This window comes from Nostoc sp. DSM 114160 (assembly GCF_053470305.1).
This window is the reverse complement of sequence record NZ_JBPFGO010000002.1, coordinates 1,440,900-1,498,570: the sequence shown is the minus strand read 5'-3', so window position 1 is coordinate 1,498,570 and position 57,671 is coordinate 1,440,900. Positions and strand designations below refer to the sequence as shown.

Sequence of the window (57,671 nt, the reverse complement as noted above, 5' to 3'; positions counted from 1 at the left end):
TCGTTAAGGAAGGTGACTGTGTTCTTGTTGAAGATAGTACCTTGAGTGGAGTTGGCATTGAAGACATCAAAGCTGTCAGTAATGGTAGTTTGCCCATCAAACAGGATATTGCCCGAGTTGACAGTTGCTCCTGTAGATAAGCTTAGGTTATCCAGGTTTTCTAAAGCAAAGTTTTGTAGGATGATTTTGGGACTAGAGTCCGCGTCAAAGGTGATTTCTAGATTGCTGCCATTCTGAGTCAGCACTAAATTTTGAGCAGTTAAGCCGTCGCCAGCGAAATTTAGGGTGTCTACTTCGGCAATTACTGCTGCTGTTGGATTAATTCCTTGACCTACCCCACCAAAATCAGTGATTGTATCACTACTTGCACCCGAGCTATAAGTGTCGTAAACAAATGTATCCTTGCCACCGCTACCCGTTAAAGTGTCGTTACCAGGACTAGGTCTGATGGTATCGTTGCCATTGCTCCCCACAATGTAATCATTGTAGGATGTGCCTGAGATATCTAATCGTTCAATATTCTTATAGTTAATCTGATATGTGCCTGTTGTAATCGAGCCAGTATTAGTAGCATGATTGAAAGTCGAAGTGATTGCCTCAGTCGCATTGGAATTGACGGTTAACAAATCGTCACCTGTCCCTCCGTCTATCGTTTGAGTTGCTAAGGAAGAAAGAGCAGTATCTGTAACAAACAAACTGAAGGAGTCATTGCCATCCCCTCCATTTAGGATGTTGCTACCCTGAACTCCAGGGGTGTAAAAGTAATCATTGCCATCTCCACCTGAAACCGTATTGTTGCCAGTAGAGTAGCTAATATCAAGGTAGTCATCCCCTGCATCCCCTGTGAGAATGTTATTTCCAGAAGAATAGGAAGCATCAAGGGTATCATTGCCCAGACTACCAATGAGAGTATTGTTGCCTGTACCACCCCGCAGCAAATCGTCACCACTTAACCCATCAATTTTGTCATTGCCCCCCTGACCATTCACCACATCATCTGAGTTGTCTAAACCTGTAATGTTGTTATTCAGGTCATTGAGGAAAGTTACCGTATTCTTGGTGGCGATGCTTGTATCAGTATTGGCATCCAGGACATCAAAACTATCAGTGATACTAGTTTCCTCAAACCCATTAAACAAGATATTGCCTATGGCTGGTCTTGTACCAGAAGCTTTCAGGTTATCCAAGTCTTCTAGTTTGAAGTTTTGTAAAATGATTTTTGTGGTATCATATACGTTTTCAAAAGTGATTTCTAGATTGTTACCATTTTGGGTGAGTAGCAAATTTCGCGCATTCAATTCATCCAAAAATTCGATCGTATCGACTTCCGCAATTACTGCTGCTGTTGGATTTGTTCCTTCACCTACACCACCGAAATCAGTGATTATATCAGTGCCGCCACCTGACCTATAAAAAACAAATGTATCTTTACCGCCCCCACCCGTTAAAGTGTCGTTGGCACCATCACCTGTAAAGATGATATCATTCCCAGCTTTACCGTTAATTATGTTGGGGTCGTTAGTGCCATCTAGGGTGTCATTTCCATTGGTTCCAATGATAGTATGTGTCATTACTTTCTTTTTCCTTAATAGATGTTTGGCAGTAACTTTAAGTTTTCAAATTTTAGTGCTTGAAGGCACAAAAATTCGCCGAAATTTGAGGCTTTCGACATACTTTTCTCACTCTTGAAGGTTAGAAATTTTTGATGAATATCCTCCTTTCAATCGACCTGCCAATATTACTTATCCAAGCACTTAGGGCTATCTAAGTCTTCAGTTTTGATTCTTTACACTGCCAAAAAAAAACTTGTCAGTTAATCAGAGACAGTGGTAACGATTACGTAATTTGTCAAAGGAAATCAGCCAAAACTTCATCGTCATATTCAAAGCGTTGCTACTAAAACAAAGCCAACCAGTCGTCATACCACCATTGAAAAGACAAGAGATAGATTGACAAAGCGAACTGTTGAAGTTTTTCATGATTTGATGGAATCGACCCAAAATGGATTGGAATTAAATCTTTAATCCGGGTTGAAAGAGTTGGAACCAGAGGCGGTAAACAATACCACGATCTTGCTTGCTACATCAGTAGCCGTATGGGCACAGCAACTGAATTTTCTCAGGGCATTCGCGGGCATTAGAGTATAGAAAATCAACTTCATTGGGTTAAGGATGTCGTGTTGAATGAAGATCCTTCGACTATACATCTAGGTAATGCCCCAGCCAATCTCTCTGTTGTGCGAGCGATGCCTTAGGCAAAGCTTCGCTAACGCTCTCAACATCCTCCGCCGAAATGGTCATACTTCCATCACAACTACTCAAAGATTTCTCTCTCATGATATTGACAAACTTCTTGCTCTTGTGGAATGAAACAGCCCTGGGGGCTAGGGGGGATCGACAAGTGTCTAAAATCACAGATAACCACTTTTCAAACAACCTCTCAAGACCGTTTAAAATTCATCAGCGTGTAGATTCACAAAAAACTAGTTTCAAGCTAATTTCAATCATCCTTTATCAGTCACATAGGCAAACATCTGCCATAGACATTGCTAAAGAAGAGTTGAAAAATTGAGCTTGAATGCCGAAAATACACAACTCATAATTTAGTTATTTTGTCAATGCGTAAGTCTTACTACTAGCCCTTTCAATGTGAACGTTTGTACTATCAAAGAAATGATGTTTCAACCTATTTTTGGTATTTTGGCGGCTGCGATCGCTTAATTTAGAGTTCCAAAATTTAGAGTTTAATCCATAAATTCTTTGTTCAATTCCAGCCGAAGCCTGAAATGCCGTAAAAACCTTGATAGTATATATGCTCACCTGAAAAGGGCTAGTCTTACTAATTAGAAAATAGGGAACACTTGATGGGCTATAGGGAAAGGAATTTTTGTCCTTTACCCTTGGGTATTTGGCTTCAAAATAGGAAATATCTAAATAACATTATAACTAACTCAATATAGAATATTTACTTAGCTCGATCTTTATATATGCCTCATCGTAAAGGTAGGCATTCACTAAAAATGCGGGTTTTGCTGCATAGATAATATTTAAATATAGTAAATACAAGAAATAAATAATTCACTAAACTAAATAGCCTTTACCATAAAAAGCGTAAATATTCAGTACTCTAGGTTTCACAAATAGGAAATAAGCAGTGTTACCAAACAAGCCCCCCGCTAGTAATCAAACTCAACGCTGGACATTTGCTCAACTTTTTGGACTGGTAAAGCGCAATCCCCTAATGATTTCGCAGTGGGTCATCCGCTGGATATTCGTGGGGACTGCTGGTGGTCTATTTGCGGCGTTGTACTGGAATGTTCTAGAGTTTTTAACTCACAGACTCCAGCGATTTGAGGGTTTTAGCCTGCTGATAGTGATGCCACTTAGCGGTTTATTTATCGGTCTGGTGATTCATTTTTTGGGAAATCCCGGTGAAATCGCCGTGATTGTTGATAATATTCATTTTCGTGGCGGACGCCTAGATGTTCGCAAAAATCCTTCAATGATTCTGGCTTCTTTAGTCAGTATCTCGGCAGGCGGTAGTGCTGGGCCAGAAGCACCACTGGTACAGGTAACAGGTTCTTTTGGTACTTGGATTGCCGATCGCTTAAAACTCCAAGGTGAAGACCTCAGAACCATGAGTTTAGCAGCAATGGCCGCTGGCTTCACTGCCTTATTTGGCGCACCCCTTGGCGGTGCAATGTTCGCTTTGGAGATTTTGCACCACGAGCATATTGTGGAATATTACGAAGCTTTAATGCCAGCGATTGTTTCGAGTTGCGCTAGCTATCTGGTGTTTGCAGCAATTACACATTTGGGTATTGCCCCCACTTGGCATTTTCCTCAGTATCACTTAGAAAGGATTGATGATTTTGCGATCGCGATCGCCTTTGGAACGATTGGGGCAGTGGCGGGATGGATTTTTATCGGTATTTTTCGCGGCTGCGATGCCTTTTGGCAAGCCGTTTCACGTTTGGGCATTTCACCAACTCCTGTTCCTATTTATGTACGCACAACACTAGCAGGAGTGGGACTTGGCATTTTAGCAGTTTTATTACCCCTCACCCGTTATTTTGGACATGAAGAGTTAGATTCAGTCTTGAGAGCTAACTTTGGTGCTGTTTTTCTCTTAACTCTAGCTTTTGGGAAAATGGCTGCCATTAGCATTACAGTAACAGGTGGGTGGCGCGGTGGATTCATCATTCCGCTATTTTTCACTGGTGCTTGCATTGGTAAAGCAGTAGCAGTTTTAATTCCAGGACTCGATCCTGCCCTGGCCATGATTTGTACAATGGCGGCTGTCAACGCAGCTGTAACCCGCACACCAATAAGTACGACTTTGCTACTGTCAAAACTGACTAACTTGAGTCCCCTTACACCAATCCTTTTTGCCAGCTTGATGGGATTTTTTCTTGCCCCGAAAGTTCCTCTAATTGCTTCTCAACTCAAATCCCAGAGAGAAGTTACGGATTGAACAAGCGGCTGAGTTAGCTGCCCAGGCATAAAAAAGCAATATATGCTAAAATTGTATCAAATTATAGCAATTATTCAAGAGCAATTTAGAATAATTTTGCGCTTTGTTGAGTAAAAGAGCTAAAATCTACGATTTTTGGAGATTTTTAGGTTATGACAACCTCACAGGAGAGGATTATCCCGACAGACTTGCGAAACGAAATGTCGCAGTCTTATCTGGAATACGCCATGAGCGTGATAGTGGGGTCGGGCGCTGCCAGATGCCAGGGATGGTCTAAAACCTGTGCATCGTCGCATTCTCTACGCAATGCACGAGCTAGGTCTGCTCCACGATCGCCCCTTTAAGAAATGCGCCCGTGTCGTCGGTGAAGTATTGGGTAAATATCACCCCCACGGTGACACGGCAGTATATGACGCCTTGGTGCGGATGGCGCAAGATTTTTCCATGCGATCGCCATTAGTTGACGGACATGGTAACTTTGGTTCGGTAGATAACGATCCGCCAGCCGCTATGCGGTACACCGAATGTCGGTTGCAAGCTTTAACTAGTGCTGGTCTACTCCACGACATCGAGTATGAAACCGTAGATTTCGCCGATAACTTCGACGGTTCCCAGCAAGAACCGACAGTTTTACCAGCACGGATTCCCCAGTTATTGCTCAACGGTTCCTCTGGAATTGCCGTGGGCATGGCCACCAACATTCCGCCCCACAACTTGGGGGAATTAATTGATGCTTTGGTGGCAATAATCCACAATCCCGAAATCACCGACATCGAATTAATGCAGTATGTCCACGGCCCAGACTTTCCGACTGGGGCGCAAATTTTGGGAACATCTGCCATTCGAGAAGCTTACACTACCGGGCGTGGTTCCATTACCATGCGTGGTGTCGCTAACATTGAAACCGTTGAACAACGGGGACGCCCAGATAGAGAAGCAATTATCATCACCGAATTGCCTTATCAAACCAACAAAGCGGCGCTGATTGAAAAAATCGCCGAAATGGTGAATGAAAAGCGGCTAGAGGGCATTGCAGATATCCGAGATGAAAGCGATCGCGACGGGATGCGAGTTGTGATCGAACTCAAGCGTGATGCTTATCCCCGCGTCGTGCTGAACAACCTCTACAAGCAAACGCCACTGCAAGCCAACTTCGGCGCGAACATGCTGGCGTTGGTAAATAGCGAACCCCAAGTACTCACCCTCAAGCAGTTCTTAACCGTCTTCTTGGATTTCCGCATCGAATCCATTGCCAGACGCACCCGCTACGAACTGCGGAAAGCAGAGGAACGCGACCATCTCCTGCAAGGGTTATTAATAGCCTTGTCTCATTTAGATGCAATTATTGTCTTAATTCGTCATGCTCCCGATGCACCCACAGCCAAAGGCGAATTAATCACAACTTACGGACTCTCAGAAGTACAAGCAGATGCGATTTTACAAATGCAATTGCGCCGCTTGACTGCTTTAGAAGCAGACAAAATTCGTCTGGAACACGAAGAATTACAAGCGAAAATTGCCGATTTACAAGATATTTTGGCACGCCGGGAGAGAGTGCTAGAAATCATTGAAACCGAAGTCACACAACTGAAAACTAGCTTTGCTACACCCCGCCGCACGGTGATATTACCAGGGGAAGGCGAATTAGACGATCGCGACCTCATTGCCAATGAAAAAGCGATAATTCTGGTGACAGAGCAAGGCTACATCAAACGGATGCCAATTAACACCTTTGAAGCCCAAAGCCGTGCTACCAGAGGCAAAGCCGCAGCCAAGGTGAAAGATGATGATACCATTGAGCATTTTTTGACTTGCTGCGATCACGATAGTATTTTATTCTTTAGTGAGCGTGGTGTTGTTTACTGCTTAAAAGCGTATCAAATTCCCGTGAGTTCGCGTACCAGTCGCGGCACACCAATTGTGCAAATGCTACCGATTCCCAAAGAGGAAAAAATCACCTCGATTGTACCGGTTGACGAATTTAGCAACGAAGAATATTTGGTTATGCTCACCAAAGGCGGCAATATCAAGAAAACCGAATTGGCAGCGTTTAGTCACATTCGCGCCAATGGTTTGATTGCCATTTCCTTAGAAGAAGGCGACCAACTGCGCTGGGTGAGACGTGCTAGAGTCGAGGATAGTGTAATCATTGGTTCTCGTCACGGGATGGCGATTCACTTCCGATGCAACCACGAACAACTGCGTCCTTTAAGTAGGGCAACTCGTGGCGTGAAAGCCATGAAACTCAAAAATAAAGATGAACTTGTGGGTATGGATATTCTCCCCGCAGCAATTCTGGAAAGTTTGGATGTTGCAGAAGCAGAAATTGAAGATATCGAAACAATCGAAACAGAAGATATCGAAATTACCGAAATTACTGAAGAGTCCGCAGAAGTGCCTAGCAGTGGCATAGTTGGCCCTTGGGTATTGGTAATTACAATGGGTGGATATGGTAAGCGCGTCCCAGTTGCCCAATTCCGGCTGCAAAATCGTGCTGGTCAGGGTTTAATGGCAACCAAGTTCAAAAACCGTAAAACCAAAGACAAGCTAGCAACCCTACGCATTGTCAACAATGATGATGATGAAATCATGATGGTGACAAATCGCGGTATTATCATCCGTCAAGCGGTGAATGCGATTTCTATCCAATCGCGATCGGCAACTGGAGTTAGAGTGCAGCGTTTAGATGAAGACGATGCTATTACCGGAGTGGCAGTAGTTCCACCTGATGCTGCCGATGCAGAAGAAGCAGAGTAAGAAGCAGGGGGAGCTGGCGTTGCAGGGGAGGCAGGGGGAGAGGTTAACTTCCTTACTCCCTTACTGGATTGCCTTAGGTAGCGGCATTTTAATGGGGCTAACTGTGGCCCCAGTAGGTGCATGGTTATTGGCTTGGATTGCCATAGTTCCTTTATGGGTGTTAGTTGTCACTTCGACCAAACGCAAAAACCAATTCCCTCCTGCTTTCTTCTGGGGTATTGGTTTTCACGGTGTCGCCCTATGGTGGATTACCGGAATTCATCCGATGACATGGTTGGGCGTTCCTTGGTTGCCGAGTTTAGCAATCACGATTTTTTGTTGGGGATTTATCACTGTATTGGGAGGGGTATTCGTTACTATTTGGGCGGCTGTAATGGTTCGCCTAAGCGGGCAAAAACCGTGGCTACGTATAATGATTGGTACAGCTGTCTGGTGCGGCTTAGAGAGTCTTTGGAGCGCTGGCCCTCTGTGGTGGAGTTCCCTTGCTTACACCCAAAGTCCGCATAATCTCGTAATTGTACATCTGGGTCAACTTTCTGGGCCTAATACTGTGACAGCAGCAATAGTTGCTGTGAATGGGTTAATTGCTGAAGGATGGATGAACCGCAGAAGCGTAGAGGGCGCAGAGAGAATTTCCTCCGTGTCCTTTGCGCCTCTGCAATTCGTTAATAAATATTGGGTTAGCGCCACAGGACTATTAATTACCTTACACCTCATCGGTTTTATCTTATATAGCCGTCCCATCGCCCAATTACCAGAAGCAGCCTTGAAAGTGGGCATTGTTCAGGGTAATATCCCAAACCGACTTTTACGAAGTTCCGAAGGGTTTCGTCGCGCCCAAGAAAACTATACCAATGGATATCTAACTTTAGCAGACCAAGGTGTAGATGCAGTCCTGACTCCAGAAGGAGCCTTACCTATTTTCCAGCGTAATTTGCTGGCAACTGCCTTAGTTGCAGCCGTGAAAGAAAAAGGCGTAGTTGCTTGGATTGGGGCTTTTGGCGAACGGGGAGACAGTTATACAATTAGTTTGTTTACTTTCAACAGTAAAGGTGAAATTGTCAGCCGCTACGACAAAGCTAAATTAGTACCTTTGGGAGAATATATTCCCTTAGAAGGCATTTTAGGCAAAATAGTTCAGCGCTTGTCGCCTTTGGATGCACACCAAGTTCCCGGTTCAGCAAATCAAATATTTGACACTCCTTTTGGTCGGGCGATCGCTAGTATATGTTATGAATCTGCTTTTCCCGAACAATTTCGCCGTCAAGCGGCGGCGGGTGGACAATTTATTGTCAGTTCTTCTAACGATGCCCATTACACTGCATCCATGCCATTCCAGCATCATGCACAGGATATCATGCGGGCAATTGAAAGCGATCGCTGGTCAGCACGAGCAACTAATACCGGATATTCAGCCTTTGTAGATCCTCATGGCAGAACCTTGTGGATGTCTGGATATAATACCTACGAAACTCATGCTGAAACAATTTATCGACGACAGACAAAGACTTTATATGTGCGTTGGGGTGATTGGTTAACACCCTTGTTATTGATATCTTCTGGAGGAGCTTGGCTGGTAATTGGTAGTATAAAGAAATTTAGTAATGTTGCAAATCTCTAGCGTATTGAGTCTTTGGAATTATTAGCGAATTCCTCTGATGAGGTGGCTTTTCGAGGAAAACTTTTCGATTTACTAAAATTATGGATTTCAGAAGCGGTGAGGTCGCGCCATTGACCCAATTGTAAGTCATCTAATTGTAGGTGAGCTATGCTGACCCTGACCAATCGCAAAGTCGGAAACCCGACAGCCGCAGTCATACGCCGTACTTGGCGGTTTTTTCCCTCTGTCAAAGTCATTTCTAGCCAAGCTGTCGGGACATTTTTACGAAATCTAATTGGTGGGGTGCGTTCAGGTAGCTGTGGTTCTTCTGATAAGAGTCTAACTTCTGCTGGTTGAGTGCGGTAATCTTGAATTTCCACACCTGTTTGCAACCTTTTGATAGCTTCTGCATCTGGAATTCGCTCTACCTGTACCCAGTAAGTACGTTTATGACCAAAACGCGGATGGGCGAGGCGATGTTGTAATTGTCCATCGTTTGTTAACAGTAGCAATCCTTCACTATCCCAATCTAAGCGTCCCACAGGATACACATCAGACACATCAATATAATCTTTTAGGGTGCTATGTGTGGGGATATCTTTTGTAAACTGGCTGAGAACGCCGTATGGTTTGTAAAAAATAATATATCGGTAATGATTGGGCATGGGGCATTTAACTTTTGAATCCTCTTTTAACAATAAAAGCAGAATTGATAAATTTTACTTTAAACTTATAAGTTATCAAGTTAAAAATCAATCGCGGTTAAAACCACAACCTAAACAACGCATACAAACAGAGAAAGCTGCTAAAACTGAAACAATCTCAATTAGTAATTGAAATGACAAGGGAGCTAGAGCCAAACCCCAAATCAAAAGAATTGTTCCGCTGATCATAGCAGTAATGCGATTAATTTCATCTCTAGTATTGAAAACCAAGAATAATGTTCCTAAACCAATTAATAATAAGATTAAGCTACTCATAAACATATTCCTGACTTATACTTTTTCTTTGTAAAGCTGGATATACAGCAGAATCCAGGAGTAAAACGCGCTTCATATCAGGCTTTGAGACGAATCTTTGTGTACTTTACCTTCCTTGAAACCTGTTGTATTTCACCCCTGTAGTCCTATCGTTACTTGGGCGGACTAGAGGGCAGTCTTGTTATGTGCATCTTAATACAGAATGGGATAAACTCCAAGCTTGAAAATTGTAAAAACCTCACACAACTACAGCACAAGTTAACTGATGTCCTCAAATAAATTACACCTTCGATGTCGGTATATTAGACTTATTGCATAACTCGGTAAAAGGGGAAAGGGGAAGGGGGAAAAGGTTTTGCAAAAGTCCCTTTCCCCTTTTACCAAAACCTTTTCCCCAAGAGTGCAAAAAGCACAAATGCCAAGAGGTCTATTCTACCATTCAGGTGGCTGGATGATTTTTTCAGATGTTGCTGTCATTTCGTTTCTGTCAAAATTGACTATTAGCCGCTCGGCAAAATTATAAGAATAAATGTGATGGAAATATAAGCGAAATGCGGCGTTGGATATTTGTAGTAATTTGGAGCAGTTCCATTTAACCGAAGTGCGTAGGCGTAGCCCGCACTTCTCTACGAGACGCTCCGCGAACGGCATGGTTCGACTTCGCTCACCAGTCGCTCAGTGACCCATCGTAGACATCGCTGATTTAACTTATCCTGCCAGAGTAAACGATTAAAAAATGTTTAAAATGCCGCAAATACGCTCGTTGTAGACATCGCTTTTCTAAACGTCAACGTATTATCTACTCGAACACCGTGCAGCATACATAAAGTCTGAGGTTTTGCATGAAAGTAGCAGTTTTCAGTACAAAAGCCTACGATCGCCAGTTTTTGTCAGCTGCAAATTCTCCTATCCAACACGAGTTAGTGTTTTTTGAACCCCGTTTAAATCGAGATACGGCTATCCTGGCTGACGGATTTCCGGCGGTTTGCGTATTTGTCCACGATCGAGTTGATGCCCTAACTTTAGAACTTCTCGCCTCAGGGGGAACTCGTCTGGTTGTCCTTCGCTGTGCGGGGTTTAACAATGTAGACTTACAAGCCGCAGCAGATTTAGGAATTACCGTTGTGCGTGTTCCCGCCTATTCACCTTATGGGGTGGCAGAACACGCGGTAGGATTGATTTTAAGCCTAAATCGCAAAATTCATCGTGCCTATAACCGTGTCCGAGAAGGCAATTTTTCCTTAAATGGACTGTTGGGATTTAATTTGCATGAGCGCACAGTCGGGATTGTTGGCACTGGCAAAATCGGTCTGATTTTAGGACAGATTATGAAAGGGTTTGGCTGTCACATACTCGCCTATGACGTTTATCGCAATCCAGAATTGGAAGTGTTGGGTGGAAAGTATGTAGAACTACCTGAGCTATTTGCCAAGTCTGATATTATCTCCCTGCATTGCCCTCTAACTCTCGAAACGCATCACTTGATTAACACTGAAGCTATAGAAAAAATTAAGCCAGGTGTGATGCTAATTAATACTAGCCGAGGAGCGCTGATTGATACCCAAGCTGTAATTGAGGGATTAAAGTCTGGTAAAATTGGCTACCTTGGTGTGGATGTCTACGAACAAGAATCGGAATTGTTTTTTGAGGATTTGTCTGGCGAAATTATTCAAGATGATATTTTCCAGCGTTTGACAACGTTCCCCAATGTACTGATTACCGGACATCAAGCCTTTTTTACAGCAGAAGCTCTCTACAATATTGCCGAAACAACTTTTGCTAATATTACCGATATTGAACAGGGTCGTCCTTGTGCAAATGAAATTCGCGCCTAAACCCGAAAATCCAAAATTATATTACCTCATAAATTGTTAACACCTTTGCTCCCAGACATAACCAAGGTGCTACACTACATCCATGCTAGGGGTGCCTACATAACGAGGCTGAGATCACACCCTTAACACCTGAGTCTGGGTAATACCAGCGGAGGGAAGCTGTTTATTGAGGAATCACAATATGCGGACTGAATGGGTTGCTAAACGACGTGGGCAGGTTAATGTATCTCAAATGCACTACGCCCGCCAAGGTGTTATCACCGAAGAAATGCACTACGTCGCCAAACGGGAAAATCTCCCGGCCGATCTGATTCGTGAGGAAGTAGCGCGGGGAAGAATGATTATCCCCGCTAATATTAATCACACTAATCTAGAGCCGATGGCTATTGGCATCGCCTCTAAATGTAAGGTAAATGCTAATATCGGCGCTTCCCCCAACTCTTCTAATCTTCAGGATGAAGTTGATAAACTGAATCTGGCGGTGAAGTACGGTGCTGATACTCTGATGGATTTGTCCACAGGTGGCGGTAATTTGGATGAAATTCGTACCGCAATTATCAAGGCTTCACCTATTCCCATTGGTACAGTGCCAGTATATCAAGCTTTAGAAAGCGTCCACGGCACAATTGAGAATCTGACTGCTGATGATTTTCTCCATATCATCGAGAAGCACGCCCAGCAAGGAGTAGATTATCAAACTATCCACGCGGGGATTTTGCTTGAGCATTTGCCTTTGGTGAGAAACCGGCTCACTGGTATTGTCTCTCGCGGCGGCGGTATTTTGGCGCGGTGGATGCTACATCACCACAAACAAAATCCGCTTTATACCCACTTCAAAGACATTGTTGAGATTTTCAAAAAGTACGATGTCTCTTTCAGTTTAGGAGATTCTCTGCGTCCTGGCTGCGCCCATGATGCCTCAGATGAAGCACAATTAGCTGAGTTGAAAACTCTGGGACAGCTAACTCGCAAAGCCTGGGAAGATGATGTTCAGGTAATGGTGGAAGGGCCTGGGCACGTACCAATGGATCAAATTGAGTTCAACGTCCGTAAGCAGATGGAAGAGTGTTCTGAAGCACCTTTCTATGTTTTGGGGCCATTGGTGACAGATATTGCTCCCGGTTATGACCATATCACTTCAGCCATTGGAGCCGCGATGGCTGGATGGTACGGTACTGCAATGCTGTGTTATGTAACACCTAAAGAACATTTGGGTCTACCAAATGCCGAAGATGTGCGAAATGGGTTGATTGCTTATAAAATAGCGGCTCATGCGGCTGATATTGCTAGACATCGCCCTGGTGCAAGAGATAGAGACGATGAACTTTCTAAGGCGCGTTACAACTTCGATTGGAATCGTCAGTTTGAATTATCACTCGATCCCGAAAGAGCTAAGGAATATCACGATGAAACTTTACCAGCAGATATCTATAAAACTGCTGAGTTTTGTTCGATGTGTGGGCCTAAGTTCTGCCCAATGCAAACTAAGGTTGATGCTGATGCGCTGACAGAATTAGAGAAGTTCTTGGCGAAAGAGCCTGTGACTCAAAGTTAACAGATTGTCTTATGTCGTTACAATAGTTTTTCATCCGCAAAACTAGACGTGCTTTGGGGCAATTCATGAATTGCCCCTACCTCAAAACCAGAGTTTCGGCTCTTGTGTGCGAACTTCCGAGTAAAAAGGCTCAACTGCCGAGTTCAAAGGTAGTAATGAATACAAAAATCACCTTGATAGGGCTAAGGATTAGATGGGTATTTTCCAAAGTAATTTAAATTATGCGATCGCAAATACATGAAGCAAAAAATGCTCTGCCGATTCTGATTCTCGGAGGTGGTTTTGCAGGATTGTTTACAGCACTCCATCTCAGAGATTTACAGAGTTCCGTCCGATATAATTAGTAATTAGCTATATATTCAATCCAAATATTGTGAGATTTCTTTTTCCCAGTGATTACTTCAATCCGAAGAAAGCCGATTCAGCATACTTGGAGCAAGTTGCTTGTATGCAAAATGCCGGGTTTGCAACTTCCGTTATATCTTTGGAGTCGCTGGGATCTGGTTCATCAAAGATTATTCCAGTCCCTACTCCTGATTCAAAAGTGGGTCTATCGGGGTTGGATGCTCTCACCCTCCGATTATGAGTTATTAGTTACTGTTGTAGAGAGTACAGGAGCAAGTGTCTTAACTTCTAAAGCTGAGTATTTAGCTACACACTATCTGATAAACTGGTATCCCCTGATTACTGATTTAACTCCAGAGACTAAATTTTATTCCGTCGATGATGATTTAGAGAGTGAGTTGAATCAACTTGGCTGGAATGGATTTTTTATCAAAGATTATGTTAAATCTCTCAAAACCTCAGTTGGATCGATGATTGATAAAGCTTCGGAAATCGAAACAGTGGTTGCCGAAATGCAGAGGTTTCGAGGCAGTATTGAGGGAGGTATCTGTGTTCGGCGGATTGAAGATTTTGTGCCTGAAACCGAAAGGCGTTACTTTGTCGTATATGGTAAACCTTTTGCCGCTTTACCAGATGAAGAAGTTCCAGAGATTGTTTCTGAGTGTGCCAAGCGCATTAAAAGCCAGTTTTTTTCAGTGGATGTAATAGAGCGTAGAGATGGTACTAAACGAATTGTAGAAATTGGTGACGGGCAAGTATCAGATATTGTTGGATGGACGGCTGAACGTTTTACTCAACTGTGGGTAGTGTGATGATTAAACCTTTGCGATCGCTATTCGTTTATAGCAATTTTCATGTATTTTAGCTGTAAGGTTAGTTGCGATGCCTACGGCGGTAAACTACGCACTTTTACTTCGTACAAGAGTAATCGTAGCCTCTCTTAGAGAAGGTATCGCTCCCCAATCAAAGCTAAATCAGTAATTCTGGTTGGTAATCTATGCGATCGCGTTTAATTACGCCTACTTACTTGTTTCTGATAACGTGAAGGCGGAAGCTGCTACAGACTGCGCGTAACACGGAAACGTGAAAGCGGAAGCTGCTACAGACTGCGCGTAACACGGAAACGTGAAAGCGGAAGTTCTTACAGGGAAGGCGGAAGCTGCTACAGACTGCGCGTAACACGGAAACGTGAAAGCGGAAGTTCTTGCAGGGAAGGCGGAAGCTGCTACAGACTGCGCGTAACACGGAAACGTCAAGACGGAAGTTCTTACAGGGAAGAATATTTTGATTTTTGCTCCGTAATATGTAGTTATTTAACGTGAGTTCGACGAGTGCGATTTTGACCTCTCCCCCAGCCCCTCTCCTACCAGGAGAGGGGAGCAAAAACCCTCCTTATATCATGTCCGGTTGAAGACTTATCATTTAAAGGGCAGGGGGAAAGAGACTTTTGGGATTTTTGCACAGATACGGTAATCATAAGTGATTAGCCGGACATGATATTACTCGTTACTCCTCCTTCTCCTTAGAAAGAGGCACTCGCGTTCGCCTTTTAGGAGAGGGAGGTTGGGAGGGAGAGGTTCATCGAACTCACGTTTATTTAACATAAGTTGACACCAATACACAGCTGTGCTAAACCTATTTAAAATCCCATTTCAATGGTTAAGCTGCGAATTTTTCCTGTATCTCCTTCAGCTTTATCTGCAACTTCCAGAGTCCAGGTTCCTTGGGGACTTTTACCTTTAAAAGCAGCAAGTTTAGGGGTGTTTACTTCGTCATAAGTTGTTTTAATATTATCTGTAGCTCCACCCTGGCGATCGTGCAGATTTATAGGAAGTATGCCTATTTGCACTGGGGGAAGAAGAGTAACTACAAGATCCCCAATATAAGTATGCTCGATGTCTACATTAACTTTGATGGATTTCAGCAGGGTGGTATTAGCGATCGCCACCGATAATGTTGATGTTTGGAGATCGTTAATTGGCACATCTTGCGCTGCTTGGAACCTGCTGATGGGTGATGTTTGCGGTGGCTTGGCCAATTCTACAGCTTTCAGAGCATTGATTCGACCGTAACCGTAGAAGGGGCTGCGACCATTGGCATCATATTTACCTCCAGCTTGATCGATGCGATCGCAGGAGCGTTTTATAATGTCTCGCACTTCATCCCAACGCAGATTTGGGTTTCTAGCAAGAATCAAGGCGGCTACACCTGCTGCACCTGGACAAGAACTGGAAGTGCCGCCAAATTCGTTCGTATAGTTGCCTGCGGCCTCACCCAGATTTCGATTACCCGAATTATAACCAAGTACACCAGAGCGATCGGTTGTCCAAATTCCAGTGGTTTGAGAAATATCACCATTGTTGCTGGGGAAGGCACACCAAACCGCCTGACCGAAGTCACTGTAAGCGCTTCTTGTGCCGTAGTCGTTACAAGCTGCCACCGCAATCACCTTTGGGTTGCTGGCGTAGCCGTCATTATCGACGCTTTCGTTACCATTGCCAGCTGCGAATAAAATTACACAGCCCTTGCCGTTGCGTCCTTTATTGATTGCAAAGTCTATAGCAAGTCGTGTGGAATCAGGCAAAGGTACTTTTTGGTTGTGTGCGGGATCGTCTGGCTCAAACCAAGTACCGTCTGCTGGGCCCCAGCTGCAAGAAATAACATCAGCACCATTTTGAGCTGCCCAAATAAAAGCATCTGCTTCATCTTGTGACCCCAACGCTGAAGCTAGACGAATCGGCATGAGTTTTGCTCCCGGTGCTACACCAGATGCCCCAAAGTTACCGTTTGCACAGGCTACTCCCGCACAAGATGTACCGTGGTTATTATCATTTCCCGGTCTGGGATTGTTCGTTTTACGTGTGACATCACGCGGGGCAACAATCTTGGCAGAGGAGCGGAACTCTTCATGGTCGAGATCCACACCATCGTCGATAATTGCAATAATTGTCCCCGTGCCATTGCTCAACTTCCAAGCTGCTTCAACGTTGGCATGGGCATTAATTGTTTTACCATTAATTGTTGTTTGCTTTAAATGCCACTGCTGCGGAAAAACCTGACGTTGGCGTGACTCACGCGCTAGTTCGGGATGGCACAGTTCAACTGATTCCTCATTTAAAAGTCTCTCGGCGATGTCAAAGACGGCTATACCAGTATTTGTAGGGGCACTGACAAAATAAGCATTTCGTGCATATTCAAGTTGGCGTTTAATTGTTAAGTTGTAACGTCTTAAAACCTCTTGGCAGACTCTTAACTCTTCTTCACTATCAAATTTAACAAAAAGGTTTTCAGTATAAACTACAGGTTGTTGGGATACTGGATCGATTAAGACACGTCCGGCAAATTGGACTTCGGACTCATTGTTAAGGATTTCACGAGCGCGATCGCGCAAAGCAACACCCTGGTTCGGAACTTTCGCTTGCAAAATTTCTACACCCGCTTGCCGAAACCGTGTTTTTAACTCAAATTGATTGAGGATGCTACGAGCTGTAGGTGACACAGGTGCGACTTCAAAGGATCTTGCACCAACAATTGTGCTGCGGCTTTCGGTACGCACTACAACGTGTTCGTTACTGATAGCAAATTCATACTGTTGTCCGTTCTGTCCACCATAGCGAACCTGAACCATTGTTTAATCTCCTAAAATGTTTTGAAAATTGGGCATTGGGCATTGGGCATTGGGCACTTGTACTGAGCGTAGTCGAAGTATTGGGCATTGGGAATTGGGAATTGGGCATTGGGCATTGGGCATTGGGCACTTGTACTGAGCGTAGTCGAAGTATTGGGCATTGGGAATTGGGAATTGGGCATTGGGCATTGGGCATAACAATTCCCAGTCGTGAGTAAAAAAGTTAGGATTCCCTACTCAGCACTCATAAGAGAATTGGAAAACCGTATTATGCCTTATTTTTAAAGCTTGCTGCACGTATTGTAGACTTACGTTTACTTTATGGATGCTTCTGATTTCATGTGTTATATGTGTATTACGATACAGAATTTAATCTATCTAAGTTCATAGAAACCTTCAATTCGTCTTTCCAGAAAAGAGGGGATTCAAAATCAGATTGTTTTAAGAATCTTCACTATCAGTAGGAGCGTATAACTAACTGTGAATCACGATGAAAAGAATGTATTCCATACCACTGAAAAACGCTATAACATCATTAGAACTTGAGAAAGATGTTTTATTTTCCGGTTGAGTATTTTCTACAGGTGTACTCTCTACCCCTGATTGGTGAAGTGAGATTTCAAAAAGACTACTTTTCTGAGTATCCTGAACAAATTCGCGTTAGTGGCGATGTAAGCCTACCCACTGCTGTATCCTACATTCGTAAACCTGGCTACTATGCAGTACACTATAATCAACCCGGCACTTTGGTAATAGGGGCAATTTTACGACTTAACGAGGGTGCGATCGCAGTTTTTTCAGGCGAACCCAATCAATCAGAACAGGGTACATTGAGTCCGGTTTATACACTAGAATCCAATGCTTCCTTAGCAGTACCAACTGGACTGGTTTTTATCCGCTTTGCTGAAGGCGTTGATGTGGAGTCGCAGCACGAGGTAATTAATCGAGCGGGTTATGAAGTTGCACAAAGCCTTTCTTATGCGCCTCATACCGCTTGGTTGCGTGCTAAATCAGGTAAGATTGTTGATGCGATCGCTGGGATTTCTCAGTTAGAAGCGATCGCTAACGTTAAGAATGTCGAACCTCAAATGCTTATGGAAAGAAGTTTGAGATAAATTACAAATTATGTATGCATATTAGAGATATTCTTACTTCTCAGTTGGCGGTAATATAAGTACCATGCTTTACTATTGCCTAAATCTTTTTTGATTGAATGACTAGATTTATCCATGACCAATTTGCAAAAGATTATTTGGAAGAATTACTAAAACCTTATGGAGAAGTCCAAGGTTCTAGCCGTGTGGCAGGAGAAGTTCGAGAAATCGATGTTTTATTTTCTCCTTTAACCAAACAAAGCACGAATTTAGAAACACTAGGATTATTAGGAAGATTTGCCGCTACAGCAGCCATTTTTGAACCCTTCCGTAACGCTGCATCAAAAGAAGAAATTTGTGATTGTCTGTTAAAATTATTAGAAGTAAGGGGTGGATTACAACGTCAAGCAAATCGCAATAAAACTTCCATTCCAGAATTAGAACTTCCTAAATTATGGATACTCACCCCAACAGCATCTACAACGCTGCTATCAGGATTCGGTGCTACTCAAAAGGTAGACTGGCTACCTGAAGTACATTTTATCGCAGAATATTTGCGGACTGCGATCGTTGCAATTCACCAGTTACCGCGCATCCAAGAAACTCTGTGGTTAAGAATTCTCGGTCGAGGAACAGTACAAAAACAAGCAATAGATGAATTAGAAGCACTATCATCAAATCATCCATTTCGCAGAGCAACGCTAGAATTACTTTATAACTTGCAGCAAAACTTGTAAGTTAATCAAAATTCAGAAGAAGACGATCGGGAGTTAATTATGCGATTAAAACCACTTTATCAACAAGACCGAGAGCAAGCTGTACAACAAGGGGAACAACGTTTAATTATACGTCTACTAAATCGCCGTTTCGGTGAGATTGATTCATCTAATATTGAGCGAGTTCAAGGATTATCTATTGAACAATTGGAGGCATTAGGAGAGGCTTTGTTAGACTTTTCAGCTATTTCTGATTTAGAAGCTTGGTTAAACCAACAAATTGAATAAATCTAATCTGTAAATCAATTAAACAAATTTTATGTGAAACTGCGCTTTATTCATGTAGGGGCAAGTCATGAATTACCCCTACAACTGAAATGAGAATACTAACCAAAACTTTGCACAACGTACATATCATTTCCTGTATCGCCTACTAAAAGTAAGCTACTGTCATCACTTTCTAAATTTTGACTGCCAGCAATACCCTTTTGCAGAACTTTAATTATTCTTTGGGGAGTGAAAGATTCCAATTCCACAAACTTTCCAGATTCTAACCATGTTAATTCTTCAGCAGATAAACTTTGACGTATTTCTTCAGGCAATTGTTTAGCTGCTTGTGCCGACTCTGGAGAGGATTGAATGAACATTCCGCGTTTAGTAGCGATAATTTGACGTGGCGTTAGTCCAATATCAATAATCGTAATCTCGCTATTTAGAAACCAATTAGCATTGGTTCTCAAATTATGAACTAAACCAATTCCTTGGGGATTACAATCATGTATTGCATAGACTTTCAAATCGGGATTGCGCCGCAGCATTTGCATTGTGGTGTCAAAAATGCTTTGGGGATATCCAGTAATGCTGAGAATTGCACAGTTGTTTTCAAAGTGAAAATTATTAGCAATTAATAGTTGAGCAATACTAGTAGTATCACAAACGACTAATCTATCAAAACTATAAGCGGTTACTTCAGAATTAATCGTGGCTGGTGTATTTTCCTGCTTTGGTGAAGGAAGAATTTTGAGAATCGAACCATTTATTTGCTGCCAGCGATTTAGCCAATCTTTAACTTGAGATTCATAAATTAAAAAGTCTTGTGTTAATAATTCAATTCGCCCTAGCTGTCGAGTTCCTAAATATATGGGCAGCATTCCCATAACAACAAAAATAACAAAGAGGCGGAATGAGTTGGAGACGAGAGTTAGTAAAATTCCTACGACAAGGATAATTCCTCCTATAATTTGTAAATTCCTCGCATTCTGTTTGCGACTTACAAGATTGAGTTTAGTTGATTTACTACTTTCATAGAAGAAAATAATAAATGCCAAATTTACTATTAATGGAATAAAAATAGTTAATGATGTAATAAAGTTGATAGCCAAAAAAGGAGAAAGCCAGCCAAGTTGTGAAATTGATTTGGGATTTTTTCTTAGACGATTATCTAGAAAATAAAGCAGTTGCTTGGGTGTAAAAAATAAGGTGTTATTTGCAGAAATGTCAGCGATCGCCTTTGCAAAAAAAGGATCGGTAATCTGAACATTACTCATACTAGTCGGTTCAAAGGCAAAGAGATGATTGCATTTTATACACCGACCTTGATTAGCTGTCCGGTCTTTTAGTCTATTATCAGTTCCGCAGTTAATACACTTCATAATGGTTATTTGATGTTAATTATCTAACACCTGATTTGTTAATAAAACACTGTAATCTTCGCGCCGACGAATCAGCCGATGTGTGCCATTTTCTAGCAAGACTTCAGCAGGTTTGGGACGGTGTAAAAAGTGAGACGACATGGCATAACCATAAGCACCGACATCTAAAATGGCAACGATATCGCCAATTTCTAAAACTGGGAGTTGGCAATTTTTCCCCAGATAATCTCGTGAATATGTTGTATTACCACAAATATCAGTTGTGAATAGGGAATGGGGAGTAGAGACGCGATTAATCGCGTCTGTACAAGAGTAGGGAAGTTTCCAAGTGATAATTTCTCGATAGCCGCCGTGTACTGAGGGTACTGAAAGATTGGCAACGGTGGTATCAACTCCAACAATCTGTTTTTTTCCTTGCCATTTTACCGAAACAACTTGAGCAAGCATTGTTGCACATCCTGCGATCGCACTTCGTCCCGGTTCAATCACCAAATCAATTTTCCGTCCTAAACGAGTAATTCTCTCGGTTAACTCAGTTCCAAATATTTCCCAATCAAAGGCTGTTTTGTTGTGATGATATGGATAGCCAAAGCCACCACCAAAATCTAAATATTCCCAATCAGGTAACTTTTGGGCTGTGGCGATTAGCGTATCAATTACTTGGGTAAAAGCTGCTGTGGCGTTAGTTCCCGTTCCTCGATAGAAGTGTAAACCACTCAGCTTTAATCCCACCTTACTAGTTAAAGCGATCGCATCACCAAATTCCTCTGGACGTACACCAATGCGGCTATCTCCGGTAATTTCTGGCAAATTGAGACGTAAACCTAGCCGAATCGATTTTTCTTTGTGTTTGGGCAAAACTTTGCAGCACAATTGCAACTGAGCAAGGCTATCGAGATTGAGTGTTGTAACTCCCCAATTCAAGACTTGTATCATCTCAGCGCAATTCAAATTACTGCCGCTATAAACAATCTCGCTAGGATCGAAACCAGCTTGCAATCCTAAATAAATATCTCCTGGTGTATTGGCGTGAAGTCCCCATCCAAAGGAACGAAAAATTTTTAACAAGGCAATATTGCCATTAGTAACACTAGCAAAGCGAAATTGCGTGCGAGGATAACCGACTGCTTTGCTAATTCGCTCAATAGTTTCGCGCAAGCGATCGCCATTATAAACATAAAGCGGAGAACCGTAGTTATTCAGTAACTCCTGAGCAAGTTCCCTAGAGCATAGGGGATTAAGACAATTTTGAGTTAAATTATTTGATACCATTTACCAAAAATACTAATAAAGTAAACTACGAATTACGAATTACGAATTACGAATTATTTTGTATTTTCTCCATAGCCAACGATGTAACCAAAAAGGATGATCCCAAGACTGTTTAGTTATTTCTTCATTTAAAACGTGCGATCGCCAAAGTTGCCACATAATTAGTAACCAGAGAGTCTCACCAATCCGTCGTCCTTGAATAGCTGCTCCTAAATTGCCTTCAACGATTTGTGCCGCAATGTGAGGATAAAAGTGATTGTTGGCGCGAAGTCTTTCTGGATTTAGCCAAATGCCCAATTGATGCCAAAAATCATTTAAACACCAAGAAGTTAAGGGAACCCCCATACCCCGTTTTTGTCGCCAGACAATTTCGGGTGGAAGCCAATTTTCTACAGCCCGTTTGAGGATATATTTTTCACAAGCTCCCTGTAAGCAGAGTTCTCCAGAGAGGCGGAATGTCCACTCAGCTAGAGGTAAATCGCAAAAAGGCGATCGCACCCACAACCCATGAGCAAACCCCAATGCAGTCGCACGGGGATGGATATTCTGCGCTCCTTTGAGCATTAAACTGGCACGGCGGAGGCGATGCAGCAAAGATGGACACTCATTGCGATCTAAAGCCGCCAATAGCCAATCTTCAGGATGCAAATTTTGGATATGTGCATAAACCTCCGGCTGATAAACTTGAGATTCGTATCCCCCAAGACGGTGAAAGGTGCGGAGATATTGCTGGATAAAAGTTTCCTGTCCGGCGGGATTTTCTGCTTGATAAACACCTGCGGCAATTAAAGGTTTGTTCGTCCAACCAGCAAACAATTGATCTCCACCTTCGCCGTTAAAAATTACCTGAGTTTCCTGACTCGCTTTTTGAGATAGGAGATATAACGGCACACACACGCCATCTCCAAAGGGCAAATCTAATGCTTGCACAGTCGGAATTAAGGCATTCTTGATGGAACTGGGGGTTACTGCAACTTTAACAAGTGGAATTTTGAGAAATTGGGCGACTTGTTCAGAGTATGGATATTCTGGAATACCTGCGTTACCAAAATCTAAAGTGTAGGCGCAAACTTTCACCCCTGCTTGTACTAGCAGCGCCGCCACTACTGAAGAATCGAGTCCGCCAGAGAGAAACACCCCGACAGGCTCATCCTTTAAATCGGCAATTTGTCGCTCAATGGAGTTTTTCAGGAGAGTTTGCAATTGGGTAATTGCTGTAGCTTCATCTGTTAACTGTTTTGGCGCTTCCCGCCACGAGTGGATTTTTTTAGATTCAGGCGATCGCAGCTTACCTGATTGGCGATCGCTCTGCCAAACTAATTCCGTCCCAGCCGTCACTGCAAACACTTCTTTAATAGGAGTTAAGGGTGTGGGAACGTAAGAAAAACAGCTATAGCCATATAACCCAGGAATGCTAACTTCTGATTGTGGCAAAATCGGTAAAAGTAATTGCAGTTGGGATGCAAACCAAATTATTTGTTCTTGCACAGTCCAATACAAAGGAACTCTTCCGAAAGGTTCTCTTCCCAAAATTAGGCAGTTGTTTTCTTGGATTACCCAAGCATCGGGTGAACTAAATAATCCTGATGCGGAGATGGCAGCAATTTGATTTTGTTGCGGTGGGGAATTGCCATCCAGTCCTATATGAACAACATTCCAGATGGGAAAAGGATAATTTTTCTGACCTAATCCCCTAACCCCCTTCCCTGCAAGGGAAGGGGGAAAGTTCAAAGCCTCTTCCCTTGTAAGGGAGAGGTTTGGAGAGAGGTTTTCCAAAACACTAGTTAACAGCGCTTCCAACTTTTGTTGAGCGCCGTAACCCCAATAGCCAAGAAACTGATGCGGGATACCCATCTAGACTATTTAACTTCAAAGGTTGCATCGCTAATCTGCCGACCTTCTAGGAACATTTGCACTTTCCAATTGCCAACAGTTGTAGCCTGGTTAATGGTGTAGCGACACTGGGTATCCCAGACAGACGTATTAATCTCGCGGGTTTGATAGTTGTTTTGCTTGACAATTTGACCGCTTGGGTCAATCCAATTACAAGAGAGAGCCAGCTTTTTACCCAAAGGTGCATCCTTTAAGGTGACACGATACAACACTTCTGGATTGGTTTGGCGAGAAATTGTCTTTAAGTCGCCGCCATTATCTTGTGTCAAAGTGATGCGGTCTTGTTGGGTGGAAACACGGGAAAGTGTAGAACTTTGCTGCTGCATGAAAAATATTGTAAATGCAATGACAATTACTACAATTGCCACCACTCCAGAGGTAATCCATCGATTCCGGCGTTGCTGTACTTCCAGTGCTTGGCGGCGATTTAACTCAATCAGCGCTTCATCTAATAACTCTGGCGGTAAATTCAACTCCTGTAAAATTTCTTTAACCTGCTGTTGGTCTAGTTCCGCATCCCGACGCAATTGCAGACTTTCTACTTCTGTAACTATTTGTGATAATTGCTCTTGAGTCAGTCGCCGCGTCATAGCTTAACTCCTGTTGAAAAACTTTATGGCGATCGCTAAATCTCGCTTTTGTAGGTACATCATAAGCTACAAAATAAAGTTGTTGCTTTTCGGATTCTTTAAGAGATACTTTTGTAAACACAGACACGATGAATCGCCGGACTTCTTGGCATTTGTCGGGAAAAGGGGAAGGTGGGGTCCCCTCTGGGGATAAGGGGAGGGTGGGGTCTCAAGAAGGGGATAAAAGGGAAGGGGAAAAGGTACTGCAAAAGTCCCTTTCCCCTTTAACCTTTACCCTTTTCCCCAAGAGTGCATAGCGGACGAAAGTACTTGTGTGTACAGCGATCTAGAATTTTCATCAAAAAACCTTAACTAAACCGTATTGGCTTTGCGTCTATGCTGGTTCGTTGTTTATATAATTTGGCGCATCTTTATACAAAATTGGTATCACCTGTAACAACTAAAATTAACATGACATAACAGAACTGGTATTACCTGTAATAAGTAGAATTAACATGACGAAAAAGATACTTCTTGCAAAAGCCAAAAAACCGCCCTAAAATCAATTTCTGGGCGGCTCAAGTATTTTTGCAATAGTCTTTTTGCACTAGATTTAAAAAAATTACCAATGCCTCCTTCTTATTAGTTTAAATTTCTTGATTTCCGCCAATAGACAATTGTTTTTTGCTATGTTTCAACTCTTTCCAAAGAGACTTAATCTGCTGGTAAGCCTCTTCCTGAGACAATTTCCCCCCTGTCTCTAGGCAAGTGATGTAACTAATTTTTTGAGAGAATTCTTGGAGGTTAGCATTAAACACCAAATTCTCTGGCTGAAATTTACCATAATACCGACTACGAGGATAAAGAAAGCTGTTTTTGTCTTGCGAGTTAGATTGTGTCATAACTTTTCTTTTATAATTCTTTCCTTCTTAAATTTATAAACTAAAACTTCTCCCTTTGTGTATATACACAGGATAAAATTCAAATTTCTGAAGAAAGAAGTTAATTTTTTAGTTCAATATTAGGATAAAGCAGAAGAACAGGTAATTAACTGTGGAAAATACTGAAATCAGTGCGTCATCTACCAAAAGGAGTAAGTGAAATAGCATTTTAGAGCATTTTGCTGATTAAACTCGACTTCCTCAAATACGGTTCAAATAATATGATGCCCGCAGAATTAGTTATGATTACCATAGTCTTTAGCTAGGGTTGATAGCGAAGGCTAAAATAAAAACCATCATCCTGAGCGTTATTACCACGATCGCTCAGATCGATAAATGGAAATCCATAATCGAGGCGCAAAAAGAGATTATCAATTCCCATTGCCTGATTCCAGATTAATCCTAAGCCTGCGCCCACTAAAAAAGTTTGATTGGGTAGCGGATTGGGGTTATCAGACTGATTCCAGACGGCTCCCATATCCACAAATGGCGCAAGTTGAATTGTCGATAATCCAGATTCATTACGCTGGGACTGTAAACCGATCTTCGATCGCTACCCGAAATCCATTATCCCCAGAACGGATATTTTGGCGATATCCCCTTACCGATTGTCCGCCGCCAATCACAAATTGCTGGGAAGGTAAAAGGCTATCTGGTGTCAGCTGCAAGTCTGCTTGGACGAGCAATAAATGATCGTTACTGAGTTGCTGGACGCGCTGTACTTGACCTAGCCAACTGAAAAAGCGACCATCGGGTATGGGGTCATTGTTGATAGTTGCGTTTAATATATCAACGCCAAAATTAAATTGCGATCGCAAAAACCAAGCTCCTTTTGGTTCGCGCCTGATATAATCTTGAGCAAATTTAATTACACTGGTGCGGCTAACGCCATTGGCATCAGGCCCAATGCCAAAGGGGGTTGCGAGGTTATCAAACAGGAAGGTTTGACCATCTTGATAGGTAAATCCTAAAGATAAGGCAAATTCTTCTCTGGGCGATCGCACCAATGGTTGACGATAATTGATTTCATAAAGATCCTGGTTTGCCCGAATGTCAAAGGCATCAAAGGGTGGCTCAGTAATTTCGTTGCGATTAAATGCGGCTCGAATCTGCACTTTGCCGTTCATGGCGTTCACAGGAACCTGATAACTAAAATCAAAGACATCGGAACCACCAGAGAGTGTATGGTAATAAGAGCCAGCTAATTCATCTCCCATACCGGTTAAATTGCGCGATCGCAATTCAACGCCCAATCTCTCCGCCCCAATACTAGGAGGCGAATAATTATCTACACCCAAACTACCAATTAAAGCTTTTGCCTCTTCAACTCTGACAACGAGAATACTTTGACCAACCTTACCCGTTGGACGCAAACTCGCTTCCACATTGGTAAATAAGGGATCGAGTCGCAACAATTTTAGTTGTTCTTCCAGCTTACCAGTATTTAGAGGAATACCAGCACCTAGTTGGATGCGACTACGAATATAAGATGGGTTTAATCGTCGCGTCCCTTGGATGTCAATCTCTGTCAAACGCCCTTCCAACACTTGAATTACCACAACACCATTTGCGGTACTAGATTGTTGAGTATCTGGAATTGCTCTGGAATTTATATAGCCTTTATTTAGGTAAAGCTGGGTAACGGCATCGGCGGCTTGTCTGATTTCTTCTAAAGTTAAGTCCCGTTCTTCAAACGGTTTCACCACTGGATTAAAATCATTTTCCTGAAAAACTGTGCTACCTACAACCTGAATTTTCCGAACCCGAATCCGTTGTGGTGTTTCTGATTGGGGGTTAGTTGCTGGAGTAGGTTCTGTTGACTGTACTATTTGTAACTCTGACTGACTGCTATTTTGAACCGAGTCCGGTGTAAAAATATTAGCTCTAGCTTTCAGTCCATTTGCAGTTACAATCCAGACCGCAGGTAGAATTAGCAAGCCGCACCGAAAGCTGAAACTGTGCTGACTGCATTTAGTAGCTGCCAAACTTTGCCAAGTTTCTAAGTGATCAGAGAAACAGACAATTCTTTGCTGAGTCGTCTTTCCAGGCTTAACAAAAGTTTCTGCTTCTTTTCTCATTAGTGGGGTGCCTTATCTAACAACTAGGCTGATTTTAGTTTTTGAGTATGCTATGGCTGTATCAATCTTTCACTATCATATTTTTGACATTCAGATTTCAGAAGATTTGTAACTAAAAGTATACTCAGTAGATCGCAAAGTTCTTTCTATAAGTGCAATCGTCAAGTGTTCAGACAGATTCATAACTTACCAGTCTTAACAACAATTTATCAAATTTAGAAAAACCTAAAATCGAGTTGAATTTTCCTATAACTCAGCAGATACCGCCAATGATTAATTTATATATACATCTGACTGCTACTAACAACAGTGTAATTGTTCATGTTTTTTTGAGAAAACTGATCCCTGAATACTCTGCCAAGAGTAAAATAAATGTTCAAAAATCGTAGTACTATGAAGACGAAGCTTGAGTGCAATTTTTATACATCTCAAGAACAACCCGGAGTACTATTAATGGCTACATTTACCGTTACTAATACTAACAATAGTGGTGCAGGTTCACTGCGCCAGGAAATTCTAGATGCTAATGCCTTGACAGGAAAAGATATCATCAATTTTGGTGGACTCTTTAATGATGGACTCGCTCATACCATTAGTTTGACTGGTAGCAGTCTGAATATCACAGACGACCTGACCATTCAAGGCACAAATGCGAACTTACTAACTATTAAGGATAATAGCGCATCGCGTGTTTTTGACATTGCCAGTGGTATAACATCTGCAATCAACGGTCTGACTATTACCAATAGTTATAATGGCACAGCAGGGGGCGGTGCTATCTCCAATGAAGGCGTTTTTACCTTAAACAATAGCATCATCAGTGGCAACACAGCAGACAACGGTGGCGGTATTTACAACACTGGCAGTCTGACCGTGAACTACAGTACCATCAATGGCAACGATGTAAATGGGGATAATGCCAAAGGCGGGGGCATTTACAACACTGGCAGCCTGGGCGTGAACTACAGTTCTATCACTGGTAACGACGGAGACTTTTTTGGCGGCGGTATTTACAACACTGGCAGCCTAACCGTGAACCACAGTACCATCAGTGGCAACACAGCACTGTTTGGCGGCGGTATCAACAACGGTGGTCAAACAACCGTGAACTATAGTTTGATCGCTGGTAACGACGGAGACTTTGGCGGCGGCATTGATAGCGGTTCTACATTGAGTGGCAATAGCAGTAGCAATATTAGTCTCACAGTGAACTACAGTAACATCAGTGACAACGAAGCATCGGCCTTAGGTGGCGGTATCCGTAATGGCGATGGCAATGCCACTATAGATCATAGCACCATCAGTAATAACAAACTAACACCAGGTGGAGCAGGCGGCGGTATTTTTAATAATGGCACTTTGACCCTGAGTTATAGCAGCATCAGTGGCAACTCGGTACCACTGGGGACTGGAGGCGGTATCTTCAATTATGGCACTTTAACCGTGAGTTATAGCAGCATCAGTGGCAATTTCGCAGGGGAGCATGGAGGTGGCATTTATAATGAAACCTTTTTACACACTCAAAGTACTATAGCCATCAAATATAGTAGCATTGACGACAATCAGGCACACCTTGGCGGTGGCATCTATAATACTGGCACTTTAACAGTGAGCAACAGCACTATCAAACACAATAGAGCTTTCGGGATTGAACTCGAATTTGGAGATCACGGTTACGAATCTGGTGAAGGTGGCGGTATTTACAATGATATTAGTGGCACTGCCACACTGGATTACAGCAGTATTGCTTGTAACTTTGACACCCCACAATATGATTCAACTAAGTTTATCAAACTCGATAATCTCGTAGGTAAATTCATCAAAAAAGGCTCTTTTGTGAGAGTTTAAAACTATGTCACCACTGATTTCCATTGTCATCGTCAATTACAATCGGGAGTCTTACCTTCAAGAAGCGATCGCTAGCGTCTTAACGCAAACATGGCAAAACTTTGAGTTACTAATTTGGGATAATGGCTCTACAGATGGATCGGTGGCGATCGCTGGCGCTTATGCTCAAAAAGATGGGCGAGTGCGGGTGGTGGAGGCAGACAATCAAGGAGTTGCTGCGGCTTGTAAGGCAGCGATCGCCCAAACTAGCGGCACTTACATCGGTATATTAGACAATGATGATATCCTTGCCCCCACAGCTCTTGCTCAAACCGCTACAGTCCTCAATCGCCATCCAGAAACGGGATTTGTTTACACTGACTACTTAAATATCGATCCAAACGGCAAAGTTATCGGTTATGGCGATCGCTGTAACATTCCTTACTCTGAATCGGGTTTGTTGGTAGATTTCATGACTTTCCACTTCCGCTTGATGCGGCGATCGATTTATGACCGAGTAGGAGGTGTTAACGAATCGTTCTCTTGTACTGCCTATGATTATGACTTATGTCTGCGACTTTCAGAAGTAGCCCAAGTGCGCCGAATTCAAAAGCCACTTTATTTCTACCGAAATCATTCTCAAAGCATCTCTGTTACTAGACAAAAAGAACAAATACTCTGGTCTAAACGAGCGATCGCTCAAGCACTTTGGCGGCGAGGATTAGCAGACAAGTTACAAATCGATGTAGAATTGCCCACAAGTCGCTTCAGATTACGCTGCAAAAAATCTTTACTGTCTAATATCGCCGCTTCAAGCTTAGTTATTGCCTCGCTGGTAAATCCCAAATTAGCCCAAGCACAACAAATAGTTCCTGCTAACGATGGGACAAACACAATTGTAACTCCCAACGGCAATCGACTTGATATCACTGGCGGCACAACTTCAAGAGATGGTGCAAACCTCTTTCACAGCTTTCAACAGTTTGGAATTTCACCAGAACAAATCGCCAACTTTCAAGCTAGTCCGGCGCTGCAAAATATCCTTGGTCGAGTTACAGGCGGGAATGCCTCGGTTATCAATGGTTTAATTCAGGTAACAGGTGGCAATGCTAACCTTTTCTTGATGAATCCAGCCGGATTTGTTTTTGGAGCAAACGCTAGTTTAAATGTGCCTAGTGCTTTCACGGTGACAACAGCCAACGGCATCGGTTTTGGCAGCAGTTGGTTTAATGCTATTGGTGTTAATGATTACATAAATTTAGTTGGAAACCCCAACGGATTTGCCTTTAGTATGAACCAACCAGGAGCGATCGCCAATACTGGAAATTTGGTAGTAGGTGCTGGGCAAAATTTGAATTTATTCGGCGGTACTGTAGTCAACACCGGGCAACTTTCAGCACCGGGAGGGCAAATTAACGTTACATCAGTACCAGGACAAAATTGGGTGCGTCTCAGTCAGCCAGGAAATCTGCTGAGTCTAGAAATTCAGCCCCTCGCCTCTAGTAGCAGCCAACCCAATAACTGGACAATTCCCATCGCCTCAATACCCGAATTGCTGACAGTTGGTAACACAGGGCTAACTGCCAATCCTGATGGAACTGTAAAATTGACAAACTCTAATGTCACAATTCCCATAACTCCAGGTACAACAATTGTTTCTGGGAAAGTGAATACATCCAGTCAAACAGGCGGTACGGTAACTGCTTTGGGTAAAAAAGTCGCGGTGATTGATGCCAATATTAACGCCTCTGGGAATAATGGCGGCGGTACTGTGCTAATTGGTGGCGATTATCAAGGTAAGGGGACTTTACCCAACGCAGATCGGACTTATGTGGATTCAAAATCCGTTATTAATGCAGATAGTAATTTGAATGGAAATGGCGGACGGGTAATTGTTTGGGGTAACGACACAACCCAGTATTTTGGAAAAATTTCGGCTCGTGCAGGAGCAAATTTTGGCAATGGTGGTTTTGTAGAAGTATCAGGCAAAAATTTCTTGACCTTCAACGGTTTGGTAGATACTTCAGCCGTCAATGGCAACTTTGGCACTTTATTAGTAGACCCCAGCACATTGACAATTATCGATGGTGCAGCCGGGACAGGTGATTTGGATGCTACAGCAGGCAATATTGCCTTTGGCGATGCAGATATTGGGGCGAATACAGTTTCTTGGGGTGCGATCGCCGCTTCAGGTGCAAATATCAACTTACAAGCTACAGGGAACATTACCATCGATGACATCACCGGAGCTACAGCCGGAGTAACGACTCCTGGTATCGCGACATTAAATTTGGGTGCTGGCGGTAGCTTCAACCTCTCCTCACAAACTGGTTCTGTAAACTTTGTCAATCCCACCAACACCATCCAGACAACTGGAGGAGCGATTAACATTTCTGGAGCTAGTTTATCACTGGGCAATCTCAATACAACTACTGATTTTTCTGGCAATAGTGGCAATGTCAACTTGTCTGCGACTGGCGACATCGTTGCGGGCAACATTATCGCCAGTGGCCAAGGCTACTTGGCAGGTAATATTACAGTCACAAGCAGCAGTGGTGGGATTACTCTAAATAATCTCGATACCAGCAACACTGAAGGGTTTAATACTATTAATACTGCTGGAACAGTCAGTTTGACTGCCGCAGGCAATATTCTCACAGGTAGGATTGATTCTTTTTCAAATGATGCTAATAACTCAGGTCAGGCTGGCGATGTAGTCGCAACAACCACAGGCGGCAGTATTACCACAGGGGCAATTAACTCGTCTGTAGTCAAAGATGGAGGTGGCGATTTTATCGGCACAGCTGGCGCGATTAGTTTAACTAGCACAGATAATATCACTGTGAATGATGCCATTAACGCCTCAGCGATCGCCCTTGGAGTCGATGGAACTGGAAACCTGACATCTGGCAACGTTACTTTACAGACTACCAATACATCTGGTAGCAATATTCGTTTTACCAACATCAACACCCAGGCGATCGCAGACGACTTTGTTGATGGAAATACAGTTCAAGGTGGCAATGTGCAAGTACTAACCAACGGACTGATTCAAGGAATCGGAACCGGTGAAGCGATCGCAACTGGTGGATTTTTTACTGGCGAAGGAGGTACTAACGTTCAACCTTCAGCAGGAGGTACTGTTAGCATTCGCCATGATGGTGGCCCAAACAATGTAGATTTTATCGTCGGTGATGCAAGTGTCAATGGTACAGCAGGGTCAATTAATACAGGTGACAATTCAATAATCGCTAATAGCTTTCCAGTCTTGCCAAATGGTGGAGATGCTAGCGGTACACCAACCGGCATCACCATTACATCTGTTAACACACCGCCGACATTAACAGCAAACTCATCGCTACCCGATACCCAGACTAATCAACCAGTTACCTTAACGTTCTCTAGTTTGGCTCCACTGGTCAGCGATGTTAATAATGACATCACCTCCATCAAGATCGATGTCGTGAATACGGGAAATATCACTGTCAATGGCGTTCCCGTCATCCCTGGCGTTACAACCTTATCTAGCGGCGATACTTTGGTATACACACCTCCAGCAGATACAAATGGGTCGCTAAATGCCTTTGTAATTAGTGCAAATGACGGCGTTTCCTCTTCTGCACCTGTACAGATAGGAATCAACGTCAGTCAGGCTCCTACCCCAATTCCTACTCCAAGTCCTACTCCAATTCCTACTCCAATTCCTACCCCAATTCCTACTCCAATTCCTACTCCAATTCCTACTCCAATTCCTACTCCAAGTCCTACTCCAAGTCCTACCCCAATTCCTACCCCAATTCCTACTCCAAGTCCTACTCCAAGTCCTGACCCCTGCACATTCCAATGCAATCTACCAAGTAAACCGAATAACCCTGTCCTCAATAATCCTCAGATTGATAACCCCGTTCTTAATACTGACCCCACTCCCGAAGACAATTTCACAGATGATTTTGCCGACCATTTAGGCATATCCAGCCCTAGAATCAAAACACTAGATGATGCCAAAGAAATTGCTCGTAAAATTGAAGAAGCTACTGGTATTAAACCTGCATTTATATACATCAGTTTTGTCCCTGTGGAAATTCAACCAGAAGTAAATTTAGGCAAAGCTCAAAAATTTACGAAACAGTTAAATACCGTAGCAGAAAAAGATAGCGACCAACTAGAAGTTGTAGTAGTAACTGGAAAAGGCGATCCTATCCGCAAGCGCATCCCAGAAACAACAAAAACCAAAGTTCTGCAAGTAGCTCAAGAATTTCGCGACCAAATCGTTAGTCCACAAAACCGTCGCCGCACCGGTTATTTGCGTTCATCTCAACAACTTTATCGCTGGATTATTGCACCACTAGAGGCAGATTTACAGGCGAGAGGAATCAACAATCTGGTCTTTTTACCAGATATTGGGTTACGTTCAACCCCAATGGCAGCACTTCACGATGGTAAAGGATTTCTAGTAGAAAAATATAGTATTGGCTTAATGCCTAGTCTTAGTTTGACTAATACCCTCTATAAAGACATCAAAAAATCTCAAATTTTAGCGCTGGGGATTTCTCAGAGTACTCAGGGACAAGAGCCTTTACCAGCAGTCCCCCTTGAGTTATCAACACTAGTATCTAAACTTTGGCAGGGCAAATTATTGTTAGACAAGCAAGCCACCTTAGAAAATCTCAAAACTATCCGCCGCCAACAACCTTTTGGAATCATTCACATGGCAACCCATGCCGATTTTGCTAGGGGTGCTTTGAATAATTCCTATATTCAACTGTGGGAAGACAAGTTACGCTTGAATCAACTACGACAGTTGCGCTTGAATGAACCTGAAGTTGAAATGCTCGTGCTGAGTGCTTGTAGAACAGCTTTAGGGGATGAAGAATCCGAACTGGGATTTGCAGGTTTAGCAGTGCTGGCAGGTGTGAAAACTAGTGTTGCTAGTCTTTGGTCGGTTAATGATGCTGGCACAGCGGCGTTGATGACAAAATTTTATGAGAATTTAAAGACAACTCCAATCAAGGCAGAAGCTCTCAGACAGGCTCAGGTAGCTATGCTCAAAGGACAAATTTATGTCAAGGATGGACAAGTGCAAGGTTTAGGAGGAGTTGGAAATTTGCCTTTACCTGCTGATAGTGCTGATGAATCACTTATGCATCCTTATTATTGGGCTGGATTTACAATGGTTGGTAATCCTTGGTGAAGATAGAGAATATCAAGTCTTAGTAGGCAGGAGGCTGGAGGTTTTATTAACGTGAGTTCGATGAACCTCTCCCACAGGGAAAGGGAAGAGCAATGATAAATTAGGGTTTTTGCGGATGAACGCTACAATCTATCAGAAAATCAAGAAGTAGTTAAATCTAGAGTGGCTTCATGACGGCTAATTTAACACCTAAAGCGACATTTGACTTTATTAACGTGCTATCCCAAGCTGCGGCTAAGTATAGAGAACCGAAAAGTATACGCCCTAGTACTGAAATATTAGTAAAGGCATTGCTACAAGCAGAAAAAACTGGCAAGCAACAAAAGTTGACTTATCCTTTTGAGTTTCTGCTCGGTAAATGGCAACTTTGCTTTGTCACTGGCACTAAGAAAAACAGAGGTAGCGGCAAAATTGTCTTAGGCAACGGTTTCTATGTACCCAAGTTCATGACAATTCATCTTTCCTTTAATGCCACTTTGGAACAAAATTCAGACAGAGGCGAAATTGCTAATCAGGTTGAGCTTAACCCAGTTTCACTGAAACTCACGGGGCCAGTGCAATATTTCGGGAAGAAAAATTTATTGGCCTTTGACTTTAACCAGATGATTATCAGTTTGTTTGGTCGTGTTATTTACAACAGAGCAATCCGTGGTGGTAAAGTTCAAACAGAAGATTTCTACAACCAACCTATAGCGAAACTACCGTTCTTTGGCTTCTTTTTAGTCACAGAAGATTTCATTGCAGCTCGCGGCCGTGGGGGAGGATTGGCATTTTGGATTCGAGAAACTTAAAGATGTTTGCAGAAAATTAGGCAGTCTTGCTGGAGGCAAAAGGAAAAAGGATTTGACTTATTTGTTTGATTAGTAGCAAGTGGTGCAACCTTTTTACAAATCAAACAAATACTTCACTCGATTACTTAGGGAGCGATCGAGTTCGCCTGATTTGGTCTTTTATCTTGCATTATTAGAGAAGTATATGCTACTATTGATAATTGTGTAGTTAAGGACGTATAGCTCAGTTGGTTAGAGCGCTACGTTGACATCGTAGAGGTCACTGGTTCGAATCCAGTTACGTCCATTATTGTTGTAAAGTAGACCTCTTGCAAAAATATATTTTTGCACTCTTAGGGAAAAGGGTAAGGGTAAAGGTTAAAGGGAAAGGATTTTGAGTTTCTTTAACCTTTTCCCTTTAACCGAGAAGTATTGTGTCTGCATCTACTTCTACTACAGATGCGATCGCAATTGTAGCTTTTGCGAACTCAATTGTAGCTTTTGCGAACTCAATTGTAGCTTTTGCGAACGCAATTGTAGATTTTGCGAACGCAATTGTAGCTTTTGCGAACGCAATTGTAGCTTTGGCGAACTCAATTGTAGCTTTTGCGAACGCAATTGTAGCTTTGGCGAACGCAATTGTAGATTTTGCGAACGCAATTGTAGCTTTTGCGAACGCAATTGTAGCTTTGGCGAACGCAATTGTAGCTTTGGCGAACGCAATTGTTACCAAAAGCTTAATTGTGCATTAAACTTGTTTGCTATTTTTGATCAGGTTCGCTACCACTTTCACCAACTCTTCTGGCTCAATTGGCTTGGATACATGAACTTGGAATCCGGCTTCCAGAGCTAGTCTGTGTTCTTCTTCTCTAGCAAATGCCGTTAGTGCTACAGCTAGAATCTTCTCCCCTTGCTCTGTTTCCTGCGCCCGCACTTTCCGAATCAGAGAATAACCATCCTCATTTGGCATTCCAATATCACTGACTAGCACATCTGGTTTTAATCGTTCTAGTGCTTCTAGAGCTTCACCTACTGAGCTAACTGCCGTCACCTGCCCTCCAGACTTTTCAAGAATAAAGGCAATTAACTCGCGTGTATCTGCATTGTCATCGACAACAAGTATTTGCAAGCCGTTGAGTATTAAGAGATTTTCGACATTTTCTTTACTTTCTTTAATTAACTGTTCTGGTTGCGGTTCTACCAGAGGCAACAACACTGTAAATTTTGCTCCCCTTCCTTCTCCTTCACTAACTGCGCAGACTGTGCCTGAGTGCATTTCTACTAAATGGTGTACAATTGCTAGCCCCAACCCCAAACCATTGTCCGATCTAGTAGTTGTGCTATCAGCTTGACGGAAACGCTCAAAGATATAAGGTAGAAAGTCAGGACTAATTCCTTTACCTGTGTCAGAGACAGTTATCTGGACATTTGAGTTTACCTGTTCCAAATGCACTTCAACTCGCCCTCCGTTAGGTGTGAACTTGACGGCATTAGAGAGCAAATTCCAGACAACTTGTTGTAGGCGTTCGGCATCACCCATAACTTGACCAACTGAAGAATCAAGATTAAATTCAACTTGAATATCCTTAATTTCAGATGTGGGATGTACAGCTTCAATTGCCGCCTGAATTATCGGTACAAGGTCAACTTTACGGATATTTAGGCGAATTTGTCCTTGTACAATGCGTGAGATATCCAGGATATCTTCAATCAGTTTTCTTTGAAGTTTAGCATTCCGCTCGATTGTCTCCAATGCCTTAGAGGTAGTTGCTTCATCCCATTTGCGAGTACGTATTAGTTGAACCCAACCCAGCATAGAATTGAGAGGTGTACGAAGTTCATGGGAAACGATCGCTAAAAACTCTTCCTTGATGCGGTTAGCTTCTTGGGCTTGCCGATAAAGCTGGGCATTATCAATGGCGAATGCTGCTCGTTGAGCAAGTTCTTCAGCCATTTTTAGGTCTACAGTGGTGTAATGGCGTTCTGGTTGTGCAGACGCAAATAGAATTGTCCCCAGTTTGCGTTCGCGTACTAATAGTGGTACTATCATCTGAGATTTAATTTCGAGTCGGCGCAGCAGACTAAAGTGTTCCTCGTTCGAGGACTTTTTCTGTAATGAAGACTCAAGAATATTTGTAATCAGTTCCGGCTGACCAGTCCGTAAAACTTTCGGTGGCCCGTAATCAGCATCAATAGAAATTGGATAGCGTTGTTGGAGTTCTCTTAGCAGTGGTTGCTTTCCTGGTTCAGATGCAACGATGACTGGGTTAGTAAAGATTGGCAAATTATCTTCGATGACATCCACAATACACCAATCGGCAAGAGTAGGCACTGCTAATTGCGCGACGCTCCTTAGGGTAGTGCGATAATCCAAGGAAGATGCCAATACACTACTTGCTTCAGCTAAAAAATTAGAGCGTTTTTCTGCGGCTTCGGCTGCAATTCGGGCAGCTTGCTCATTGGCAAATAACTGCTGGCGCTGCAACTCTAAATGCTTACGCTGGCTAATGTCACGCATTAGCCAGCGCAGAGCAACTGGCTCACCTTTTTCGTTACGAACGGTAACTACTGTCAAAGCAACATCAAAACAGATTTTTTCTCGTGGTTGTAAACACACCTCCCATTCTCCACCTCGGTCGAGCTGCCGCAACTGAGTTAGGTAATTAAAAAAAGCTTGATGATCTGACTGGGCAATGAAAGTAAGTAGCGGTTTGCCAATCAAAAATCGCTGTAAAAGATTGAGTTGCACGGTAGCAGCACGGTTAGCTTCCAGGATAATGCCGAATGTATCAGTTACCAAGTAACCATCAGGCGCAAAATCAAATAATTCTTGGTAGCGCTGACGTTCTTTCTCTACTACGATTCGTGTTGCTTGTAGTTCCTCGGAGGCAACTTTTAGTTCTTCCAAAGTGATTTGCAGTTCCTCAAAAGTTTCTGCTGTTAGCTCGTGCTGTGAATACGCCTCACTTGCAGTTTTTTGCACGAATCCCGTTACCCATGAGCGTAATGTCTCTATTTGTTGACTGAAATCGTCTACATCCATATTGCTCACTTTGCCAAGACTAAGAAACGCACACTAGAGAAAACATTAGGCTAAATATAAACCCAAATGTACGCTAAAAGCCGATCTCAAAACTATTGCTCAAAAGATAGAGGTTTGTTTTGCGCGAGTTCTACAAAGTGAATTACACACAATAAGGTTAAAGGGGAAAGGGGAAAGGTTAAAGGGGAAAGGGGAAAGGTTAAAGGGGAAAGGGGAAAGGGAAGAAATATCTATTTCCCCCGCCCTTTATCTCCAGTCACCGTAAATTTGAAAAAAATCGGTTTTATGGAGATGATGAACGCGATCTTTGGTATAGGGTGGGCATGATAAATAGATTATGCACACAACCCTGAGAGAATTCAGATGATAAATGCGATCGCTAGTAGATTTCGCCAATTTATGGCTCGGAAAAACACCCTAATTGGCAGATATAACCCGAAAAACAAAACCAAACGTTCCTTAGCACTGTATACCTGCATAGGATTAATCGGCGGAATTCTGGCATTGTTGTTAATGGCGTCCCCAGGAGTAGCCCAAAAACCACAACTCCAACAACCGTTATTAGTAGCGACACGAGTTATACCGCCCTTTGTGCTATCAAACAAAGGTGAGCTATCAGGATTCAGTATCGACCCTCTGGCGCAAAATCGCTAACCAAATAGGTGTAGAGTCTAAATTTATAGAATATTCCACAGTGCCGCAAGTGCTTTCGGCTATTAAGGAAAGCAAAGCCAACTTGGGAATTTCAGCCATCTCAATTACAGCCGAACGCGAGCAGAATTTTGATTTTTCATTACCTATTTTTGCTGGGGGGCTGCAAATTATGGTGAGAAACCCAGAGCAAAACAACAGTGCCTTCCCAAATATTTTGCAATTGTTTTTCTCCGGTAGCCTTTTGCAAGTAATAGGCGTTGCCCTAGTGTTAATTATCGTAGCAGCCCACATTATTTGGTTATCTGAGCGTCATCACAAAGATGGAATGATTCCCAAATCATACTTTCCTGGCATTTTCAAAGCCTGTTGGTGGTCGGCTGCCACCTTAGCAACCCAAGCTGACGAAATGCCCAAGGGAGTACTGGGACGCTTAGTAGGTATTGTTTGGATGTTCATCGGAGTACTTTTTGCCGCCTACTTTACAGCCAGCGCGACTACCTCCTTGACAGTGCAACAGCTTCAGGGCGATATCAGGAGTATAGATGATTTACCCGGCAAGGTAGTAGCCACAACTGCGGGTAGCACAGCCGCCACATACCTGCGAGAACATAAGATTTCAGTTTTAGAAGTTACCAAAATCGAGCAAGCTTACAATGCTCTGCAAACAAAAAAAGCTGATGCCGTAGTGTTTGATGCACCTGTACTCCTGTTCTATGCTGCCAATGAAGGCAAAGGGAAAGTAGAGATTGTAGGCAGTATCTTGCGTGAAGAAAGCTATGGCATCATTCTGCCCAATAACAGTCCCTACCGCAAACCAATTAATCAGGCTTTGCTAAGTCTCAAAGAAAATGGCACTTATCAATCGCTATATGATAAGTGGTTTGACGTTGAAAAATCTTGAAGAAGGAGTGGGGAGCAGCACTTCGGCTACGCTCAGTGACCGAGGAGCAGGGGAGCAGGGGACAAGGGGGACAAGGGGGACAAGGGGGACAAGGGGGACAAGGGGACAAGGGGGACAAGGGGGACAAGGGGGACAAGGGGGACAAGGGGGACAAGGGGACAAGGGGGACAAGGGGGACAAGGGGGACAAGGGGGACAAGGGGGACAAGGGGGACAAGGGGACAAGGGGGACAAGGGGGACAAGGGGACAAGGGGGACAAGGGGACAAGGGGGAATTATTGAATAAGTCTCTCCCAAGTCTCCCCCCTCTACCTTGTCTACCTTGTCTACCTTGTCTCTTCCCATGCCCAATTTCCAATGCCCCATTCCCTACTCTCCATTCCCTTCTTTCGCCAGTTGAGCTTTTGCCTGTTGCCACAAGTTTTCTAACTCATGCAAACTGTAATCAGAAAGAGGACGGTCAACAACCGCCTCCATTTTTTCTAATCGCTGGACAAAGCGCTGATTTGTGCCTTGTAAAGCGGTGCTAGGGTCAAGATTATGCCAACGCGCTAACTGAATCACGGCAAATAGTAAATCGCCTAATTCTGCTTCTTGCCGTTCCGGTGTTTCCTCAGCTAAAGCTTGCTCGAACTCTCCCAACTCCTCATGAAACTTATCCCAAACACCCTGAATATTTTCCCATTCAAACCCGATCGCCGCAGCCTTTTGAGAAATTTTCATCGCCGCCGTCAGTGGGGGAAGGGTACGTCCATAACGAGCGAGTTTAGCACTAAATTTTTGCGCGTCTGGAGATACTTCGCCCTTTTCCTCCGCTTTGATTTGTTCCCAATTTTGCCGCACCTCATCCACACTGGCCACCGACACATCACCAAACACATGAGGATGACGGCGAATCAACTTTTGGGAAATCCCCTGAGTAATTTCTTTGAGAGAAAATTGCCCCGATTCGCTAGCGATTTGGGCTTGCAATACCACCTGTAATAATAAATCGCCTAACTCCTCTGCGATCGCACCTTTATCCCCATTCTTAATTGCATCCACCACCTCATAAGCTTCCTCAATCACAAAGGGCGTCAAAGTTTCCGCAGTTTGCGCCAAATCCCAAGGACAACCACCATCAGGCGATCGCAACTTCGCCACCACCTCAATTAATTCTTGCAACGCCGCCAAACTCTCATTTTCCTTTTCCATACCTCTGCGTACCTCTGCGCTTCCCTTAGCGTCCCTTTGCGTTTAAAAAAATTATTTCTTCACTCTCGCCCGACGACCGCCACTCCTCACTTTCCGCCTCTTAATTTTGCCACTAGGAAGCAACCCCCGAACCCCCTGCTTTTTAAACCGTTTATAAGCTGATCCCCCCCAATCGCTAAGAGAATGACTCATTGCACCAAGTTCTAAACCCAAAAACAAGGCGATATATTCAGTATCGTATTGCACGAGCGATCGCCCCACAGTTTGTCCCAAATCCTGCCAACTAAAACTTAGATTCCACAACCTTTGAGCGATCGCCAAAACGAAAATTGCCAAAATAGCAAGTAAACACCCCAGATAAAGTATCCGCAAAATCGTGCCAATAATCGGCCCGTGGGATAAAAAAGAACGATGCCGCAGACTTTTTTGATAAGGTAGCCAAATCCAGCGCAAGAAACCCCAGCGTTGGAATTGCACAGAGTAAATATCCAAATCGGGGCCAAACATCAGCCCACCAAAGAGAAACCCGCCTGCAACCAACAAAGTCGCATTGCTACTGCGAGTCTGCCAGAAAGTAACACCCGCCACCAACGGCAGAGCATACATAGTAATGCGATCGTGCGTCCGACCAGAGGGCATCCTAAATCCTGTTAGCGATAGCGGGGGCGTTGAGCCAGTGTTGAGTAACTGAATACTGAGTCAGTATAAGACAAAAAAAGATTTTCTTGAAACTACTAGCGCAATGCGAAATGTTTTGCTATATTGGTTAAGGATTAGTAAAACGGGCGGTTAGCTCAGTTGGTAGAGCGCCTGCCTTACAAGCAGGATGTCATCAGTTCGAGTCTGGTACTGCCCATTCAGTAAATTAAGGCTAGAAACAGCTTAGTGTGACTTTACCCATAACTTTGCCGCAACGGCAAGCTTATGCTTCCAATAAAGGGTGGCAAGGTTATGGTTCCAGTTATATAAGCTGTCATAGTTTTACATATAACAGCTTACAAACCAAACTCACGTCGTGCATCATTAAAAGCAGCGCGGACTTGTTTATATCTAAAACACCCTGGATTTGGCATTAATTCACAAACGCGACCTTCTGTGGGATACACACCCTGAGCATTAAGGCTAAGGACAATCTCTCTAACTTCGCTGCAAAGTTTTTCTATGCTTTTGAGACGGCAAGCTTTATTGTAATTACGACATTTAGCAGAAATAGCACTACACAAATCTGGAAAGTGTCTAGAAATAGTTCTATTGTGATGACCTAAACGCTTTGCAACTTCTTCCATTGTTGGTGGTGGTTCTTCATTACCTGCAAGTATTGCTAATAAAGCATCTCTTACCTTATGCTGGTCGAAAACTTTTGGAGATACCCTTAGTGTGCGAGGAAGCTGGAGGTACTTCTGCGAGATTTTTGTAAAAGATTTAGTAATCAGATTTTCTGGAGTAAGAAATTCTACCAAAGATATTTCTAATTCGTAACAAATCTTCAGAAGGATATTTAGTTCTGGCAAGGTGTTAGTAGACTGCCACATCCACAAACTGTTTTTTGGCACTCCAATAATACGAGAAAATGCAGCCGCATTATTTTGTGCAACTTTATCAATAACTAAATTTAACGATTTTGTAATGTTTTCTTTTGATGGGGCAGATTCAAAGCATTGAGCAGATGAAATTAGCTCTCCTACAACATTAGCAGCCCAAGACTGACACTCCAACTGTAATTTTATTGATGCTTCACCATCTGTAAATGTATTAAGGCATTGATTTGCGCCTAACCACTCTCCACACTTTGAGCAGTAACCAGGTCTTGAGTGCCAGTTTAATAAAGGTGATTTATGATTGCAGTGAGGGCAAAGATCAACCAAGGGTTTTTGATGCTGAGGGCAAATTGTAATTAGGTTGATTGTCCAAAGCAATTGCTCATAAACTACCTGCCCATTTTGATGCCGCTCTTGATAACAAATTGGACACCAAGCTTTGTTGGTGCGAAATAAATTGCGTGGAGTCAAAATGTTAGACCAAAACAGCATGGTTAAAAAACGCAAGTCATCTCTAAGCGTCAATTTTTGTAACACTTGAACTAAATCTGCTGCCATCTCTCCCATGCCATTTAACGCTTGACTACGATTGAATATTTCACGAAAACCTCGATTAGCTCCATTTTGGAAATATAGTTTATTGACAAGCGGAGCAATTTCTCTAGTCATCAAGACCCCTGGAAGAACTCCATGCAACTCTGCTATCCGTGCAATATAACCTGTTAAACTCTCTATGTAAGGAGTCCCAAGACCTACAGGTTGAGGTTGATAGAGGCGACTACGTGGTGGAATTAATGGCTTTTTAAAATCCCAAGATTCGTATGTTTCTAATACACTAGATAACATCTTGCTGCACTCCGATGGGATCTCTTTTAGGTTTGCGTTTGCCAACCTTTCCTGGCGGACGAGTAGTTTTTGGGGTTTCTTCGGGTAGCACAATTGGTTTTGCGCCAAGTCCTAATGTAGAGCGTAAGTTTTGCACATCTGCTTCTGTTTCAGATAATTGTCGTTCACCCTCTTGAATTTCCTTGAACATTTTCTGACACTGAGCAACCGACAAAGCACGTTTTTGTAAATTTTTGAGAGTGATTGTTGTTGCTTGTCGATCCAAAGCATCATTAAGAACGCGTATCAGCCAATCTTTCAGTGTGCCAACACATCCTAAAGTACGTTCGTAAAAATATTCCCAATGATCAACTAAATTTGGAGTTTCTGCTAGTGGTATATGCTGTTGAAAAGTTAACAACACACTCTTAAAAGCCTGTACATCTTCTGGACTATCAGCACAATAACGGCGGAAATGAATATCAACACTACGACGTGAGAGTTGACCGCTCAAATTACGGAATGTAAGTAGTTCGTATGTTCCTAATAGACAGTGCAAGATGCCTGTCATATTTGCTAAAGATTTGAGACAGTCTAATTGATCTTGTAGCTTGTATCCGCTTGCCACCTTACCAAAATGTTGTGCTTCATCTACAAAAAATACGTCTGGATGACGATGGATGAGAGCATTTTCTAAAGCTCTACGTAGAGCAGGCGCAACTACTTTAGACTCAACATTAATTTTGCCAAAATCATTGCGAGAGATACCACGCACACCATAATCAAACTTGTGATCGATTAATGGTTCTTCCAAGGTAATTAAGGCGCGTGTGTAGTATTCTTTCCAGTTGAAGTATCTCGATTCTGGGGCTAGAGCTTCAATACCAACAACAGGAACACGAGCGCGATCGCTTTCCAGTTTAGGTAATGCTAGTTCCTTTAATTTTTGCTCAACTCTTTGCCACAAAGTTGTTTTACCGATACCGCTAGGGCCATAGACAAAGATAAATGATGCTCCTGCGGGTTCGGCAATTGTTCGCATGAGAATTTCATAGACTTCTTTAAGTCGAGGATGCGCTACAGTGTATTGCTTAAAGTAGGCAAGCCTTTCTGTAGTAGGTCGTGTGAGGAGTTCAAGAGGAAATCCATTAAGTCTTGTCATAATTAAAACTCCTCATAAACTACAAGTATTTCTGGGACGATCGCTTCATCTTCATCCGCTTGAGAATCGGTATTGCCAAAAGTAACTTGAATAAGTTTTGGTTGTTCGTTACGGCTTGTTGCCGCTTTTGTGCCCTCAATTACTCTGAAGACTTCCTTAACTTCTGCATCATAGGAACGCTGTTCTAATAGAGCTTCTTGAGCTTCTACCGACGCTAAAAATTCTGCTAAATTCTTAGCCGAAACTTTAGATTGTTGTGTATGATTTGAAGAGCGTTTGCGTAACTCGATACTAGCTAACTTCAGTTCTTTTTCTGAACGGCCTTGGAGTTCTGCATAATATTGAGAGACACACTGTACCCACTGTCCTCGAACAAAGGCGTAAGCGATACCAATATTAAACGGGTCATATCTTATCTGAACAGAGGTATTTTCAATTTGGGGATCGCGGAAACTATTAGACCAGTAGTAGATTGAGTTAATTTTTACACCACGTCCAACTTGAACTTTTGCTTTTCCCTCTGAGGTTGTAGGTAGGGTAAGAATCTGAAAGTTTTCATCGTAAGAAATCATGCGGTGAACCCGACTGCCTCCAATCGCCATACCCGCAGCAAACGCATCCCTTGGACTTTGGAAAAGTGCCGGATGTTCGTCTGTATCGTAAACTTCGTAACCCCAAGCACAAAGATATTCATAAAGTAAACCAAGTGTCCATACAGCTAGATTTTTAGGGTTAACTGACTTGGTGACTTGGCGGACATTACGAGTTATTTGTGTATTACCAAGTAAGTTATGGACAAATTGAGTATTGGAAGTTCCAAATAGACGTTCGCAAACCGAACCAAAACGAGCTTTGGCTGGGGGTCTTTGCTTTTTTGTACATTCAAAAGTAGCTAGTAGCGTTTCAAAATAAACGCTGTGAAACTCTGTACCGTTATCTACCACTACAATTTGGGGAAGCCTGCCGTGACGCTTGACACAAATTCTTAGCACCATTAAGCAAGAACGATATGAGGGTGAGTCAAACGTTAGGTAAACTGCCAGCAATCGCCGTGAATAAGCATCTACGAGAAATGTTGCCCAAGGTCTGCCAAGATTGCGACCTGTATCAGAGCAAACTAGCTCTACATCTAACTCAGTATGATCTATATGCCCAATTTCAAAAGGGCGATCGCCGTGTCTTGGGGTAGTTATAGCAAGCTCCCAATAGAAGGATTCATGCTGATAAGCGGCACGACGACCTTGGCGTTTTTTAGTCTGTTCGTAACCAGTCCGGCGTTGTACTTCTTTGGTAAATGCTTTATAGCTCGGAGCAATTACATCAGCTTGTTCGCAAGCTCGAACTAAAGCCGCGTGAACCTCCCACATTCTTTTTTGTTTAAGAGTTTCATAGTCTTCTAAAATAAACTTCTCCGTAATTGCTAAGGTGTCTTCGGGCAGCTTGCGCTGACGATTACCTTTGACACTGCGATGGGACAAAAGCCCAATGTAGCCGCAACCGTATTTTTGAATTGCAGTTAGATATTTAGCTTTCCAGTGACGAATGGTACGGGCTGGTATTGTTTCGTTTTCTGGGGGATGGCCGTTTAAGTAAGGTTCGATAGTTCTGTAGCGTTCAAGAGCTTCTGCTTGGTCTTCAGGACTAGCTTGATAAAATCGCTGCCAAGATTCTGTGCTAATAGCTGTTTTTTCTGGTGTTTGGAGACTTGTGATTTTTCCTTGGCGAACCAGATTCTCAAATATAGCTTTTTTGAGTTCAATTAACTGATTATTTTCTGCGCCAAGTATAACCTCTGTTTCCCCAACATGGATGATATTTAAACCTTTGCCGTCCCAACTAACAGTTGCTCCAGTAACAATATTGACTACAGGAGAGATAGCCGGAAGACTTACACTTGGCTGTTCAACCATTAATCTATAAGCACCAGCAGTTTGTTCGTCACGGAAGATTAGACATCTTTCTGGTTCAGCAAGTGCTGTAGCATTTAAATCAAAATAGATTCGCTCTTGAACAATTAAGGTGTATATATCGTCAGATTTAGCTCCTGTTGACTGATTGAGTAATTCTGCTAAAGTGATTCCTGGTTGAGATGATACAACTGCCAGTAATGATTGAGCGATCGCTTCTTCCACTACTAGAGATTCTGAGCGATAATAATCTTCTAAAAATTGCAGATTACGTTGCAGAACCCAATTGATTTCCCGATCTGAGTGAATGCGGTAATAAAGCCCAAACTGGTTAGCATAGTCTTCTCCTGGCGGACAATGCCATTGATTATCTTCTTGAGAGTAAAAGTAACGATTGGGGTTTTTCTCTGCTAGTTTTTTCAAATCCTGCTCAGTTTTACACTCTTCCCAACCAGCCAGATTGGTTCGGATGACAAAGAAATCTGGGGTGTGTAAAACGCCTAATCTACGTCCGTTACTTGCTTGATAGTCAAGTTTAATTTGTGGTGGTTGATCGTAGAATTCTAGAACATCTTCATCGTGTTCTAGCTGATAGATAATTGGCAGTTCAACCCGATGAGACTCAAATTGAATCGTGACTCCCATCTTGCGACTAGGGTAGCGTCCCGAAACATTCTTACTACCGCCACCAACGCGACGGGATGGCTCAGATGAGCGAACTTTCTCAATAATTTTTTGCCCTGCCTCGGATATTTGAAGGCGAGCAACCCATTGTTCAAATTGCTCTTTCATATACTCCTTAGTAAGCGCTTTGCGCTTTATTTTATGAATCTATCAAAATAAGACCATAAAGTTAGGAACTTGCTTGCCTGATGCTATACTACTTAACTTTATAACACTTATATTGTGCAAAAGTCCACTGATAGTAGATGGATTTAATAGTGATACTGGTTCAGTATTGTTTTGTGACGCAGAAACCCTCCAGTATTGAGTACCGCTTTGGCAAAGCGATTAGGCGGCGAAGGCGAGAGCTAGATTTATCCCAAGAAGAACTGGCTGAAAAGTCAGGGCTTCATCGCAACTACATCTCAGGAATCGAAACCGGAGAGCGTAACCCTTCGTTAAAAAATATTGTTAAGTTAGCGGCAGCTTTGGAGATATCTGTCTCCGATCTCTTTGTTAATTACGGTGTTGAGGTTAAGAGTGAATCGGAAACTAACTCCTGAAATTTGGCTGTTAAAACTAAAATACTAGCCTTTAGGTTAATCCCAGAGGGATGATTATTTACTCAGAAAATTGGAGCCTAAAACCTCCAGAAATTCCGCAACGAAGTCGGTTATTTTCTCTTGAACCTGTGGCAGTGGGAACTCCCTATGCAGAAAGTTTTAGTAGCTATCTCCATCGTTTAGCGCAGGCGCATTGTTTAACCTCTCAGAAGCTCGTTATGGGAGAAATTGCGCCACTTATTCTCAAAGATGAGGATAAATCTGAGCTATTGTCAAAAAATCTGAGTCACCTATTGGGAAATAGCGACGCTAAACCGGCTATTAACGGAATGCGAGAAATGACAGGAAAGTTAGTCACTGTCTTAGAAGAGTTAACAATGCGTCAGAATTTGCGCTTTTTGACCCTTTTAAGCTGGAAAGGAATGATTTATGATAATGGATTATTTCGGAACTATCGCGCTTGGTGTCCTTGTTGTTGGGAAGAGTGGATGCAGGAGAACAAAACTATCTATGAACCATTATCATGGTCATTTAAGGATGTAGAACTTTGTTTGATTCACAAACAGCGATTAATAGAAGAATGTCCTCATTGTGGTGCCCGTTTACCTGTAATGGCTAGGTTTTCACCTGCGGGATTTTGTTCTCGTTGTTACAGGTGGTTAGGGCAGGAAATTAAAGGCGAAGAGGAAATAGAGAAATATCAAATTAATATTCAAGGAATTAGCGAATTAATTGCACTTACTCCCCAATTAGGATATGAACCCATCCCGATCGAGTTAACCCGAAAATTACAATTGATTTTGTTAGTGTTTGAACAAGCAATTGGAAAGGATGTGAAGTTATTGGGAGATTTAGGAGGAATCATGGAATCGTTGAGGATAGCCTCAACAACAAATCAAAGTCAACCTTATCATTTGGTGAAGTTGATTATTCCTGTATGCGAAAAGGCGAAGATTAGTGTATCCCAGTTGTTTGGGTCAGATTTTAAGGAATTGGGCAAGATATTGTTCAGTAATTTTAGTCTGGAATTAAAGTTGTAGAAGTTTAGTATAGATAAAGATTTATGCTTAAAGGAGTTAAATCAGTATGGAAGTGCGATCGCCACGAACTCAAGATTTTAGCAAAGTGTCCAAACTGTCAAGCACCTTTCAAAATACCTGCGCTGTGGGAGGATGAGTGCTGTCATAGATGTAGGACTCTGTTCGCGGAAATGGCAAAGCAACAGAAAGGCTAGTGACTGCACCAGAAAAATGTGTTAATTAACCAAGTATCTAGGTGAATTTTTCTGGTTGTTGAAAATGGGCGTAGGCGTAGCCCGTCGTAGACATCGCACTCCAAAATTACTTCTACTATTGATATCGTGTCAGCACCACATCTCTGGATTCGGCGTTAGATGTATAATTACTCAAGATTTTTGTGTATTTATTTACTGGTTAAAACTAGATGATTACTGTTACACCAGAGGAAATTAGTCAGTTTCGCCGTGAATTGGCAGATAATCCCCAGGCTTTAGTAGCTTTGGATACTATCGAAGAGTGTGAAGGTTATTTAGACGATGCCGTTCCACTGCTGGTTATGCGGGAAACTGCACAGGAAGCAGATAGAGGATTAAATGATTGGTTGGAAAAATCTCGCCAATTTGTCTGTCAGGAAGAAGTTAGAGAAGCCTTGGAATCTGGATTGCTTGCTCCAGCGATAGAAGCGATCGCTATTGGTATTTCCATTCCTCCTGGTATAGCAACTGCACTCAGTATTTGCGTGTTTAAACTGGGTGCGAAAAAGTTTTGTAAAGTCCCCGAATCTGGTGCTTAAAGTCCAGAAGCTGTAAATCCAGCCCAGTAGTAGGGATTTGCAAAAGGTAGGGGTTGACGTTGCTTGATTAGTTTCAAAGATTCTTGAAATATGATGCGTTGTCCTACTCTTAGTTGAGCAAGGACTTTTTCAATCTGGGTTTTGTGTTCCTCCACAAATATGTCTAATCCCTCAATAGTCAGATTTCGCAGCCAGTTTTGAGCTTGCTTAAGGGCTATAGCAATATCTCCTGCTTCCAATCGACCGAGTTTGAATAAGTTTTCGTAGAATTTAATCATTAAAAAGCTGGTGGAAAGGGTCATCTACTTTCCATAGGGAACTAACAACACTGGGACTACCTGCTAACAGAAAACCGCTAGGTAAACCAATATATTCATCGCTGGTATTTTGAGCATCAATTAATCCAGTTTCGCACGCGGAAAGGGTGACGAGACGACATTGTTCTAAGTTGAGAGCGAAGATTTTATCTAAAGTCAGGTATTTTTCTAAATCGTGGGTTTCCCCTACTCGCAAATTTAGGTAACGTTCGGAGTTGGGTTTTGTTGGTGTGTCTGTGATCGGTGCATTCGCCAAAATTAGGGCTGATTTACCGGGATTTGTGAAGTTAAAATACCCGTGACAGCTAAAGTGGGTGCAGTGGTAAGTATTTAAGTCAGAATCATTAATTGCTGTGAGTGTGGCTGCTGTTTTTTTCAAAACGTTGGAAGTATTAAAGTAGCTTTGAATAACTTGTACTTCTAAATCGGTGTAATTCAGGTCTTCTGTAGGGTTTTGAATCGCAAACAGAGATTGAAAATCAGGACGTTTGCGCTGTTGTACCTGTTGCAGTAGTTGACAACTGGGTGCATAGCTCACACCACCAGCAAATAAATCTAGAAGATAAGACGAATTTTCATAATTTTGATTTACTGGAATTGCATGAAGGGGGAATAAGTGCAGGAATAGATGGGGAATTAGGATGAGTTGATCGCAGTGCTTTGGTATCTGGGTTAGTATTTCATCAATATGCAGAATCGAAGCTAATTCTTTGAGTGCTTTCCCTAAGTTATTCTGCCATTGGTCTTTTTGATCATAGTAATTCTGCAAATATTGATTTACCCAATCATACAAAGCTTTTTGGTCTTCTGGTTGGGATTGGTAAACTGTTACCTCTCCTTTTTTTGTAACAATAAGCGCCAGAATTTTATCGTTGAGAATATACCACTCGATAATGGCTGTATGCTCATCCAAAGAACCTTGAAAGGAGTCAAATTTGAAACCAGAACCGACAGATAAGTAGCGGTTTTGCAATTCATTACGCTGGTTTCGCAACTGTTGGAGATGTTGTGCAAGGACTTTGGGATTTTCAGCTTTGCCATTTTGGATTTGATATTGTCCTACGGCTATTTCATCCCTGTATTTTTCTAATTGAGTGAATACTTCTGGAGGAAAGATGGTTTTAGAGTCGCGTTCGAGGATTTGTTCAACTAAATTGCGAGTTTTACTACGCTCAACATATTCAATCGCTTCGGTAATTTTATTTAATTGGCAGCAAACTTCTACCATACGGCTATAAACTTGGTTAAAGTGTTCCGCTTGTTTGCGCTTGCTTTCTTCACCAGATACTATTTCTTCCCGTAAAGATTCTATAGTGGCAATGATAGGCTCAAAAGTATTGTACGCTAAGGCAAACTGGTTTGCGTTTTGGTAAACAATTCCCAGGTTGAATAAAGTCTCTGCCCAATCAATAGGCAAAGCTTCAGGAGTTCTGACAGTTAAAGCAGCAGTAAAAGCAGCAATCGCATTTTCGATGTTATCTGCGCTGTCTCTTTTTATTCTATAGCTGTAGGCAAGTCCGAGATTATTTTGCATCATTGCCCATTCAATAGGCAAAGCTTCTCTGGTATAGACAGTTAAAGCAGCAGTTATAGCCGCGATCGCATTTTCGATGTTATCTGCCCTGTCTCCTTTTATTCTATCCCTGTAGGCATTTGCGAGATTATTTTGCGTTGCTGCCCAATCAATAGGCAAAGCTTCAGGAGTTCTGACAGTTAAAGCAGCAGTTAAAGCCGCGATCGCATTTTCGATGTTATCTGCCCTGTCTCCTTTTATTTTATTCCTGTAGGCATTTGCGAGATTATTTTGCGTTGCTGCCCAATCAATAGGCAAAGCTTCTCTGGTGTAGACAGTTAAAGCAGCAGTTAAAGCCGCGATCGCATTTTCGATGTTATCTGCCTTGTCTCCTTTGATTCTATCGCTGTAGGCATTTGCGAGATTATTTTGCGTTGCTGCCCAATCAATAGGCAAAGCTTCTCTGGTGTAGACAGTTAAAGCAGCAGTTAAAGCCGCGATCGCATTTTCGATGTTATCTGCCCTGTCTCCTTTTATTCTATTCCTGTAGGCATTTGCGAGATTATTTTGCGTTGCTGCCCAATCAATAGGCAAAGCTTCTCTGGTGTAGACAGTTAAAGCAGCAGTTAAAGCCGCGATCGCATTTTCGATGTTATCTGCCTTGTCTCCTTTGATTCTATCGCTGTAGGCATTTGCGAGATTATTTTGCGTTGCTGCCCAATCAATAGGCAAAGCTTCAGGAGTTCTGACAGTTAAAGCAGAACTATAAGCCGCGATCGCATTTTCGATGTTATCTACCCTGTCTCCTTTTATTCTAGAATAGTAGGCATTTGCGAGATTATTTTGCGTTGCTGCCCAATCAATAGGCAAAGCTTCAGGAGTTCTGACAGTTAAAGCAGAACTATAAGCCGCGATCGCATTTTCGATGTTATCTGCCTTGTCTCCTTTGATTCTATCGCTGTAGGCAAGTCCGAGATTATTTTGCGTTGCTGCCCAATTTTGAGGCAAAGCTTCTCTGGTATAGACAGTTAAAGCAGCATTTAAAGCCGCGATCGCATTTTCGATGTTATCTGCCCTGTCTCCTTTGATTCTATTGCTGTAGGCAAGTCCGAGATTATTTTGCGTTGCTGCCCAATTTTGAGGCAAAGCTTCTCTGGTATAGACACTTAAAGCAGCAGTAGAAGCAGTAATGGCATTTTCGATGTTATCTGCTCTGTCTCCTTTGATTCTATCACTGTAGGCAAGGGCGAGATTATTTTGCGTCATTGCCCAATCAATAGGCAAAGCTTCAGGAGTTCTGACAGTTAAAGCAGCAGTTAAAGCCGCGATCGCATTTTCGATGTTATCTGCCCTGTCTCCTTTTATTCTCTCCCTGTAGGCAAGGGCGAGATTATTTTGCGTTGCTGCCCAATTTTGAGGCAAAGCTTCTCTGGTTCTGACAGTTAAAGCAGCAGTATAAGCAGTAATGGCATTTTCGATGTTATCTGCTCTGTCTCCTTTGATTCTATTGCTGTAGGCAAGGGCGAGATTATTTTGCGTTGCTGCCCAATTTTGAGGCAAAGCTTCTCTGGTGTAGACAGTTAAAGCAGCAGTATAAGCAGTGATGGCATTTTCGATGTTATCTGCTCTGTCTCCTTTGATTCTGTTGCTGTAGGCAAGGGCGAGATTATTTTGCGTTGCTGCCCAATTTTGAGGCAAAGCTTCTCTGGTGTAGAGTATTAACGCGACTTCATAGCCAGTAATGGCAATTTCCATATTGCTGGCTTTGCCACCCAAAGGGAATTGCGCTATTAGATTGCTCAATACAAAAATAACTGCTGCTAAATCTTCCGCTTCATCTGCTGTCACTTCCCCAAGCCTATTTGTCCCCCAACGGCGCAATATTTCTGCTAACACTCCGTCGAGTTTGTCTGTATTCTTTGCCAGCAAGGAGTAAACTACCTGTGCGTTACCTCTACTATCTGCTATTACTTTCAGCACTTGCTTTAAGAAATCTAAGTATTCTTGTTCTGTGGCAGTCGATGATAATTTACTAGAAACCCCAAGTTGCTGTCCTGCTATATTCATTAAACGATTAGCTTGGTCTAATTCGCCCTGCCTTAGTAGATTACTTGCCATTTCCAGCATCTTTTCTACTAAGCCAGCATCAATTAAATCTTGGTTTGCAGCCAAAATTTCTTGTACTTCATCGTCACTACGGCAATTCAACAGGTTTTGAATAAGGTTGAAATAGGCTTGTTGACGCTGTTCGTTCATGGATAAGGGCGTGAGAGTCGCACATATTTTATTATCAAAGAAATTCAACACCAGCGCCCTAGATTCCACAAACGGATAGATTTTCATCACAAGTGATGTATGTCGCCAATGAAAGAACCTCGTGGATAAGCGTTTTTTACTTGTGAACAGACAATATAGTGATTTTGCGATCACCCACTACCAGTTTCAGGTAAAAAGAGGATGGATGCGATGCCTGGGTTAGGCTACGCCAACGCATTTATAGATTTGGTGATGCCTGCGGCGGGCTACGCCTACGCGTTTGTTATTTTGGCGTAAGCATTTATTGATTTGGCAATCGCAATTGCTATTTCGGCGACTGCATTTGTTATTTTTGTGTTCGCAACTGTGATTTCAGCGATCGCATTTATTGATTTTGTGATTGCAATTGTGATGTCGGCGATTAAGGATATGGCGGAGCAAGTTTCCGTCTGCGTGAGAATTTCAGGTAACAGGAAGATGCGTTGGCATAGCCCGCCGCAGGCATCGCTACTCACTTTACAGTATTCAAGTCTTGTTACTCTAACACCACATTGAAAATTAGTGTAAAACTTACGCTAGGGATGAGTCGACATAAAACTTGTAGATGAGCTTCTGCATCACTGCGGCGACGAAAACGAGCTACAATCTGGTTTTGCATATTAGGTTTAAGTCGAACTATACACCAAGGACTGAGCTTTTCAAGGTAAGTCATTGAATTCTCCTGGTAAAATCTGTAATTTCCAAGACAAAAGCCAGCCTACTGTGACGGTGGCTGGCAAGAAATATCAAATTGATATTGAAATTAGATTCAATTCCTACTCACTCTTGTCTGGAAAACAAAGCTTCTGCAACACTTCTTCGGGGATATCCTCAAAATGTTCCAGCAAAAAGTTCATCAGTGCAAGGTGGCGTAAATCGGCTGGCATGGGGCGGCGGTAGTTTTTACCTCTAGCAAACCAGCGTCGAACGGTGGAAAGGGAACGATCGCAAATCTGAGCAATTTCTTCGTGGTTCACCTGCCACTTGGTGTAAAACTGCTTGGGAGTCATTCCCAATTGACAATAACTGTAGAATTGCATCAAATCTTGTTCTCGCTGCTTGAGTGGATGAGGATTCATAAGTTTGTCTCCTCGCTGATTGGTTCTAAATCTTCTTCCCAAGCAATATCGGCAGAAGTCCAAGCTACACTGGGGCTATCTTTGCTCAACCAAATCAGGTAGCACCAACTCCAGCAGCAGCGATCGCTTGCAAAGCTATAAAATCGACCAATGACAATACCCCAGTCAGTATCGCTTTCATTAGAGAGCCAACGCAAGCGATCGCCATATAAAAATCTGGGTGTCTTTGCTACGTCGGGAAAGTTAGCGGGAAACTGAATAGATGCGTCTGGGTATTTGAGGCTAATCAAGCCTGGGGCTATATCTTGGTGATTGTGGCGGATGAGATTGAGATAAGCGGCAATCAATTTACCATTGATGCTGTGAGTTAACTGTGAAATCAGAATCGCAGCTAGACTTTCTATTTCTTGCGGCTGGAGTTGCATCCAAGTGCTATCAAAGTCTGCGTCAGAGTAGTTGTTGAGCTTTGCTAGTAATTCTGTGATGCCGAAATCATCTAAAGCTTGTTGATAAGCTCTGTGTTCTTCTGTTTTGTGGCTAACAGGCTTTAACATTGTATATGTCTCCTGTGATAGGGGGGCCAAAAGCCAGCATCCGCCGTGAGAAAGTTGATGGCTGGCTTTTGACTTATCTGTAATTATACGCTAAAATAAAGCGTTTTTGTGTTAATTAGTGTATTTTTATGTGATAAATACAAAAACACACTAATTCGCTTATGATAGTGATATGGGAAAAGTAACAGTAACTATTTACATGGAAGAAGAAGATAAAGAAGCCCTGCAACAATTGGCTGATGCAGAGGAGCGTTCTTTGTCTCAAATGGCGGTGTTAATTTTGAAACGAGCGATTAAACAAGCTCAGAATGACGGGAAAATTCCACCAAAATCGTAATTTGTTAACGAAGTGATCGCACATCGTACTACACCGTACCCAGTCGGATTTGAAGAGGCGAGTAACAACTGTGTAATTGCTGGCGATTTTTTAGGACAATGCTTATCTAGTTATAAGTTTGCCTTGATTTCTAGCTGCGGCGATCGCTCCTGGATTAGCTGTAAATACCTGGATTCCTGGCACTGTCACATAATCGCCATCATCAGTAATAATCTTGTTTATTGATTCTTGTTTCATGGATTCAAGAATAAACAGGTCATAACCATCCAAACACTGAGTAGTGAACTGAGTTAAAGCATTATCTACAGTGTCTTCATCGAGTTTGACACTAATTTGAAGAGCAAAGGTGTTCTTGACTTGATTCCATGCTGCTTTTACTAAGGAAACAACCCTAGCACGTTCTGAAGGGTAGTTATGGCGGTATTCTTTATTGTTAATTCTGCTAGAACTGTAGGATGATAGCTTTTTTTCTTCTCTTTCAATAATATGGGCTAATTCAGCCAGCGATAAACCAGAGCAGCAAAGGGTAGCACCTGCTGTAAAAGTATCTGTAATGTAGTTTGAATAGGTGCTTTGATACGTAGTTAAAGACAAACTTGCTGGAGGATACGTCAGCCAGTACCAGACATTCGTATCAACCAAAAAAATATCCCCCTTTTGGGGGGAATCAGTCGTGATGTCAATGACATCTGCCTTTACGGTGTAGTTAACTGACATGACTAACAGGCAGATTGTTCAAGAACCATCTCATCTACGGCTTCACGATATTGCTCATCTGAGTAATAACGCAAAGCATTTTCAATCACATTATCGTAGGTCTGTTGACCAAGAGGACTGAGGTTAGATACAACTAGAAGCCGATCTAGGTCTTCAGCTTTGATATCGCGCAATAACTGACCAATTGCAATGTTGAAAAACACAGACAAAAACCTTCTTACGTCAGCAAAGTCTAGCTCTACTAACTTTCCTGCTTGCAGTTGAGGATAAATTAAATCATAGATTTTTTGCCCGGACTGCTGGCTCATGCAGTTTTCGCCAATTAGCTCATAGACTTTGTATTTCATGGCTCTAAAACCTCTATTAGAACCTTTGTACTAAAATAATACTTCATTTTCTGTAAAGTTATGGTGATTTACGTCGCATTTAATAGTGATATTTATTAAAGTTCCCTCAAAGAAGGTGGGTGCGCTTTGGTAAATCTCTTGAGTTTCGTCAATTAAACCGTAAGCGTCATGGCTGTAGACCTCTATTTTACCCTGTTTACTCTTTACAAATTTTTTTAATGAATCAAGCCCAGTACCTCCGCATATTCTACTGGGTCGGGTTGTCTTACCAGGTTTAAACGCCCAACTTAGAGTTTCTTCAGCTAATTTCTGACTGTCTTGAAGGAAGTGGCGAACATTAGCTGGAATGCCAACGCCAAAGTCAATCACAGTCAGCTTTAGTTTATTTAAGTTAGGATAACGCTGTCCACAAGTGAATACACCGATATCCGATAGCCCGTGTTCAAAAGCATTGCTATAGATTTCAAGAGCGTTCTGGATAATTTCATCCTTGAGATTTTGGTTAATGTTTACCCAACCACGCCCAAGCCATTGCTCATCAAGGTAACTCAGAATGCTTTCAAGGTCATCATTAGGATCTTCCCTGTAAGCAACGGAATTTCCTTTCCACCCTTGCTGATTTTCTCCAAAGGCATATAGAAAGCCGTTTTGAGTGAGATTACCTTTAATATCGTCTTGAAGTGTATCCCACGCAAAGGTAGCTTGACCACCATGAGATTGAATGAGGCGAGCTAAACCACCTAAAAAAGCGACAGCATTTGGGCGAAGAAAGCGACAACCTGAAAAATCAAAGATAACTTTTGGTATATCGATTCCTCTGATTTGCTGCCAAAGTCCAAACATCCGAATGAAATCTGCTTTGTCATCGTTGAGGGTTGGGACTTTGAGCGTGATTGTCAGTGAAGTGTTAGCAACAAAGGACACGGGGTGATCCTAAATCTCATAATTTTAGATACAAAGTACAAATATACTCTAACTCTCGGTAAAACTTGCTATTAAGCTGTTAGCACATGCTCTGCTGCAACTTCCATCAGCTTCTCGCTGCTGTCTCGCCCTTGTTTCAATTTGGCTTCTA

General features: G+C 42.5%; 46 protein-coding genes, 2 tRNA genes, 2 pseudogenes and 1 riboswitch (2 of these 51 cut by a window edge). Of the genes and pseudogenes, 23 read left to right on the top strand and 27 right to left on the bottom strand.

What is annotated here, in order from left to right:
- Nucleotides 1-1,571, bottom strand: the beginning of a protein-coding gene (locus NSTCB13_RS23605; protein WP_448274005.1) for a beta strand repeat-containing protein. It extends 2,413 nt beyond the left edge of the window; only the first 1,571 of its 3,984 coding nucleotides appear in the window; its start codon is at nt 1,569-1,571; the stop codon falls past the left edge of the window.
- A gap of 642 nt (nt 1,572-2,213) precedes the next feature.
- Between NSTCB13_RS23605 and NSTCB13_RS23600 the strand changes: the two genes are divergently transcribed.
- The 4 genes and pseudogenes from NSTCB13_RS23600 (at nt 2,214) to lnt (ending at nt 8,851) form a co-directional block, all read left to right on the top strand.
- Entirely contained in the window at nt 2,214-2,369 is a 156-nt protein-coding gene (locus tag NSTCB13_RS23600) for a hypothetical protein (RefSeq protein ID WP_448274004.1), read from the top strand.
- 784 nt (nt 2,370-3,153) lie between these two features.
- Nucleotides 3,154-4,473 carry a chloride channel protein gene (locus tag NSTCB13_RS23595; RefSeq protein ID WP_448274003.1) on the top strand — a complete coding sequence of 440 codons (1,320 nt, stop codon included), beginning with the start codon at nt 3,154-3,156 and terminating at the stop codon, nt 4,471-4,473.
- Nucleotides 4,474-4,625: 152 nt separating this feature from the next.
- Nucleotides 4,626-7,230: pseudogene (gene gyrA / locus NSTCB13_RS23590) on the top strand (DNA topoisomerase (ATP-hydrolyzing) subunit A).
- A complete protein-coding gene (gene lnt / locus NSTCB13_RS23585; protein ID WP_448274002.1) occupies nt 7,211-8,851 on the top strand; it encodes an apolipoprotein N-acyltransferase in 1,641 nt (546 codons plus the stop codon). Before gyrA ends, lnt begins: the two are co-directional and overlap by 20 nt.
- Here lnt and NSTCB13_RS23580 read toward each other — a convergent pair.
- Both NSTCB13_RS23580 and NSTCB13_RS23575 read right to left on the bottom strand, forming a co-directional pair.
- Nucleotides 8,848-9,495: an rRNA large subunit pseudouridine synthase E gene (locus tag NSTCB13_RS23580; RefSeq protein WP_448268006.1), complete on the bottom strand. Its 648-nt coding sequence runs from the start codon at nt 9,493-9,495 to the stop codon at nt 8,848-8,850. The genes lnt and NSTCB13_RS23580 overlap by 4 nt on opposite strands.
- Before the next feature lie 87 nt (nt 9,496-9,582).
- Entirely contained in the window at nt 9,583-9,810 is a 228-nt protein-coding gene (locus tag NSTCB13_RS23575) for a hypothetical protein (protein WP_322698644.1), read from the bottom strand.
- Nucleotides 9,811-10,652: 842 nt separating this feature from the next.
- On the opposite strand from NSTCB13_RS23575, the gene NSTCB13_RS23570 reads away from it, so the two are divergent.
- The 4 genes from NSTCB13_RS23570 to NSTCB13_RS23555 all read left to right on the top strand — a co-directional run bounded on the left by NSTCB13_RS23570 (nt 10,653) and on the right by NSTCB13_RS23555 (nt 14,357).
- Nucleotides 10,653-11,645, top strand: a complete 993-nt coding sequence (locus tag NSTCB13_RS23570; RefSeq protein WP_445630532.1) for a 2-hydroxyacid dehydrogenase — start codon at nt 10,653-10,655, stop codon at nt 11,643-11,645.
- 77 nt (nt 11,646-11,722) lie between these two features.
- Nucleotides 11,723-11,819, top strand: a riboswitch (TPP riboswitch).
- A gap of 7 nt (nt 11,820-11,826) precedes the next feature.
- A complete protein-coding gene (gene thiC / locus NSTCB13_RS23565; RefSeq protein WP_448274001.1) occupies nt 11,827-13,200 on the top strand; it encodes a phosphomethylpyrimidine synthase in 1,374 nt (457 codons plus the stop codon).
- A 221-nt stretch (nt 13,201-13,421) separates the two neighbouring features.
- The gene (locus NSTCB13_RS23560) at nt 13,422-13,544 is read left to right on the top strand and encodes a hypothetical protein (RefSeq protein WP_448274000.1); all 123 of its coding nucleotides are present in this window, start codon (nt 13,422-13,424) and stop codon (nt 13,542-13,544) included.
- A gap of 48 nt (nt 13,545-13,592) precedes the next feature.
- Complete coding sequence (locus tag NSTCB13_RS23555) at nt 13,593-14,357, top strand: ATP-grasp domain-containing protein (protein ID WP_448273999.1); 765 nt, start codon at nt 13,593-13,595, stop codon at nt 14,355-14,357.
- An 827-nt stretch (nt 14,358-15,184) separates the two neighbouring features.
- Here the strand turns inward: NSTCB13_RS23555 and NSTCB13_RS23550 are convergent.
- A complete protein-coding gene (locus NSTCB13_RS23550) occupies nt 15,185-17,173 on the bottom strand; it encodes a S8 family serine peptidase (RefSeq protein ID WP_448273998.1) in 1,989 nt (662 codons plus the stop codon).
- Between NSTCB13_RS23550 and NSTCB13_RS23545 the strand changes: the two genes are divergently transcribed.
- The 3 genes and pseudogenes from NSTCB13_RS23545 (at nt 17,173) to NSTCB13_RS23535 (ending at nt 19,271) form a co-directional block, all read left to right on the top strand.
- Nucleotides 17,173-17,391: a hypothetical protein gene (locus tag NSTCB13_RS23545; protein ID WP_448273997.1), complete on the top strand. Its 219-nt coding sequence runs from the start codon at nt 17,173-17,175 to the stop codon at nt 17,389-17,391. The genes NSTCB13_RS23550 and NSTCB13_RS23545 overlap by 1 nt on opposite strands.
- Before the next feature lie 366 nt (nt 17,392-17,757).
- Nucleotides 17,758-18,288, top strand: a complete 531-nt coding sequence (locus tag NSTCB13_RS23540; RefSeq protein ID WP_448273996.1) for a hypothetical protein — start codon at nt 17,758-17,760, stop codon at nt 18,286-18,288.
- Between the two features lie 98 nt (nt 18,289-18,386).
- Nucleotides 18,387-19,271 (top strand): annotated as a pseudogene (locus tag NSTCB13_RS23535) (DUF4351 domain-containing protein).
- A gap of 98 nt (nt 19,272-19,369) precedes the next feature.
- On the opposite strand, the gene NSTCB13_RS23530 reads toward NSTCB13_RS23535, so the two are convergent.
- The 7 genes from NSTCB13_RS23530 to NSTCB13_RS23500 form a co-directional block, all read right to left on the bottom strand.
- The gene (locus NSTCB13_RS23530) at nt 19,370-20,635 is read right to left on the bottom strand and encodes a hypothetical protein (protein ID WP_448273995.1); all 1,266 of its coding nucleotides are present in this window, start codon (nt 20,633-20,635) and stop codon (nt 19,370-19,372) included.
- 15 nt (nt 20,636-20,650) lie between these two features.
- Nucleotides 20,651-21,907 carry a diaminopimelate decarboxylase family protein gene (locus tag NSTCB13_RS23525; protein WP_448273994.1) on the bottom strand — a complete coding sequence of 419 codons (1,257 nt, stop codon included), beginning with the start codon at nt 21,905-21,907 and terminating at the stop codon, nt 20,651-20,653.
- A 39-nt stretch (nt 21,908-21,946) separates the two neighbouring features.
- Nucleotides 21,947-23,761, bottom strand: coding sequence for an asparagine synthetase B family protein (locus NSTCB13_RS23520; RefSeq protein ID WP_448273993.1), 1,815 nt, complete (start codon nt 23,759-23,761; stop codon nt 21,947-21,949).
- Between the two features lie 5 nt (nt 23,762-23,766).
- A complete protein-coding gene (locus NSTCB13_RS23515) occupies nt 23,767-24,390 on the bottom strand; it encodes a DUF3859 domain-containing protein (RefSeq protein WP_448273992.1) in 624 nt (207 codons plus the stop codon).
- A gap of 626 nt (nt 24,391-25,016) precedes the next feature.
- Complete coding sequence (locus NSTCB13_RS23510) at nt 25,017-25,271, bottom strand: DUF7219 family protein (protein WP_448267994.1); 255 nt, start codon at nt 25,269-25,271, stop codon at nt 25,017-25,019.
- A 301-nt stretch (nt 25,272-25,572) separates the two neighbouring features.
- On the bottom strand, nt 25,573-25,788 hold the full coding sequence (locus NSTCB13_RS23505) for a hypothetical protein (RefSeq protein WP_448274210.1): 216 nt from the start codon (nt 25,786-25,788) through the stop codon (nt 25,573-25,575).
- A 43-nt stretch (nt 25,789-25,831) separates the two neighbouring features.
- Entirely contained in the window at nt 25,832-27,388 is a 1,557-nt protein-coding gene (locus NSTCB13_RS23500; RefSeq protein WP_448273991.1) for a ShlB/FhaC/HecB family hemolysin secretion/activation protein, read from the bottom strand.
- A gap of 453 nt (nt 27,389-27,841) precedes the next feature.
- On the opposite strand from NSTCB13_RS23500, the gene NSTCB13_RS23495 reads away from it, so the two are divergent.
- From NSTCB13_RS23495 to NSTCB13_RS23475, 5 genes are all read left to right on the top strand, one after another.
- On the top strand, nt 27,842-29,236 hold the full coding sequence (locus NSTCB13_RS23495) for a right-handed parallel beta-helix repeat-containing protein (protein WP_448273990.1): 1,395 nt from the start codon (nt 27,842-27,844) through the stop codon (nt 29,234-29,236).
- 4 nt (nt 29,237-29,240) lie between these two features.
- Nucleotides 29,241-34,406: a CHAT domain-containing protein gene (locus NSTCB13_RS23490; protein ID WP_448273989.1), complete on the top strand. Its 5,166-nt coding sequence runs from the start codon at nt 29,241-29,243 to the stop codon at nt 34,404-34,406.
- A gap of 170 nt (nt 34,407-34,576) precedes the next feature.
- Nucleotides 34,577-35,197 carry a hypothetical protein gene (locus NSTCB13_RS23485; protein ID WP_448273988.1) on the top strand — a complete coding sequence of 207 codons (621 nt, stop codon included), beginning with the start codon at nt 34,577-34,579 and terminating at the stop codon, nt 35,195-35,197.
- Nucleotides 35,198-35,409: 212 nt separating this feature from the next.
- Nucleotides 35,410-35,483: transfer RNA gene (locus NSTCB13_RS23480), tRNA-Val, on the top strand.
- Nucleotides 35,484-35,610: 127 nt separating this feature from the next.
- Nucleotides 35,611-35,928 carry a hypothetical protein gene (locus NSTCB13_RS23475; protein WP_448273987.1) on the top strand — a complete coding sequence of 106 codons (318 nt, stop codon included), beginning with the start codon at nt 35,611-35,613 and terminating at the stop codon, nt 35,926-35,928.
- Here the strand turns inward: NSTCB13_RS23475 and NSTCB13_RS23470 are convergent.
- Nucleotides 35,925-38,219, bottom strand: coding sequence for an ATP-binding protein (locus NSTCB13_RS23470; protein ID WP_448273986.1), 2,295 nt, complete (start codon nt 38,217-38,219; stop codon nt 35,925-35,927). The two genes, NSTCB13_RS23475 and NSTCB13_RS23470, sit on opposite strands and share 4 nt — an antisense overlap.
- Nucleotides 38,220-38,582: 363 nt before the next feature.
- On the opposite strand from NSTCB13_RS23470, the gene NSTCB13_RS23465 reads away from it, so the two are divergent.
- Nucleotides 38,583-38,873, top strand: a complete 291-nt coding sequence (locus NSTCB13_RS23465) for a hypothetical protein (protein WP_448273985.1) — start codon at nt 38,583-38,585, stop codon at nt 38,871-38,873.
- Nucleotides 38,827-39,774, top strand: coding sequence for a transporter substrate-binding domain-containing protein (locus NSTCB13_RS23460; RefSeq protein WP_448273984.1), 948 nt, complete (start codon nt 38,827-38,829; stop codon nt 39,772-39,774). Before NSTCB13_RS23465 ends, NSTCB13_RS23460 begins: the two co-directional genes overlap by 47 nt.
- Nucleotides 39,775-40,142: 368 nt before the next feature.
- Here NSTCB13_RS23460 and mazG read toward each other — a convergent pair whose 3' ends face one another.
- Both mazG and NSTCB13_RS23450 read right to left on the bottom strand, forming a co-directional pair.
- Complete coding sequence (mazG, locus tag NSTCB13_RS23455) at nt 40,143-40,967, bottom strand: nucleoside triphosphate pyrophosphohydrolase (RefSeq protein WP_448273983.1); 825 nt, start codon at nt 40,965-40,967, stop codon at nt 40,143-40,145.
- A 51-nt stretch (nt 40,968-41,018) separates the two neighbouring features.
- Nucleotides 41,019-41,606 carry a metal-binding protein gene (locus NSTCB13_RS23450; RefSeq protein ID WP_448267972.1) on the bottom strand — a complete coding sequence of 196 codons (588 nt, stop codon included), beginning with the start codon at nt 41,604-41,606 and terminating at the stop codon, nt 41,019-41,021.
- 144 nt (nt 41,607-41,750) lie between these two features.
- On the opposite strand from NSTCB13_RS23450, the gene NSTCB13_RS23445 reads away from it, so the two are divergent.
- Nucleotides 41,751-41,823, top strand: a tRNA-Val gene (locus NSTCB13_RS23445).
- 139 nt (nt 41,824-41,962) lie between these two features.
- On the opposite strand, the gene NSTCB13_RS23440 is transcribed toward NSTCB13_RS23445, so the two are convergent.
- Genes NSTCB13_RS23440 through NSTCB13_RS23430 form a run of 3 tightly spaced genes read right to left on the bottom strand, consistent with a single transcriptional unit; the run spans nt 41,963 to nt 47,191 of the window.
- Nucleotides 41,963-43,351 (bottom strand): TniQ family protein, encoded by a 1,389-nt coding sequence (locus NSTCB13_RS23440; RefSeq protein ID WP_448273982.1) that lies wholly within the window; start codon nt 43,349-43,351, stop codon nt 41,963-41,965.
- On the bottom strand, nt 43,341-44,492 hold the full coding sequence (locus NSTCB13_RS23435; RefSeq protein WP_448273981.1) for an ATP-binding protein: 1,152 nt from the start codon (nt 44,490-44,492) through the stop codon (nt 43,341-43,343). Before NSTCB13_RS23435 ends, NSTCB13_RS23440 begins: the two co-directional genes overlap by 11 nt.
- Nucleotides 44,493-44,494: 2 nt before the next feature.
- A complete protein-coding gene (locus NSTCB13_RS23430) occupies nt 44,495-47,191 on the bottom strand; it encodes a TnsA endonuclease C-terminal domain-containing protein (protein WP_448273980.1) in 2,697 nt (898 codons plus the stop codon).
- Between the two features lie 173 nt (nt 47,192-47,364).
- Between NSTCB13_RS23430 and NSTCB13_RS23425 the strand changes: the two genes are divergently transcribed.
- The 3 genes from NSTCB13_RS23425 (at nt 47,365) to NSTCB13_RS23415 (ending at nt 49,437) form a co-directional block, all read left to right on the top strand.
- Nucleotides 47,365-47,625: a helix-turn-helix domain-containing protein gene (locus NSTCB13_RS23425; protein ID WP_448273979.1), complete on the top strand. Its 261-nt coding sequence runs from the start codon at nt 47,365-47,367 to the stop codon at nt 47,623-47,625.
- A 50-nt stretch (nt 47,626-47,675) separates the two neighbouring features.
- Complete coding sequence (locus tag NSTCB13_RS23420) at nt 47,676-48,665, top strand: TniQ family protein (protein WP_448273978.1); 990 nt, start codon at nt 47,676-47,678, stop codon at nt 48,663-48,665.
- A 403-nt stretch (nt 48,666-49,068) separates the two neighbouring features.
- Nucleotides 49,069-49,437: a hypothetical protein gene (locus NSTCB13_RS23415; protein WP_448273977.1), complete on the top strand. Its 369-nt coding sequence runs from the start codon at nt 49,069-49,071 to the stop codon at nt 49,435-49,437.
- Here NSTCB13_RS23415 and NSTCB13_RS23410 read toward each other — a convergent pair.
- The 6 genes from NSTCB13_RS23410 to NSTCB13_RS23385 form a co-directional block, all read right to left on the bottom strand.
- Complete coding sequence (locus NSTCB13_RS23410) at nt 49,434-49,715, bottom strand: CHAT domain-containing protein (protein ID WP_448273976.1); 282 nt, start codon at nt 49,713-49,715, stop codon at nt 49,434-49,436. The two genes, NSTCB13_RS23415 and NSTCB13_RS23410, sit on opposite strands and share 4 nt — an antisense overlap.
- Complete coding sequence (locus NSTCB13_RS23405) at nt 49,708-53,610, bottom strand: CHAT domain-containing protein (protein WP_448273975.1); 3,903 nt, start codon at nt 53,608-53,610, stop codon at nt 49,708-49,710. Before NSTCB13_RS23405 ends, NSTCB13_RS23410 begins: the two co-directional genes overlap by 8 nt.
- Before the next feature lie 185 nt (nt 53,611-53,795).
- The gene (locus NSTCB13_RS23400; RefSeq protein WP_448273974.1) at nt 53,796-54,038 is read right to left on the bottom strand and encodes a hypothetical protein; all 243 of its coding nucleotides are present in this window, start codon (nt 54,036-54,038) and stop codon (nt 53,796-53,798) included.
- 20 nt (nt 54,039-54,058) lie between these two features.
- Nucleotides 54,059-54,235 (bottom strand): hypothetical protein, encoded by a 177-nt coding sequence (locus NSTCB13_RS23395; protein WP_448273973.1) that lies wholly within the window; start codon nt 54,233-54,235, stop codon nt 54,059-54,061.
- A 103-nt stretch (nt 54,236-54,338) separates the two neighbouring features.
- The gene (locus NSTCB13_RS23390) at nt 54,339-54,641 is read right to left on the bottom strand and encodes a helix-turn-helix domain-containing protein (protein WP_448273972.1); all 303 of its coding nucleotides are present in this window, start codon (nt 54,639-54,641) and stop codon (nt 54,339-54,341) included.
- A complete protein-coding gene (locus tag NSTCB13_RS23385) occupies nt 54,638-55,195 on the bottom strand; it encodes a hypothetical protein (protein ID WP_448273971.1) in 558 nt (185 codons plus the stop codon). Before NSTCB13_RS23385 ends, NSTCB13_RS23390 begins: the two co-directional genes overlap by 4 nt.
- Nucleotides 55,196-55,367: 172 nt before the next feature.
- Between NSTCB13_RS23385 and NSTCB13_RS23380 the strand changes: the two genes are divergently transcribed.
- Nucleotides 55,368-55,532 (top strand): ribbon-helix-helix domain-containing protein, encoded by a 165-nt coding sequence (locus tag NSTCB13_RS23380; RefSeq protein WP_448273970.1) that lies wholly within the window; start codon nt 55,368-55,370, stop codon nt 55,530-55,532.
- A 102-nt stretch (nt 55,533-55,634) separates the two neighbouring features.
- On the opposite strand, the gene NSTCB13_RS23375 is transcribed toward NSTCB13_RS23380, so the two are convergent.
- The 4 genes from NSTCB13_RS23375 to NSTCB13_RS23360 form a co-directional block, all read right to left on the bottom strand.
- Nucleotides 55,635-56,249 carry a PIN domain-containing protein gene (locus NSTCB13_RS23375; RefSeq protein WP_448273969.1) on the bottom strand — a complete coding sequence of 205 codons (615 nt, stop codon included), beginning with the start codon at nt 56,247-56,249 and terminating at the stop codon, nt 55,635-55,637.
- Nucleotides 56,250-56,251: 2 nt separating this feature from the next.
- Nucleotides 56,252-56,596 (bottom strand): STAS-like domain-containing protein, encoded by a 345-nt coding sequence (locus NSTCB13_RS23370; RefSeq protein ID WP_448273968.1) that lies wholly within the window; start codon nt 56,594-56,596, stop codon nt 56,252-56,254.
- Between the two features lie 30 nt (nt 56,597-56,626).
- A complete protein-coding gene (locus tag NSTCB13_RS23365; RefSeq protein ID WP_448273967.1) occupies nt 56,627-57,520 on the bottom strand; it encodes an ATP-binding protein in 894 nt (297 codons plus the stop codon).
- 71 nt (nt 57,521-57,591) lie between these two features.
- Nucleotides 57,592-57,671, bottom strand: partial view of a restriction endonuclease subunit S gene (locus NSTCB13_RS23360; RefSeq protein WP_448273966.1) — the end only. The gene runs 1,600 nt beyond the window's last position; 80 of the gene's 1,680 nt are visible here — the last part of the coding sequence; its start codon lies off the right edge, out of view; the stop codon is at nt 57,592-57,594.

Bases quoted from the DNA above. Each gene is read 5' to 3' on its own strand.
- NSTCB13_RS23520 (WP_448273993.1), bottom strand. From the start codon at position 23,761: ATGGGTATCCCGCATCAGTTTCTTGGCTATTGGGGTTACGGCGCTCAA.
- NSTCB13_RS23370 (WP_448273968.1), bottom strand. From the start codon at position 56,596: ATGAAATACAAAGTCTATGAGCTAATTGGCGAAAACTGCATGAGCCAG.
- NSTCB13_RS23390 (WP_448273972.1), bottom strand. From the start codon at position 54,641: ATGAATCCTCATCCACTCAAGCAGCGAGAACAAGATTTGATGCAATTC.
- NSTCB13_RS23530 (WP_448273995.1), bottom strand. From the start codon at position 20,635: ATGAAGTGTATTAACTGCGGAACTGATAATAGACTAAAAGACCGGACA.
- NSTCB13_RS23430 (WP_448273980.1), bottom strand. From the start codon at position 47,191: ATGAAAGAGCAATTTGAACAATGGGTTGCTCGCCTTCAAATATCCGAG.
- NSTCB13_RS23505 (WP_448274210.1), bottom strand. From the start codon at position 25,788: ATGGGAGCCGTCTGGAATCAGTCTGATAACCCCAATCCGCTACCCAAT.
- NSTCB13_RS23375 (WP_448273969.1), bottom strand. From the start codon at position 56,249: ATGTCAGTTAACTACACCGTAAAGGCAGATGTCATTGACATCACGACT.
- NSTCB13_RS23575 (WP_322698644.1), bottom strand. From the start codon at position 9,810: ATGAGTAGCTTAATCTTATTATTAATTGGTTTAGGAACATTATTCTTG.
- NSTCB13_RS23420 (WP_448273978.1), top strand. From the start codon at position 47,676: ATGATTATTTACTCAGAAAATTGGAGCCTAAAACCTCCAGAAATTCCG.
- mazG (WP_448273983.1), bottom strand. From the start codon at position 40,967: ATGGAAAAGGAAAATGAGAGTTTGGCGGCGTTGCAAGAATTAATTGAG.
- NSTCB13_RS23600 (WP_448274004.1), top strand. From the start codon at position 2,214: ATGCCCCAGCCAATCTCTCTGTTGTGCGAGCGATGCCTTAGGCAAAGC.
- thiC (WP_448274001.1), top strand. From the start codon at position 11,827: ATGCGGACTGAATGGGTTGCTAAACGACGTGGGCAGGTTAATGTATCT.
- NSTCB13_RS23415 (WP_448273977.1), top strand. From the start codon at position 49,069: ATGATTACTGTTACACCAGAGGAAATTAGTCAGTTTCGCCGTGAATTG.
- lnt (WP_448274002.1), top strand. From the start codon at position 7,211: ATGCAGAAGAAGCAGAGTAAGAAGCAGGGGGAGCTGGCGTTGCAGGGG.
- NSTCB13_RS23550 (WP_448273998.1), bottom strand. From the start codon at position 17,173: ATGGTTCAGGTTCGCTATGGTGGACAGAACGGACAACAGTATGAATTT.
- NSTCB13_RS23405 (WP_448273975.1), bottom strand. From the start codon at position 53,610: ATGAAAATCTATCCGTTTGTGGAATCTAGGGCGCTGGTGTTGAATTTC.
- NSTCB13_RS23580 (WP_448268006.1), bottom strand. From the start codon at position 9,495: ATGCCCAATCATTACCGATATATTATTTTTTACAAACCATACGGCGTT.
- NSTCB13_RS23465 (WP_448273985.1), top strand. From the start codon at position 38,583: ATGATAAATGCGATCGCTAGTAGATTTCGCCAATTTATGGCTCGGAAA.
- NSTCB13_RS23380 (WP_448273970.1), top strand. From the start codon at position 55,368: ATGGGAAAAGTAACAGTAACTATTTACATGGAAGAAGAAGATAAAGAA.
- NSTCB13_RS23395 (WP_448273973.1), bottom strand. From the start codon at position 54,235: ATGACTTACCTTGAAAAGCTCAGTCCTTGGTGTATAGTTCGACTTAAA.
- NSTCB13_RS23495 (WP_448273990.1), top strand. From the start codon at position 27,842: ATGGCTACATTTACCGTTACTAATACTAACAATAGTGGTGCAGGTTCA.
- NSTCB13_RS23450 (WP_448267972.1), bottom strand. From the start codon at position 41,606: ATGCCCTCTGGTCGGACGCACGATCGCATTACTATGTATGCTCTGCCG.
- NSTCB13_RS23560 (WP_448274000.1), top strand. From the start codon at position 13,422: ATGCGATCGCAAATACATGAAGCAAAAAATGCTCTGCCGATTCTGATT.
- NSTCB13_RS23490 (WP_448273989.1), top strand. From the start codon at position 29,241: ATGTCACCACTGATTTCCATTGTCATCGTCAATTACAATCGGGAGTCT.
- NSTCB13_RS23525 (WP_448273994.1), bottom strand. From the start codon at position 21,907: ATGGTATCAAATAATTTAACTCAAAATTGTCTTAATCCCCTATGCTCT.
- NSTCB13_RS23500 (WP_448273991.1), bottom strand. From the start codon at position 27,388: ATGAGAAAAGAAGCAGAAACTTTTGTTAAGCCTGGAAAGACGACTCAG.
- NSTCB13_RS23510 (WP_448267994.1), bottom strand. From the start codon at position 25,271: ATGACACAATCTAACTCGCAAGACAAAAACAGCTTTCTTTATCCTCGT.
- NSTCB13_RS23470 (WP_448273986.1), bottom strand. From the start codon at position 38,219: ATGGATGTAGACGATTTCAGTCAACAAATAGAGACATTACGCTCATGG.
- NSTCB13_RS23515 (WP_448273992.1), bottom strand. From the start codon at position 24,390: ATGACGCGGCGACTGACTCAAGAGCAATTATCACAAATAGTTACAGAA.
- NSTCB13_RS23570 (WP_445630532.1), top strand. From the start codon at position 10,653: ATGAAAGTAGCAGTTTTCAGTACAAAAGCCTACGATCGCCAGTTTTTG.
- NSTCB13_RS23385 (WP_448273971.1), bottom strand. From the start codon at position 55,195: ATGTTAAAGCCTGTTAGCCACAAAACAGAAGAACACAGAGCTTATCAA.
- NSTCB13_RS23485 (WP_448273988.1), top strand. From the start codon at position 34,577: ATGACGGCTAATTTAACACCTAAAGCGACATTTGACTTTATTAACGTG.
- NSTCB13_RS23410 (WP_448273976.1), bottom strand. From the start codon at position 49,715: ATGATTAAATTCTACGAAAACTTATTCAAACTCGGTCGATTGGAAGCA.
- NSTCB13_RS23440 (WP_448273982.1), bottom strand. From the start codon at position 43,351: ATGTTATCTAGTGTATTAGAAACATACGAATCTTGGGATTTTAAAAAG.
- NSTCB13_RS23435 (WP_448273981.1), bottom strand. From the start codon at position 44,492: ATGACAAGACTTAATGGATTTCCTCTTGAACTCCTCACACGACCTACT.